We start from the raw sequence: 57,487 nt of genomic DNA, 5'->3' as shown, positions 1-57,487 counted from the left end.
AGACCGGTCACGGTTAGAGCGCGCCCTTCGTGGAGGGAAGGATTCCGGCCGCGCGCGGGTCGAACTCCGCGGCGTACCGCAGGGCGCGGGCGAGGGCCTTGAACTGGCACTCCACGATGTGGTGGGCGTTGCGGCCGTACGGGACGTGGATGTGCAGCGCGATCTGGGCCTGCGCGACGAAGGACTCGAAGATGTGCCGGGTCATCGTGGTGTCGTACTCGCCGATCATCGGCGCCATGTTCTCGGGCTCGGTGTGCACGAGGTACGGGCGGCCGGACAGGTCGACGGTCACCTGGGCGAGGGACTCGTCGAGCGGCACGGTGCAGTTGCCGAAGCGGTAGATGCCGACCTTGTCGCCGAGGGCCTGCTTGAAGGCGGCGCCGAGCGCGAGGGCGGTGTCCTCGATGGTGTGGTGGCTGTCGATGTGCAGGTCGCCGTCCGTCTTGACCGTGAGGTCGAAGAGGCCGTGGCGGCCGAGCTGGTCGAGCATGTGGTCGTAGAAGCCCACGCCCGTCGAGACGTCGACCTTGCCGGTGCCGTCGAGGTTTATCTCGACGAGGACCGAGGTCTCCTTCGTGGTCCGTTCGACCCGTCCGATGCGGCTCATGCGTGCTGCTCCTTCTTCAGTGCGCGAACCGCTTCCAGGAACGCGTCGTTCTCTGCCGGGGTGCCGGCGGTGACGCGCAGCCACCCCGGTACGCCGTTGTCCCGGACCAGGACGCCCTGGTCGAGGATCTTCTGCCAGGCGGTGTGGGAGTCCTCGAACTTCCCGAACTGGATGAAGTTCGCGTCGGACTCGGTGACCTCGTAGCCGATGGCCCGCAGCTCGATGACGAGGCGGTCCCGTTCGGCCTTGAGCTGCTCGACGTAGCCGAGCAGGGTGTCGGTGTGCTCCAGGGCGGCCAGCGCGGTCGCCTGGGTGACGGCCGACAGGTGGTACGGCAGGCGCACCAGCTGGACGGCGTCGACCACGGCGGGGTGCGCGGCCAGGTAGCCCAGGCGCAGACCGGCGGCGCCGAAGGCCTTGGACATGGTCCGGGAGACCACCAGGTTCGGGCGGCCCTCGATGAGGGGCAGCAGGGAGTCCCGGTGGCTGAACTCCACGTACGCCTCGTCCACGATGACCAGGGACGGCTTGGCCGCCTGCGCGGCCTCGTAGAGGGCGAGGACGGTCTCCGCCTCGACCGCGGTGCCCGTGGGGTTGTTGGGCGAGGTGATGAAGACGACGTCGGGGGCGTTCTCGGCGATGGCCTGCTCGGCCGCCGCCACGTCGATGGTGAAGTCCTCCCGGCGCGGGCCGGAGATCCAGCCCGTCCCGGTGCCGCGGGAGATCAGCGCGTGCATCGAGTACGAGGGCTCGAAGCCGATCGCGGTGCGGCCCGGCCCGCCGAAGGTCTGCAGCAGCTGCTGGATGACCTCGTTGGAGCCGTTGGCGGCCCACACGTTCTCCCGCGCGACCGGGTGCTTGCCGGTACGGGTGAGGTAGGCGGCGAGCTCGGTGCGCAGCTCGACCGCGTCCCGGTCGGGGTAGCGGTTGAGGGTGCGGGCGGCCTCGGCCACGCGCTCGGCGATCCGCGCCACGAGCTCCGGGGGGAGCTCGTACGGGTTCTCGTTGGTGTTCAGCTGGACGGGCACGTCGAGCTGGGGGGCGCCGTACGGGGTCTTCCCGCGCAGTTCGTCCCGGATGGGCAGGTCGTCGATGCCGATGCTGGTCATACGGTCGGCACCTTCCAGCCGAAGCGTGCCTTCAGGGCGGCGCCGTGCGCGGGCAGGTCCTCGGCCTCGGCCAGCGTCACCACGTGGTGGGTGACCTCGGCGAGGGCGTCGCGCGTGTAGTCGACGATGTGGATGCCGCGCAGGAAGGACTGCACGGACAGGCCGGAGGAGTGGCAGGCGCAGCCTCCGGTGGGCAGCACGTGGTTCGACCCGGCGCAGTAGTCGCCGAGCGAGACCGGGGCCCAGGGGCCGACGAAGATCGCGCCGGCGTTGCGCACGCGGGCGGCCCAGGCGGCGGCGTCGGCGGTCTGGATCTCCAGGTGCTCGGCGCCGTACGCGTCGACGACCTTGAGGCCGTCCTCCAGGCTGTCGACCAGCACGATCGCGGACTGCTTGCCCGCGAGCGCCGGCTTGATCCGGTCCTCGACGTGCTTGGTGGCGGCGACCTGCGGCTCCAGCTCCTTCTCCACGGCGTCCGCGAGCTCCGCGGAGTCCGTGACGAGGACGGCGGCGGCGAGCGGGTCGTGCTCGGCCTGGCTGATCAGGTCGGCGGCGACGTGCACCGGGTCGGCCGTGGAGTCGGCGAGGACCGCGATCTCGGTCGGGCCGGCCTCGGTGTCGATGCCGATCTTCCCGGTGAAGTAGCGCTTGGCGGCGGCGACCCAGACGTTGCCGGGGCCGGTCACCATGTTGGTGGGCAGGCAGTCTTCCGTCCCGTACGCGAACATCGCGACGGCCTGGGCGCCGCCGGCCGCGTACACCTCGTCGACGCCGAGCAGCGCGCAGGCGGCGAGGATCGTCGGGTGCGGCAGGCCGCCGAACTCCTTCTGCGGCGGGGACGCGAGCGCGATCGACTCGACGCCCGCCTCCTGCGCCGGTACGACGTTCATGACGACGGAGGAGGGGTACACCGAGCGGCCGCCCGGGGCGTACAGCCCCACGCGCTCCACCGGAACCCACTTCTCGGTCACCGTGCCGCCGGGGACCACCTGGGTGGTGTGCTCGGTGCGGCGCTGGTTGCGGTGCACGATCCGGGCGCGCCGGATCGACTCCTCGAGGGCGGCGCGGACGGCCGGGTCCAGCTGCTCCAGGGCGGCCTTGATGGCCTCCGCGGGCACCCGGACCTGCGAGAGCTCGACCCCGTCGAACTTCTGCGCGTACTCGATCAGCGCCGCCGTGCCACGATGATGGACGTCCTCGCAGATGGGCCGCACCTTCTCCAGGGCAGCTTCTACGTCGAACTCGGCACGGGGCAGCAGATCGCGCAGGGCGCCGCCCTCGGGGAGGGCGTCACCGCGCAGGTCGATACGAGAGATCACCTCCCAATTCTCTCAGACCGCCCAGCGCCACCGTTCGCCTGTATCACTGGCTGATACACGCCCCGGGTGTCACAGCCCCCCGTTAGCTTTGATCACAGACGTTTTCGAATGCGTACGTGACAGCGGAGGGGGGCCGCCATGACCGAGGCACGCGCCGGTGAGGAACCGGCGGACCTCACCGCTGCCGAGCACCGCATGTGGGAGGCGTACCGCACGGGCAGCATCTGCGACCTCAGCGTCCGTGCCGCCGACCGGGACGATCCGCACGGCGACCACGTCTGGGGTCCCGAGCGCAGTGTCCGGGCGGGTGTGGTGGCGCTGCTGCTGCTCCACGGGCCGCCCCCGGTGCCGGGCCGGGTGGCCTCGCTCAAGCTGCGCGGCGTACGGATCACCGGGCGGCTGGACCTGTCCGGCGGCTCGGTGAGCCCGTACGTGGAGCTCCAGTCCTGCCGCTTCGACACCGAGGTGCAGCTCTCCGAGACCCGTTTCGGCACGCTGCGCCTGATCAACTGCGTGATACCCCGGCTTGAGGCGGCCCGCCTGCACACCGAGGGCGATCTGCACATGCCGCGCTGCCGGGTGGCCCGGGGCATCCGGCTGACCGACGCGCAGATCGGCACCGACCTGCTGATCAGCCAGGCCGTCGTGCAGAAGGACGCCAAGGGGCGGGCGATCGCCGCCGACGGGATGTCGGTGGCCCAGGACTTCCAGGGCGAGCTGCTGGAGACGTACGGGGAGGTGAGCCTGCGCGGCGCGAAGGTCGGCGTGTCGATGAACCTGCGCGGGGCCCGCCTGCGCAATCCGTACGGGCGGCACGCGCTGAACGCCCCGCAGCTGACGGTGGAGCGGACCCTGTACCTGACCTCGATCGCCATGGACTACGGCCCGGGCGGCTCGGGCTCCTCCACTCCCCCGTACGGCCTGGGCCAGACCCCGACCCGCGGGCAGCGGGCGCAGCGCTTCGAGTGCCGGGGCGGGCTGCGGCTGGACGACGGCCGCTTCGGCGACGCCATCGACTTCTACGGGGCGCGCTTCGTGCTCACCGACGAGCAGGAGATCTCCCTGCGCCGGATCCAGACCCCCGAGTTCCGCTTCGTGGGCGAGCGGCCGGAGCGGGGGCGGGTCGTGGTGTCCGGGGCCAAGGTGGTCAAGCTCGTGGACACCTCCACCAGCTGGCCGGGCCCGGGCGGGGTGTCGATCGAGGGCTTCGTCTACGAGAACCTCGCGCCCCGCGGCCATTTCCCGCTGGAACGGCGGCTGGCCTGGGTCGAGGCGGCGACCGTGGAGTACTCCCCGGAGCCGTACGAGCGCCTCGCCGCCGTGCTGCGGGCCAGCGGCGAGGACGCGGACGCCCGCGAGGTGCTCCTCGCGAAGCAGCGGCGCCGGCGGGCCACCCTGCCCCTGGCCGCCAAGGCGTGGGGCCACCTCCAGGACTGGACGGTGGTCTACGGCTACCGGCCGGGCCGGGCCGCGCTGTGGATGGTGGTCCTGTGGGCGGCGGGCGCGCTGCTGTTCTCCCAGCACGAGCCGCCGGCGATCAAGGAGGACGAACATCCGCACTGGAACGCCGCGCTGTACGCCCTGGACCTCCTGCTGCCGGTGATCGACCTCGGCCAGGAGGGGCAGTGGAAGGTGGCGGGCGGCTGGCAGTGGGGTGCGGCGACCCTGGTGATCCTGGGATGGATCCTGGCCACGACGGTGGCGGCGGGCGCGTCGCGGGTGCTGAGGCGGGGGTGACGGGGTCGGCCGCCGGACCACTACCCTGTGCCTCGTGACCACCGTTCGCCTGCCCCTCTTCCCGCTGAACTCGGTGCTGTTCCCGGGACTCGTCCTCCCGCTGAACGTCTTCGAGGAGCGTTATCGCGCCATGATGCGCGAGCTGCTGAAGACGGGCGACGACGAGCCGCGCCGTTTCGCGGTCGTCGCCATCCGCGACGGCCGGGAGGTCGCGCCGACGGCGCCCGGCCTGCCGGACCAGACGGCCCTGCCCGAGCGCGGCCCGGCCGCGGGCTTCGGCCCGGACCCGGTCCAGGCCTTCCACCGGGTGGGCTGCATCGCGGACGCGGCGACGATCCGGGAGCGGGAGGACGGCAGCTTCGAGGTCCTGGCCACCGGCACGTCGCGGGTCCGGCTGCTGTCGGTCGACGCCTCGGGGCCCTTCCTCACGGCGGAGCTGGAGGAGCTCCCGGAGGACGCGGGCGAAGGCGCGGGGGCGCTGGCCGAGGGGGTGCTGCGGGCGTTCCGCACGTACCAGAAGCGGCTGGCCGGGGCGCGTGAGCGGTCGCTGACCGGCGCGGAGCTCCCCGACGAGCCGTCGGTGGTCTCGTACCTGGTGGCAGCGGCGGCGGTGCTGGACATCCCGGCGAAGCAGCGGCTGCTCCAGGCCCCGGACACGGCGACGCGGCTCGCGGAGGAGCTGAAGCTGCTCCGCACGGAGACCGCGGTGATCCGCCACCTCCCGTCGCTGCCGGCGGTGGACCTGACCCGAGCCCCGACGAGCCCGAACTGATGGCGAAGAAGGCGAAGCAGGCCGCGGGAACCCCGGCGATCGTCGCCCTCACGGCGGCGGGCGTCCCCTTCTCGACGCACGCGTACGAGCACGACCCGGCGCACCCCTCGTACGGCGAGGAGGCCGCTGCGGCCATGGGCGTCCCGCCCGAGCGGGTCTTCAAGACGCTCGTCGCGGACGTGGACGGGGTCCTGACGGTGGCGGTGGTCCCGGTCTCGGGCTCGCTGGACCTGAAGGCGCTGGCCTCGGCGGTCGGCGGCAAGCGGGCGGTGATGGCCGATCCCGCGCTGGCCGAGCGCACCACGGGCTACGTCCTGGGCGGCATCTCCCCGCTGGGCCAGCGCAAGCGGCTGCGTACGGTGGTCGACGCCTCGGCCTCGGCGCACGCCACGATCTGCTGTTCGGCCGGCCGCCGCGGCCTGGAGATCGAGCTGTCCCCCGCGGACCTGGCCGCTCTCACCGGGGCCGTGCTGGCCCCCATCGCCCGCCGCTAGAGGGGCGCCCGCGGCACCGGTCCGCACACATGAGGCCGGCCCGCCACGGAACGCCCGGCTCCGGTATTTCCCAGCCCTATCCGGGCCAATACCGGACCCTGCACATCCGTATTTCGGGCGGGTTTGTAAGGCGTAACCGAGTGCGCATCCAGCATGTGAGACTGGTCACCCGCCACCGGTGACATTAAAGCCAGGCTGGCTTTTTCCCGCCCTTGCCGGGTCGGCGCAATCACGACCAATCCGGACTCACGCACCATGGCGACCCGCCTTCACTCTCCGTGCCGTGTTACGTAGATGTTTCAACGATCATTGACGTGTCTCCTCGATCCTCCCTAGAGTCCCGCTCGGAATAGATGCTAAAGCGGACCACGGGGGGTTCCACGCATGGCAATTCGCTCATTCCCGACCGTCAGTTATGCCGAGATCCTGGCCGGCACAGTCAGCCCAGAGGAAATTCTGGACACATTGGCGGCCACCGGGTATTTCTACCTCTCCGATCTCGACCAGGCCATTTCTCCGCAGCTCCTCAAATCGCTGCAAGGCGTATCGGAGAAGTTCTTCGACCTGCCGGCCGAATCGAAGATGCAGTACTACATCGGCGACTCCGACAACCACCGCGGCTACGTGCCGGTCACCGAGCAGGGCGCCTACGGCGACGAGAGCATCCGCACCTACGAAGCCTTCGACCTCGGCTACGACTGCGATCCGCTCCCGGCGGCCGACAGCCTCGGCTTCGAGCTCGTGGGACCGAACCGGTACCCCGGCGAAGTGGCGGGGATGACCGAGACCCTGCGGGCGTACTACGGGGCCAACTTCGAGATCTCCCGCCAACTGCTGCGGCTCATCGCCCGAGGCTCCGGGCTGGACCCGGACCACTTCGAACCGCGGATCACCCGGCCTGCCTCGCAGCTGCGCCTGATCCACTACCTGCCCAACGACGTCCTCCTCGGCCGCGACGACACGTCCATGGGCGCGCACACCGACTACGAGCTGTTCACGCTCATCCACCAGACCTCGCCGGGCCTGCTGGCCTACGACCGCGAAACCCGGACCTGGCACAATATGCCGGTTTTCAAGGACACCGTCCTCGTGCTGGTCGGCGACATGCTGCAATTCCTCACGGGCGGACGGCTGAAGTCGCTGCTGCACCGGGTGGTCACGACCGGGGAAGAGCGGTTCAGCTTCCCCTTCTTCATGAATCTCGACTTCGAGACCGAATTGGGCGTCCTGCCGCACTTCGGACACAGCGACGAGAAAGTGGTCGTGGGCCACCACCTGCTCGGACAGCTCTACCGGGACTTTCCGTACATCAAGGAGCGCATCGACTCCGGAAAGTGGCTCGTCGATTTCGACATCCCGGACAGCAACGTCTTCGAGCACCAGAACTGATCAGGAGAAATCCCCTCATGCAAGGTCTGAAAGACAAAACCGTCCTCGTGACGGGCGGTGCGAGCGGTATCGGACGCGCGACCGTCGAAAGGTTCGTCGCGGAGGGTGCCCGGGTGGCCCTCTTCGACCGCAACCTGGATGCAATCGACAAGATTGTGGCCGAGATCCCGCAGATCGCCGCGGCGATCCCCGTGGACGTATCGGACGACGTCGCCGTGGCCGAGGCGTTCCGGACGCTGGACGCGACCTTCCCGCGCCTCGACGTGCTGATCAACAACGCCGGTGTCAGCGTCCGGCACGAGGGCTTCCGGAGCATCACGCCGGCCCAGTGGCGCACCGTGCTCGACACCAACCTGAACGGTGTCTTCTACGTGGCGAGCGAGGCCGTCCGGCGCATGGACGAGGGCGTGATCGTCAACATGTCCTCCATCAACGCCCTGGCCGCCTTCCCGCACTACGCGGACTACAACGCCTCCAAGGCCGGGATCCTGGCGCTGTCCCGCACGATGGCGCTCGAACTCGCCCCCGCGATCCGGGTGCTGGCCCTCGCCCCCGGCGCGGTGCTCACCCCCATGCAGGAGGCGGAGTACACCGAGGAGATGTTCCGCGAGGTCAACGCCAACATCCCGCTGGGGCGGCACGCCGACCCCTCGGAGATCGCCGCCTTCCTCGCCTTCCTGGCATCGGACGATGCCCGTTTCATGACCGGTCAGCACTACATCGTCGACGGCGGCGAGACTGCGAGGGCAGCACTGTGAGCACCACTGCGACCACCACCATGCCCACCGTCGACATCTCCTCCTGGTCGGAGGTCATCCGGCGCTACGCCGCGCACGCCAACCCCTACCGGGAGTTCGAGCGCACCGCGCGGTTCGCCGAGGAGGCCATCGCCGCCCTCGGCCACGAGGACATCCGCGCGGTCCTCGACTTCAAGCGCCGGGGCGGCCCCGGCGGGCGCCTGCTGCTGACCGGCGGCGCGGTGGATCCCGACCTCATGCCCACCACCGAGTCCACGGAGGACATAGAGGACGGGAAGGGCACCTACTACAGCGAGTTCACGCTGATCATGCTGGGCAAGCTGCTGGGCGAGCCCTTCAGCTACAGCCAGGAACGCAACGGCGCGATGATCCACAACGTGCGCCCGGCGAAGCGCAACGAGACCAACATCTCCTCGGACAGCTCCGCCATCATCCTGGACCTGCACAACGAGAACATCTACCACCCGGTGCAGCCCGACTACCTGATGCTGAGCGGGCTGCGACGCGATCCGGGCGGCGTCGCCAAGACGCTCGTGATCGGGTCGGACGAGGTCCTGCCGCTGCTGAGCGCCGAGGACGTCGCCACGCTCGGCGAGTTCCGGTTCCGGACGAGCGTGGACTACAACTTCGGCAACAGCGACGCCGCCCGCGGCAACGGACCGCAGATCCGGGTGCTGTTCGGCGACCCCGCCTCGCCGATGATCGCGTACGACGACGAGTACATCGCCGGCACCGACCCGCAGGCCCAGGCCGCCCTGGACCGGCTGCGCGCGATCCTGCACGAGCGGATGTTCGAGGTCGAACTGGGGCCCGGCGAGATCCTCCTGCTGGACAACCTCAAGACCGTGCACGGCCGGACCGCGTTCAAGGCCCGCTACGACGGGACCGACCGCTGGCTGCAGCGGCTGCTCGTGACGCGCGACCTGCGGCGGGCCGAGATGCTGCTGGGCCAGACGGAGCGCACCGTCACATGGAACTACGAACCGGGGAAGTTCTATGGCTACGTCGAATACCGTTGAGCGGGTTGCCGGCGGCGAGCAGGCGCGGGACCGCGTCGCGCTGCTGGCGATCTTCTCGATCCCGGTGATCTGGGGCATCGGATTCCCGCTGACCCACAACGCCGTGGCCGAGGTCGACCCCGGGCTGTACGCGTTCGCCCGCTCGCTGGTGGCCCTGGTGGCGCTGCTTCCGCTCGCCCTGCCGGGCGCCCTGCGGGCCAATCGCCGGACCCTGCTCGGCGGGATCGTGCTGGGCCTGTTCAGCGCGCTCAACATCATCAGCCAGAGCTACGCGCTGCACTACCTGTCCTCGGCGAGCACGGCGTTCTGCGTCACCATGAGCATCGCCTTCATCCCCTTCGTGATGGCCGCGATGGGGCAGGGGTGGCCGTCGAAGATGGATCTCGCCTCGGTGGGCGTCGGCATCGTGGGCGCGCTGATCGTCCTCGGTCCGCAGCTCGACGGGATATCCGTCGGCTACCTGTGGGGCGGGCTGGCGGCCTTCGCCATCGCGACGACCATCTCGGTCATCGGGAAGCTGACCTCGGGGCCGCCCGCGTCCGGGGGGCCCGGGGCGTCCGGGGAGGTGGACCGGCTCACCCTGGGCTTCTTCCAGGTCCTCTTCGGGACGCTCGCGCTGCTGTACTTCCCGTTCCAGCGCGACCTCGAACCGCTCACCCACACCAAGGTCTGGATCGCGGTCGTGTTCATGGGGGTCATGTCGACCGCCCTGGCGATCTACCTCCAGACCCGCTTCCAGCGGCGCGTCGGCAGTGCCCGCACCTCGGTGATCTTCAACCTCGACCTGGTGTTCGCGAGCCTGTTCGGGCTGGTCAACCGTGAGGCGCTGGCCCTGTCGCAGATCCTCGGCGGCGCGGTGATCTTCCTCGCCTCGATGCTCGAAAGCACCCGGGACGCGGTGGCCAAGCTCGCCCGGCGGACGCGGGGCGCGAAGGAGTCCCCGGTCAGGGACGCTCCGTAACGGACGGGTCGGAGGCGCCGGAGGGCCCGCCCGGGTCCTTCGGCCCCTCCGACGGGCCGGGCGGTGGGGTGGCGTGGACGTACGGCGGCGGGTAGGTGCCGCCGAGCCACTCGGGGGCGGGGTCCCTGGGGGTCCACAGGGCGGTCAGGGCCAGATGTGCCAGAACCGCGGCCATCGGCCAGGCCAGCAGGGCCCCGTGGGCCAGCAGCTGGAGCGGCGCGTCGAAGGGGACCCCCTTGCCCGCCTTCAGCGCGGCCGCCGCCAGGTCCGAGGACGGACCGAGCCACAGCCCGAACCGCCACCCCACGAGCGCGGCGAAACCGGATCCGACCGCCAGCCCGATGACCAGCGGCACGCCGCCGCGCCGGCGCCACAGGAACGTGCCGACCGCGCTCAGCAGCCCCATCCCCGCCGCCAGCAGGAAGAAGGTTCCGTCGGACCCGATCCGGGCCTCGCTCTCGCTGCTGCGCAGGAACACCGCCTCCCCGTTGGAGACGTACTGCACGCGCGGCGCCAGCCACACCCACAGCGCCCCGAGGAGCAGCCCGGCCACCCCCACGGCCAGGGCGACGGCGGCCCCGTCACGGATGTCCGCCGGGGTGATCTTCTCCGGCGGAGGGCCGGAAGGGGCGAAGGGGGACGGCGGGATCGGCGGGGTCACGGCTTCGGTCACCCCCACATCGTGCCAGGTGCGCCTGACACCGGCGTCAGCGGACCGCCGCGCGCCGGTACGCCCAGGTGGCGACGGCCAGCGAGAGGACCCCCACCGCCCCGCACACCCCGAGGTCGAACGCCACGGCCGCCCAATCCGGATCCGGCTCGAAGGTCCGCGCGAAGGCCTCGACCCCGTAGGTCGACGGCAGCAGGTCCCGCGCCCACACGATCACCTCCGGCATCCGCTCGGGCGGCAGCACCCCCAGCAGCAGCGCCGCCGACATGCCGAGCTGCCCGGCCAGCGTGGCCAGCTCCTGCCGCGGCGCCAGCAGCCCCAGCGCCGCGCCGAGCCCGGCCAGTGCGGCCCCGGCCAGCGGCACCACCGCGGCCAGGATCCACAGCCCGCCCATCGGCAGCCCGAAGAGCACGCACCCGAAGACGGCGGTGACCAGCGTCCCCGGCAGCGTGAAGGAGGCGTACGCGGCGGCCGCGCCGAGCACCACCGACGCGGGCGGCACCGGCAGGGTGGCGTAGTGGTCGAGCCCGCCGCCCGCCCGCAGCTGCCCGAAGTACTGCGCGAGCAGGTTCAGCGCGACGAAGGCGACGACGAGGACGGAGGAGCCGGCCACGACGGCCCGGGCCTCGGAGCCCCCGTCCACCACCCCCCGCATCAGGATCATGATCCCGACGGACTGGAAGGTGGCCACGAACAGCAGCGGGATCCGCGCCACCCTGGCCCGGGACAGCTGCGCCCGGTAGACGGCGGCGAGCGCGGGGAAGAGCCGGGCCTTGGGTGCCAGCGGCGCGGGGGCGAGCGGCCCGGCGGCGCCGGTGCCCGTCTCCACGCCGGTGCCCGTTCCGGCGCCCCGGACCGGGCCCGCGCCCGTGTCCGTGCCCGTCAGGAGGTCGCTCACGACTTCACCAGCCCGTTCGTCTTGCCGCCGAGCGCGAGGTACACGTCCTCCAGGCTCGGCGTGGCCAGTGTGAAGTCGTCGAGGGCGGCGAAGGCCGGCCCGCCGGTCACCGCGGCGACCGCCGCCCGCGCCTCGTCCGGCCCCATCCGCAGCACCCAGCGGCGCCCGGACCGGGCGGCGCTCGCGCGCAGCGCGTCGACCTCAGGCACACCCGTCGGGGCGGCCTCGCGCCAGACGAGTTCCAGCCGGACCTCGCCCGAGACCCTGGCCTTCAGCCCGGCCGGGGTGTCGCAGGCGATGACCTTGCCCTGGTCGATGACGGCGACCCGGTCGAGGACGGTCTCGGCCTCGATGACGTTGTGCGTGACGAGCAGGACGGTGGCTCCGTGCTGTGCGCGGCGCCGGTCCACGGCGGACCACACCGCCCGCCGGGCCACGGGGTCCATGCCGGTGGTGGGCTCGTCGAGGACCAGGAAGGGCCGCTCCCCCACCAGCGCGGTGGCGAAGCAGGCCAGCCGCCGCTGCCCGCCGGAAAGTTTCTTCAGGGGCCGCCCGGCGAGCGCGGTGAGCCCGAGCTCCTCCAGTACGGCGTCACGGGCGGCGCGTGCCTCCCGTACGCCGAGCCCGCGCAGCCGCCCGGTGGTCTCGGCGGCCAGCGCCACCGTGAGCTCGTCCAGCGCGGTGGACTCCTGCCCCAGGTAGGCGAGCAGGCGCGCAGCGCGTTCGGGGTGGCGTACGAGGTCGTGGCCGAGCAGGGTCACGGAGCCCGCGTCGGGCCGCATCAGCCCGGTGAGCTGGCGGACCAGGGTGGACTTGCCGGCGCCGTTGGGGCCGAGCAGGCCGAAGATCTCGCCGCGCCGGACGTCCAGGCGGATCCCGTCGTTGGCGCGGGTCTCGGGCAGGGCCGGAGCCCCGCGCCGGCCCCGTACGGCGGGGTAGGTCTTGACCAGGTCACGCACCACGCAGACCACGTCGGAAGCCGCTCCCGCGGCCGCCGCCGTACCGCTCTGCGCCTGTGCTGTGCCCGTACTCACGAGGGAGCAGCCTACGCGGCTTCTCCCCCAGCTACCGCCGGGAGGTACCCCCGCCCCTACTCGGCCGCCGGGGTCGCCGGGACCGCGGGCGCCAGGGGCACCGCTCCGGGCGCCGCGGCCGGTACGGCGGCCACGTGCTCGGCGGCGGCCCGGACGTCGATCTCCCGCCAGAATCCGGCCCGGATGGCGTAGCGGTCGTGCTCGTCGATCTGGTCGTCCTTGTGCGCGAGCAGCCCGAAGCGGGCGGCGTAGCGCAGCAGCTCGCCGTCGATGCGGTGCGGGATGCGCGGGTACATCGTGGCCAGCTTCTGCAGGTGCACGGTCTCGGGGAGCCGCTCCATCCAGCGCCGGGCGAACACCTGTCCCACCTCGAACGGGTCCCCGCCGACGGTGGTGATGTCCTCCTCGCGGTCGGCCCAGCGCTGCTCGGCGCTGGTGAGCTGGGCGAGGGTGGGCAGCGAGGCGGTCTCGGCGGGTTCGCCGAGCGGTCCGGCCCGGTCGATCCAGCCCTTGTCGGAGGACCAGCGCAGGGCGCTGCCGGCCGGGGGCTGGCCGCCGTTCTGCCCGGCGGGCGGTCCGGCCTGCTGGCCGGGGGCCCGCAGGGCGCCGGCGAGGTCCTTGGGCGTGGGGACGCTGCGGCCGCCGCCGGTGGCGGGGGCGGGTACGGGGACGCCGTCCCCCTCTTCCTCCCCGGCGGCGGACGCGCCGTTGCGGGCGGCTTCGGCGAGCGCGGCCTCGGGCAGCGGGGCGGAGAGGATCGCGGCGATGTCCGGGCGTGGCGCGGGCGGCGGGGAGCACAGGCCGGTGAGGTCCTTGGCGCGCACGGCCCGGGTGATCCAGGCCCGGTCGAGGACGCGGCGCTCGTCGGCTTCGGCGACGAGGTCCTCGGACTGGTTGTAGTCCCCGTCGGCGGCCTGGACGGCCCACAGGTGGACGGCGACCCCGTGTTCCTTGGCGGACATCAGGCCGGGCAGCAGGTCGCCGTCGCCGGTCACGAGGACCACGTCGGAGCAGGCGCGGTTGCGGGCCAGCTCGGTGAGTTCCGCGTGCATGGCGGCGTCGACGCCCTTCTGCGCCCAGCGGCCGTCGCTCCGGGTCAGGGCGCCGAGGCGGACGGTGACGCGGGGCATGACGCGCAGCCGCCGGTGCTCGGGCTGGGGCACCCGGTCGGGTGCACCGTCGAACCAGTAGATGCGCAGCAGGGGCTGTTCGGTGTCGGCTTCGGCCCGCTCGCGCAGGCCCTGGATGAGGGCGGCGTGATCGACGGTGATGCGGGAGCGGGAGGGCTCCCCCGCGAGGAGGCTCGCGGCGGCGCCCAGCAGGTATCCGGCGTCCACCAGGACGACGCAGCGGTCCACGCGTTTCCACCCTCTTCCCTGGGATTCAATCCTCTGTGATGCGGCGGGTCCCCCGAGTCTGCCCGACCGCAAGGGTGTTGACGGCCGGAACTCGATCATCGGCGTGGCGGATCTTTTGGTTCTACCGGCTACGCGCAGTAATGATCCAAAATGCGCGGTTTCTGGCGCTGTGTGAGTGTGAAGGCGGTCCTGGCCCCTAGACCCTCACGGAGGCTCCACCATGGCCAAGAACAAGCAGCAGAAGCAGCCGAAGCAGCAGGCCCGCCAGTCCGGACAGGACCCGTCGCGGAGCTCGGCGGAAGGCTCGCCCGAACAGCCGCAGCAGGCGCCGAGTCCGATGGACCTGGCCCACAAGAGCAAGACGAAGAAGTTCGGCCACAACTGACGCCACCGCGTCGCGTGACGGACGAGTGACGGAAGGGCCTGCCCGGCGGTGCCGGGCAGGCCCTTCCGTACGTATCCCTACCGGCGCTATCCGGCCAGGCAGGACGGGCCGAGCAGCACCTTGAGGTCGCCGAAGAGGGCCGGGTCGGGCTGGACCCGGTGCTTGTCGAGGCGCAGCACGGTGGTGGTCCGCGGCCCCTGGAGCTTGATCCGCACCTCGGTGTTGCCCTTGTGGTGGCGCAGGATCTCGCCCAACCGGGTGACCATCGGCGGGGTCACCTTGACGGTCGGGATGGTGAGGACCACGGGAGCGTTCGTCCCGGCCGAGGAGAGGTCGGGGACCATCATCTCCATGGCGACCAGGCGGGGCACGTCCTCGCGCTTGTCGAGGCGGCCCTTGACGAAGACGACGGTGTCCTCGACCAGCTGGGTGGAGACGAGCTGGTAGGTCGCCGGGAAGAACATGCACTCGATGGAGCCGGCCAGGTCCTCGACGGTGGCGATGGCCCAGGCGTTGCCCTGCTTGGTCATCTTGCGCTGGAGGCCCGAGATGATGCCGCCGATGGTGACGACGGCGCCGTCGGAGTGCTCGCCGCCGGTGAGCTGGGAGATGCCGGCGTCGGTCTTGTCGGAGAGGACGTGCTCCAGGCCGAAGAGCGGGTGGTCGGAGACGTAGAGGCCGAGCATCTCGCGCTCCTGGGCGAGCAGGTAGGACTTCTCCCACTCGACGTCGGAGAACTCCACGTCGAGCCCGAAGCCGGGCTCGTCGCTCGCGCCCTCGTCGCCCATGCCGCCGAAGAGGTCGAACTGCCCCTCGGCCTCCTTGCGCTTCACGGCGACCACGTTGTCGATCATCGGCTCGTGGTGGGCGACCAGGCCCTTGCGGGTGTGGCCCATCTCGTCGAAGGCGCCGGCCTTGATCAGCGACTCGACGGTCCGCTTGTTGCAGACGACGGCCTCGACCTTGTCCAGGAAGTCGGGGAAGGAGGAGTACTTCCCCTTGGCCTTCCTGGTCTTGATGATCGACTCGACGACGTTCTGGCCGACGTTGCGCACCGCGGTGAGACCGAAGAGGATCACGTCGTCGCCCTGGGCGGCGAAGTTCGGCTCGGACTCGTTCACGTTCGGCGGCAGGACCTTGATGCCCATGCGCCGGCACTCGTTCAGGTAGATCGCGGACTTGTCCTTGTCGTCCTTGACCGAGGTGAGCAGACCCGCCATGTACTCGGCCGGGAAGTTGGCCTTGAGGTAGGCGGTCCAGTAGGAGACCAGGCCGTACGCGGCCGAGTGCGCCTTGTTGAAGGCGTAGCCGGCGAAGGGGACCAGGACGTCCCACAGGGCCTGGATGGCCTTGTCGTTGTAGCCGTTCTTCCGGGCACCCTCCTGGAAGATGGTGAAGTTCTTCGCCAGCTCCTCGGGCTTCTTCTTGCCCATCACGCGGCGCAGGATGTCGGCCTCGCCGAGCGAGTACCCGGCGATGATCTGGGCGGCCTTCTGGACCTGCTCCTGGTAGACGATCAGGCCGTAGGTGACCGCGAGCACCTCTTCGAGGGGCTTCTCCAGATCCGGGTGGATCGGGGTGATCTCCTGCTGGTTGTTCTTGCGCAGGGCGTAGTTCGTGTGCGAGTTCATGCCCATCGGGCCCGGCCGGTACAGGGCCGAGACGGCGGAGATGTCCTCGAAGTTGTCGGGCTTCATCAGGCGCAGCAGGGAGCGCATGGGCCCGCCGTCGAACTGGAAGACGCCGAGGGTGTCGCCGCGGCCGAGCAGTTCGAAGGTCTTGGGGTCGTCGAGCGGGAGGGCCAGGAGATCGATGTCGATCCCCTTGTTGGCCTTCACCATCTTGACGGCGTCGTCCATGATCGTGAGGTTGCGCAGGCCCAGGAAGTCCATCTTCAGCAGGCCGAGCGACTCGCAGCTCGGGTAGTCCCACTGGGTGATGGTGACGCCGTCGGTGTGCCGCACCCAGACGGGCACGTGGTCGGTGATCGTCTCGCTGGACATGATCACGCCGGCGGCGTGCACGCCCATCTGCCGGACCAGGCCCTCGACGCCGCGGGCGGTGTCGATGACCTTCTTCACGTCGGGCTCGTTCTCGTACATCCCGCGGATCTCGCCGGCCTCGCCGTAGCGGGGGTGCTGCGGGTCGAGGATGCCGGAGAGCGGGATGCCCTTGCCGAGGACGTCGGCGGGCATGGCCTTGGTGAGCCGGTCGCCCATGGCGTACGGGTAGCCCAGGACGCGCGCGGAGTCCTTGATCGCGTTCTTGGCCTTGATGGTGCCGTACGTGCCGATCATGGCGACCTTGTCGGCGCCGTACTTCTCGGTCACGTACCGGATCACTTCGACGCGCCGACGCTCGTCGAAGTCGATGTCGACATCGGGCATGGAGACGCGCTCGGGGTTCAGGAAGCGCTCGAAGATCAGGCCGTGGGTGAGCGGGTCGAGGTCGGTGATGCCCATGGCGTACGCGACGATCGAGCCGGCCGCGGAGCCTCGGCCCGGGCCCACCGCGATGCCCTGGTTCTTGGCCCACATGATGAAGTCGGCGACCACGAGGAAGTAGCCGGGGAAGCCCATCGAGATGATCGTGTCCATCTCGTACTCGGCCTGCTGCATCCGGTCGTCCGGGATGCCTCCGGGGTAGCGGCGGTGCATGCCGCGCATGGTCTCCTCGCGGAACCAGGTGACCTCGGTGTAGCCGTCCGGGATGTCGAACTTCGGCATCAGGTTCCGGAACTTGAACATGCCCTCGGTGTCGATCTGGTCCGCGACCAGCCGGGTGTTGGCGCAACCCTCCTGCCAGGCGTCCGAGGAGTCGATGGCGTACATCTCGTCCGTGGACTTCAGGTAGTAGCCGGTGCCGTCGAAGCGGAAGCGGTCCGGGTCCGAGAGGTTCTTGCCGGTCTGGATGCAGAGCAGGGCGTCGTGGGCGCCGGCCTCGCTCGCGTAGGTGTAGTGCGAGTCGTTCGTCACCAGCGGCGGGATGCCGAGCTTCTTGCCGATCTCCAGCAGCCCGTCGCGGACCCGGCGCTCGATCTCGATGCCGTGGTCCATCAGCTCCAGGAAGTAGCGCCCCTCGCCGAAGATGTCCTTGTAGTCGGACGCCGCCTGCACGGCCTCGTCGAACTGGCCGAGCCGCAGCCTGGTCTGCACCTCGCCGGACGGGCAGCCGGTGGAGGCGATCAGCCCCTCCGACCACTTGGAGATCGTCTCCTTGTCCATGCGCGGCCACTTCGTGAGCCAGCCCTCGGCGTACGCGTCGGAGGACAGCCGGAAGATGTTGTGCAGGCCGGTGGCGTTCGACGCCCAGATCGTCTTGTGGGTGTAACCACCGGAACCGGACACGTCGTCGCGCTTCTGGTGCGGCTGGCCCCACTGGATGCGGCGCTTGTTGCGCCGGGACTCGGGGGCGACGTACGCCTCGATGCCGATGATCGGCGTGATCCCGGCCTTCTGGGCGGTGTGGAAGAAGTCGTAGGCCCCGTGCAGGTTGCCGTGGTCGGACATGGCGATGTGCGTCATGCCCATCTCGTTGCACGCGTTGAACATGTCCTTCAGCCGCGCGGCACCGTCCAGCAGCGAGTACTGGGTGTGGACGTGCAGGTGCGTGAACGGCGGCTTGGTCACGGTGGGAGTCCTCCGGCGGGGAGAGAGGGGCGGCAGCTACGAATCCTACGTCGGCCGGGTGACAGAAACGGGGCACCGACGGGTACGGTCATGCGTTGCAGAACCAAGGACGACTGTCCGACTGTTCTTGATCAAAAGCGTGATCTGTCCCAGATCGGCCCCGCACCACCAGGAGGCATCCGCCATGGCGGCTACCGAGACGACCGACGAACAGCGCGCCGAGCAGATACTCGACGTGTTCGACACCGCGTTCGGTGAGCTGCTCGCCGCCGACCCCGCCGCCTTCCAGGTCAAATTCCGGAAGATGGCGGCCTCGGCCTTCGCGTTCTACCGGGGCACGGCCTGCCTCTTCTACGCCGACCTGGAGCGCGACCGGCACGGCGGCCCGTACCTGGACGAGCGGACCGGCCGGGTGTGGATCCACGGGGACCTCCACGCGGAGAACTTCGGCACGTACATGGACTCCAACGGCCGGCTGGTCTTCAACGTCAACGACTTCGACGAGGCCTACGTCGGCCCCTTCACCTGGGACCTGAAGCGGTTCGCCGCCTCCGTCGCGCTGATCGGCTACACCAAGGCGCTCAGCGACGATCAGATCGGCGAGCTGGTCCGGGTCTACGCGGGCGCCTACCGCGAGCGGATCCACGCCCTGGCCACCGGGGCGAAGAACGAAGAAGTGCCCTCCTTCACCCTCGACACCGCCGAGGGCCCGCTGCTGGGCGCCCTGCGCGCCGCCCGCTCCCGCACGCGCTTCTCCCTCCTGGACTCGATGACGGAGATCCGCGACTTCGAGCGCCGCTTCACGCCCGGTGCCGGGACCATCGAGCTGGACGCGGCCACCCGCTACAAGGTGCTGGCCGCCTTCGACGGGTACCTGGAGACCCTCCCCGACGAGTCCCTCGTACGGCCCGACTCCTACCGGGTCAAGGACGTGGTCGGCCGCCGGGGCGTCGGCATAGGCTCCGCGGGCCTGCCCTCCTACAACATCCTGCTGGAGGGCCACAGCGACGCCCTGGAGAACGACGTCGTGATCTACCTCAAGCAGGCGCAGACCCCGGCGGTCTCCCGGCACATCACCGACCGCGCCGTGCGGGAGTACTTCGAGCACGAGGGCCACCGCACGGTGATCTCCCAGCGCGCCCTCCAGGCCCACGCCGACCCGTGGCTCGGCTGGACGGAGCTGGACGGCTCCGGGCAGCTGGTGGCGGAGGTCTCCCCGTACGCGGTGGACCTGGACTGGTCGGACCTGGACGACCCGGAGGAGATCGCGGCGGTCGTCGCGGACCTGGGCCGGGCCACGGCGACCATGCACGGGGCGGCGGACGCGGACGAAAGCGGCCAGACGCTGGTCCCCTTCTCCACCGAGCGCGCCATCGACGCGGCGATCGCGGCCGACGAGGAGGGCTTCGCCGAGCTGCTGGTGGACTTCGCGCACGCCTACGGGGCCCGGGCCCGCGCCGACCACCAGATCTTCGTCGACCTCTTCCGCAACGGCAGGCTCACGCCATAGTCGGGACCTGGAGCCTGCGTCCACAGGCAGTCATGGCACACTCGCGGCGATGGACATATCAGGGGTGAGACTTCGGGGGCTGCGGGCCGCGCTGTTCAGCGCGCTCGTCGTGCTGCTCTCGGCGGGCTCGCACGTCCTCATGTCGCAGGTGCCGCTGCCGCCCGCGCTGGTGGGCGGGGCCTTCGCGGCCGTGTTCGCCCTCTCCTACGCGCTGGCGGGCCGCGAGCGGGGCTTCGGCCCCATCGCCGGGCTGCTCGTGCCGCTGGAGCTGGCCGCCGACACCGTCTTCACCGCCGGGCAGCACGTCTGCTACGGCCCGGCGGGCGGCCCGGTCTCGGGCCCGCTGCGCGCGATGGGCCTGGAGGAGCTGTGCGGCGGCACGCCGGTGGGCGGGCCGCTGACCGAGGTGGCCGGGCCGGCCGCCGATCCGGCCGCGCTGCTGGCCTCGCCCGGGCCGTGGGCGCCCTGGCTGCTGCTCGCCGCCCACGTCTGCGTGGGGCTGCTCGCCGCCGCGTGGCTGGGCCACGGCGAGCGGGCGCTGGGCCGGCTGCTGCGGGCCACGGCCGCCTTCGCGTTCCGCCCGCTGCGGCTGGCGGTTGCCGCGGTGGCCACGGCCGCGGGGCCCCTGCGGCGGGTGCTGCGGGCGGCCGCACCGGGCACCGGGGCCCGTACGCGATTCCCCGCGCACTCCGTGGGACGGCGGGGACCTCCCGTGCTCGGCGCGCTCGCCCGCGCCTGACGCACGTACGACAGTCCCCCCTTTCCCTCCTCCCCATCCCACGGAGATCACCATGAGTGCACGCAACAGCCAGCAGAACAAGGCGGCGGCCCGCGAGAAGCTGCGCATCGAGCGCGAGAAGCAGGCCAAGAAGGACAAGGCGCGCCGCCAGGTGATCGTGGGCGGCGCGGTCGTCGCCGCCCTCGCCCTGATCGGCGTCGTCGGCTACGCGATCGTCCAGGCCAACCAGCCCTCCTACTGGGACAAGGCCGCCAAGGCCGAGCTGGTCAAGCCGAAGAACGCCGAGGGCGAGGACGGCCTGAACGTCGTCATCGGCAAGGCCGAGGCGAAGAAGACCCTGGAGGTCTACGAGGACTCGCGCTGCCCGGCCTGCGCCCAGTTCGAGCAGGCCGTCGGCGAGCAGGTCAAGAAGGACGTCGACGCCGGCAAGTACAAGATCCAGTACTTCGGCGCCACCTTCATCGACAACGCCGTCAAGGGCGAGGGCTCGAAGAACGCGCTGAGCGCGCTCGGCGCGGCGCTGAACGTCAGCCCGCAGGCCTTCCTCGACTACAAGGCCGCGCTGTACTCCAAGGACCTGCACCCCGAGGAGACCGTCGACAGCTTCGCCAAGGACGACTACCTGCTGAAGGTCGCGGACACGGTTCCCGCGCTCAAGGGCAACGCCGAGTTCAAGAAGGCCGTCGAGGACGGCACCTACGACCGGTGGGCGCTGGAGATGTCGAAGGCGTTCAACAAGTCCGGTGTGACGGGCACGCCGACGCTGAAGATGGACGGCAAGAAGATCGACACCCCGCAGACCGCGGAGCTGTTCACGGCGGCGATCGACAAGGCGCTCGCCGGCTGATTTTCCGCCGCGTACCGCCGAGGTACCGGCCACCCGGGCGGGCGAACTCCCAGAGTTCGCCCGCCCGTTGCTTGCACAGGGATGTACCGGCGGTCATACCCGCCAGTAATATGATCATCCGTGACCAGTCATCTCTCACCTTCCCCCCTGCCTTCCGCCGGCGCCGCAACTCCGCGCCGCCGCACGGTCGTCCTGGCCGCGGCCGCCACCGCCGCGCTCGCCCCGATGACCGCCCTGGGCGCCCAGGCCGCCCACGCCGTCGGCAGTGCGCCGGCCTTCCTGCACGGCGTCGCCTCCGGCGACCCGCTGCCCGACGGGATCCTGCTGTGGACCCGCGTCACCCCGACCCCCGAGGCCGTGCCCGGCTCCGGCCTGGGCCCGGCCGTCCAGGTGGACTGGGAGGTGGCCGGGGACAAGGCCTTCTCCCGCGTCGTGGCCCGCGGCACCGTCACGGCGAGCGCCGCCACCGACCACACCGTCAAGGTGGACGTGCGCGGACTCCAGCCGCACACGCCGTACTGGTACCGGTTCACGGCGGGCGCCACCACCTCCCCCGTCGGCCGCACCCTGACCACCCCGGCGCACGAGGCGAGCACCGCCGGGGTCCGCTTCGGCGTGGTCTCCTGCGCCAACTGGGAGTCCGGCTACTTCTCGGCCTACCGGCACCTGGCCGCCCGTACCGACCTCGACGCGGTCCTGCACCTGGGCGACTACATCTACGAGTACCAGTCCGGGGGTTACCCGGAGGCGAAGTACGTCGTACGGTCGCACGAGCCGAAGCACGAGATCGTCTCGCTCGCCGACTACCGCACCCGGCACGGCAAGTACAAGACGGACGCCGACCTGCAGGCGCTGCACCACGCCCACCCGGTCATCGCCATCTGGGACGACCACGAGTTCGCCAACGACGCCTGGGCGGGCGGCGCCGAGAACCACACGCCCGGCGCCGAGGGCGAGTGGGCGGCCCGCGCGGCCGCCGCCAAGCAGGCGTACTTCGAGTGGATGCCCGTACGCGCCTCCATCGCGGGCACCGTCTACCGGCGGCTGCGCTTCGGCACCCTCGCCGACCTGCACCTCCTCGACCTGCGCTCCTTCCGCTCGCAGCAGGCCAAGGTCGGCAGCGGCTCGGTGGACGACCCGGAGCGCAGCATCACCGGGCGCGCCCAGCTGGACTGGCTCAAGTCTGGCCTCGCGGGCTCGGACGCGACCTGGAAGCTGGTCGGCACCTCGGTGATGATCTCGCCGGTGGCCTTCGCCTCGCTGCCCGCGCACCTGCTCGGGCCGCTCGCCAAGCTGCTCGGCCTGCCCGAGGGCGGCATAGCCGTCAACGTGGACCAGTGGGACGGGTACACGGACGACCGCAAGGAGTTGCTGGGGCACCTCAAGGACCGCGGCGTCAAGAACACCGTGTTCCTGACCGGCGACATCCACATGGCGTGGGCGAACGAGGTCCCGGTGAACATGGCCACGTACCCGGGATCGGGCACGGCGGCCACCGAGTTCGTGGTCACCTCGGTGACCTCCGACAACCTCGACGACATCCTGCACGTGCCGGCGGACACCGCCTCGCTGGTCGCCGAGTCGGCCGTCAAGGCCGCCAACTGGCACGTGAAGTGGCTGGACATGGACGCGCACGGCTACGGCGTGCTCGACGTGACGGCGGAGCGCTCGCAGATGGACTACTACGTGGTGTCCGACAAGCGGCGGCCTGACGCCACGGCCGCCTGGACCCGCTCGTACCGGACGCTGAACGGCACGCAGAAGGTGGAGCGGGCCGACCGACCGGTTCGCTGATAGACCGTCAAATCTGCTGTTTCGAGGGGCCCCTGGTGCAGACCAGGGGCCCCTTGTGCATCAGAAGCAACAAATCTTTTACGTAAGAGTCTTGACCGGATAATGACATGAACACATAAGCTTCGCGCCATCCGAGGAGATCCCTCGGCCGGAAACCCCCCACCGCGAGGAGCACACGTGCGCGCTGTTGCCCGCATATCCCCCCTTCTCCGCCGCCGCCTGATGGGCACGGCGGTTCTGGCCGGAACCCTGGCGTTCACCCCGCTCGCCGCCCCCACGACGATCGCCGCCGCCAAGACCCCCGCCGAGGTGTGCGCCGAGTCCGGCTCGACCGGAGCCGCCGCCAACGCCCGCGTCGCGCGCCCCGTCGACCAGCACGCGGCCGAGCCCAACGAGGTCACCGACACCCAGGCGAAGGCCATGGACGTCGACCTCAAGGCGAAGCTGGACAAGGCCCTCAAGAACCAGCCGCAGCGCAGCCTGCGCGCCGCCGAGGCCGTCACGAGCATCCCCGTGTACTTCCACGTGGTCCACTCCGGCACCACCGGAAAGCTGACGTCCACCCAGATCAACAACCAGCTCGCGGTCCTCAACGCGGCCTACGGCGGCCAGGGCACCGGCAACGTGAACACGAACTACCAGTTCACCCTCGCCGCGACCGACTACACGGACAACGCCTCCTGGTACAACCTGGCTTCCGGCTCGCAGGCCGAGAAGGACATGAAGAACACCCTGCGCAAGGGCGGCCCCGGCGCGCTGAACTTCTACACCGCCAACCTCTCCGGCGGCCTGCTCGGCTGGGCCACCTTCCCGACCTCCTACGCCTCCGCCCCCAAGATGGACGGCGTGGTCGTGCTCGACTCCTCGCTGCCGGGCGGCTCCGCCGCCAACTACAACGAGGGCGACACCGCGACCCACGAGGTCGGCCACTGGATGGGTCTGTACCACACCTTCCAGGGCGGCTGTAACGGCAACGGCGACTACGTCTCCGACACCCCGGCCGAGAAGAGCGCGGCCTTCGAGTGCCCGACCGGCCGCGACAGCTGCACCACCAAGTCCGGTGTGGACCCGATCCACAACTTCATGGACTACACGTACGACTCCTGCATGTACCAGTTCACCGCCGGCCAGGTGGCCCGTATGACGAGCAGCTGGACCGCCTACCGGGCGGGCTGAGCACCGGATACGACCGGGCCCGGTCGCCTACCCTGGCGCCATGAGCGCGCCGGGGGACGTGATCGACGGACGGTTCGAGCTGATTGAACGGCTCGGCAGCGGAGGCATGGGCACGGTCTGGCGCGCGCTGGACCGTGCCCTGCATCGCGATGTGGCCCTCAAGGAGGTCCGGCCGCCCGTCGGCCAGGAGACGGGCGAGCCCGCGCGGCTGCTGCGCGAACGGGTGCTGCGCGAGGCCCGCGCCCAGGCCCGGATCAGCCACCCCAACGTGGTCGCCATCCACCACATCGTGGACGGGGACCCGCACCCCTGGCTGGTCATGGAACTCCTCCCCGGCGAATCCCTCCAACACCTCCTGGACCGGGGCCCGCTGGCCCCGGCCGAGACGGCCCGCATCGGCCGCGAGGTGCTCGGCGGACTCCGCGCGGCCCACGCCGCCGGGATCCGCCACCGGGACGTGAAACCCGCCAACGTGCTGCTGCGGAAGGACGGTTCCGCCGTCCTGACCGACTTCGGCATCGCCGCGATCCAGGACGCCCCCGCGCTGACCCCGCCCGGCGATGTCGTCGGGACCCCCGAGTACCTGGCGCCGGAGCGGCTGCGGGGCGTCGATCTGCCCGCCTCCGACCTGTGGTCGCTCGGCGTGCTGCTGTACGTGTGCGTCGAGGGCGTCAGCCCGATGCGCCGGGCCACCGGCCTGGCCACGCTGGCCGCCGTCCTGGAGGACCCGGTCCCGCCGCCGCTGCGGGCCGGCGCCCTGGCCCCCGTACTGGCGGACCTGCTGGTCCGCGACCCGGCGGCCCGGCCGGACCCCGAGGAGCTGGACGCCCGGCTCGCCGCCGTCGCGCGCGGCCGGGCTGCGGCCCCGGCACCCACCCCGGCGGACGCCGTTCCGGCCCCTCGGACCCGAACCGGAGGCCGCTTCGGCCCGCCGCCGGCCCTGCCCCCGAAACCGGCACCGCGCCCCCGTTCCTGAGGGCTGCCTAGAGGCTGTCGAGGAAACCGAGCGCGACCTTCCAGGCCTGCTCGGCGGCCTCGGCGTCGTAGTCGTCCAGATCCGGATCGGTGAACAGGTGCCCGGCCCCCGGGTAGGTGTGGACCTCCACATCGGCCCCGGCCCGCTGCATCCGCAGGTACCAGGCCGTCAGCCAGTCGTGCGTCTCGAACGGGTCCGGGTCGGCGATGTGCAGCTGCACGGGCAGGTCGTCCACCGAGGCGCCGTCCTCCAAGTCCGCCGTCCCGTGCAGGAGCAGCAGCCCGCGCGCCTTCTCGTCGGCCATCGCCAGGTGCTGGGCGACGGAGCCGCCGAAGGAGAAGCCCGCGTAGACCAGACCCTGGTCGGAGTAGGGGGCGGAGGCCAGTACCGCGCGCTTGAGCAGCTCGTCACGGCCGATCTCGTCCCGGTGGGCCATGCCCTCCTCGACGGTCTCGAAGGTGCGTCCCTCGAAGAGATCCGGCACCTGCACCTGGTGCCCGGCCGCGCGCAGCCGGTCGGCCGCCGCGTGCACCGCGGGCCGCAGCCCGTACGTCGAATGGAAGAGCATGATGTTCATGCCTCCCATCGTGCCAGTTCTTGAATATGAGGGGTCGGCAGGCTGCTTCCGGTTACGTTCAATCCCATGGAGATCGAGACCGTCCTGCGCCCCGTCACGGTGATCGGCGGCTCGCTGGTCGTCACCCTGATCGCCGGGTGGCTGCTGGACCTGCTGCTGCGCCGGGCCGACGCCCGGCACACCGAAACCCCCCTGTGGGGGCTGCTGCGCCGCTGCCGCCTCCCGTTCCAGGTGGTGCTGTGCACCTCGCTGCTCAGAACCTTCCACCGCCAGGCGGGAATCCTTCCCGACCACTCCTTCGGCGTCGGCCGCGCCCTCACCCTGGTGCTGATCGCCTCCGCGGCCTGGCTGGCCGTGCGCATCGCGACGGCCGTCGTGGACTCCACGTACGCGCGCTACGCCGCCGGGACCCAGGACGAGGCCCGGGTCCGCCGGGTCCGCACCCAGGTCACGCTGATCCAGCGGGTGGTCACGGCGGTGGTGGTCGTGGTCGCCGCCGCGTCGATGCTCCTGACCTTCCCGCCGATGCGTACGGTCGGCGCCTCGATGCTGGCCTCCGCGGGCGTCCTCGGCATCGTGGCGGGCATCGCCGCCCAGGCCTCGCTGGGCAACCTCTTCGCGGGCCTCCAGATCGCCTTCGGCGACACCGTCCGCATCGGCGACACGGTGGTGGTCGACAACGAGTGGGGCAGGGTGGAGGAGATCACCCTGACCTTCCTCACGGTCCGGACCTGGGACGAGCGCCGCATCACGATGCCGGTGTCGTACTTCACGAGCAAGCCGTACGAGAACTGGTCGCGCGGCGGGGCGCAGATGACCGGCACGGTCTTCTGGCACCTGGACCACAGCGCGCCGATCGAGCTGATGCGGGACCGGCTCCAGGACATCCTGAAGGACATCCCGGAGTGGGACGGCCGGGGCGGCGGCCTGGCGGTGACGGACACCACGCCGCACACGGTGCAGGTCCGTGCGGTGGTGACGGCGAAGGACGCGGACGATCTGTGGACGGTCCGCTGCGCGGTCCGCGAACGGCTGATCACCTGGCTGGTCACCCACCACCCGTACGCCTTGCCGCGCATCACCACGACGGAGGCGACCCCGCGGCCGACGCCCTGACCCGCCGGTGCCGCCGCCGCTGCGCGGCAATTCCAGCCCGCCCGGCGTTTGAGGGCACGGGCGCGAAGCGCACGTACGGGGTCCGGGGCGGAGCCCCGATCTTTGAGCCGCACGCGCAACGAGCCCCGGCACACCCAGCCTCGCCGGCGGAGCCCCGGCAGCGGCGCTCAGCCGTCGGGACCGAACGTCAGCCGGAACAGGGCCCCACCCCCGGGCCCCGGCTCGGCCACGAGCTCGGCCCCGTGCGCCAGCGCGATCTGCCGGGCCATCGCCAGGCCCAGCCCGGACCCCGGCAGGGCGCGGGCCGTCCCCGCCCGGTAGAAGCGGTCGAAGACGTACGGGAGGTCCTCCGCCGAGATCCCCGGACCGTGGTCCCGAACGGTCAGCTCCGGCCCCCCGTCGGCCCCGGCGGGCGAGGCCAGGGCCACTTCCACCGGCAGGCCGCCCCCGCTGAACTTCGCCGCGTTGTCCAGCAGGTTGGACACCAGCCGGCTCAGCCGGGCCGGCACCCCCGCCACCTCCGCCTCCGCCACCGCCTCCGCCACCCGGACCGAGAACGCCACCCCCGGCCAGTGCGACCGCGCAGCGGACACGCAGTGCTCCACCAGCGGAGCCAGCCGGACCCGTTCCACCAGCGGCTGCGGCTCCTCGTCCCGCGCGAGCTCGATCAGGTCGTTCACCAGCCCCGTCACCTCCCGCAGCTGCCGGCCCAGCGCGAGCGAGGCCCGTTCCCGCTGCTCCGCCGTCAGCCGCTCGCCGCGCGCCAGCAGCTCCGCGTTCGTCCGCAGCGCCGTCAGCGGGGTCCGCAGCTCGTGCGAGGCGTCCGCGACCAGCCGCCGCTGCGCGGTCACGGACTGTTCCAGTTCCCCCAGCATGGTGTTGAAGCTCCCGGCCAGCCGGGTGATCTCGTCCTCCCGCCCGGAAGGCCCCCGCGACGGGAGTTCGATCCGGTGCCGGGGATCCCGCGTGGCCGCGATCCGCTCCGCCGTCGCCGTCAGCCGGGTCACCGGGGCCAGTCCGGTCCGCGACACCCACGAGCCGAGCACGGCCGCGAGCAGCACCCCGGCCGCCGCCGTCAGGAGCAGCCACCACGCGGCCTCCTCGATGCCGTCCTCGACGGTGTCGGCCCGCAGGGCCACCTGGAGCGCCCGGCCCTTGGCGTAGTCGGTGGTGAGCATCCGCGCCGGGTGCCCGGCCAGCGTGATGTTCGTGTAGTACGGGGCCCGTTCGCCCGCGGCGACCTCCCGCGCGGCCGGATCCACCGGCAGCTGCCCCGGCGGACGGGGGTCCTGGGCCGGGTCGGCCGACACCACCTCCGCGCACGCGGGGGCCGCGAGGAAGCGGCACTCCCCGGCCAGCACGCCGGGCCCCGCCCCCGGGTTGCGCTGCGCCGCGAGCCTCGCCGACTGGGTCAGGGTGAGGTCGAGCTGCCGGTACAGCGCGCCCCGTACGACGAGGAACGCGGCCGCGCACACCCCGACCGCCACGAGCGCCACGGCCGCCGTGGCGGCCAGCGCCAGCCGGGTCCGCAGCGGCCTCCGCCTGCGCCAGGGAGCTCCGAGCCGGCGCCGCCCGGCGCCCGTCACGCCGAGTCCAGCCGGTAGCCGACCCCGTGCACGGTGTGGACCAGCCGCGGCTCGCCCCCGGCCTCCAGTTTCCGGCGCAGGTAGCCGACGTACACGGCCAGCGAATTGGAGTCCGGCCCGAAGTCCCGTCCCCACACCAGTTCCAGGATGAGCTCGCGCGGGAGCACCTGCCCGGGGTGGCGCAGGAGCAGTTCCAGCAGCGCGGCCTCGGTCCGGCTGAACTCCAGCGGCCGCCCGCCCCGGTGCCCGGTCCGCGTCCCCGGGTCCAGGACCAGGTCCGCGAAGCCGAGCGGGGCGGCGCCCGGCGGCTCGGGCGCGGCCCGGCGCAGCAGTGCCCGTACGCGCGCGATCAGCTCGTCGAGCGCGAAGGGCTTGACCAGGTAGTCGTCGGCCCCGGCCTCCAGGCCGTCGACGCGTTCGCTGACCGAGTCCAGCGCCGTCAGCACGAGTACGGGCGTACGGTCGCCCAGCGCGCGCAGCTGCCGACACACTCCGAGCCCGTCGAGCACCGGCATCATCACGTCCAGGACGACAGCGTCGGGCTCCCAGGCAGCCACCTCGGACAGCGCGGCGAGCCCGTCGCCCGCGCCCCGCACCTCGTACCCCTCGACGGCCAGCCCGTCCTCGACGGCGGCCCGTACCTCGGGCTCGTCGTCGACCACCAGAATCCGATGCCTGCCCTGCGCGCTCATGTCCCAAAGCCTGCCAAACCCGCCGCCGCAACCTCTTAGAACCTTCTTAAGGCGCACCGGGAGTGTGCGGCCATGACCACCACACAGCTCTCCGTCGTGATCGGTGCGGGCGGCACCGGCGGCCACATCTATCCGGGGCTCGCCCTCGCCGAGGCGCTGCGCGCGGCCGTCCCCGGCGCCGTGGTCTCCTTCATCGGGACCGAGCGGGGCCTTGAGACCGAGCTGATCCCGGGCGCCGGCTACCGGCTGCACACCGTCGACATGATCCCCTTCGACCCGGCGCTGGGCGCGAAGCGGTACCTGCTGCCGGCGGCGCTGCTGCGCTCGGCGCACCAGGCCCGTGTCGTGATCCGGGCGCAGGGCGCGCACGCCGTCGTCGGCATGGGCGGCTATCCGAGTGCCCCGGCGGTGCTCGGGGCCCGGCTGGCCGGGCTGCCGGCCGTGATCCACGAGTCCAACGCGGTGCCGGGCCGGGCCAACCAGTTCGCGGCCCGGCTGACCCCGCACGTCGCGGTGGCCTTCGACCGCAGCCGCGCCCACCTGGCGGGCGGGGCTCGGGCGCTGACCACCGGCATGCCGATCTCGGCGGCGCTGGCCGGGCTGGCGGAGCGGACCCCGGCGGACCGGGCGGCGCTGCGTACGGAGGCCCGGCGGTACCTGGGCGTCCCGGAGGGGCGGCGGCTGGTCGTCTTCAACGGCGGCAGCCTGGGCGCGATCCGCCTGACCGGTGCGGCCGTCGGGCTGGCCGGGCTGTGGCAGGGCCGGGACGACGTCCAGCTGCTGATCAAGACGGGTCCGGCGGCGCTGTCCGGCGCGGAGGACGAGCTCACCACGTCCGGCGGCCGGCGGATCGCCCGGGCCGTCCCCTACCTGGACCGGATGGACCTGGTCTACGCGGCCTCCGACCTGGTGGTGTGCCGGGCGGGCTCGGCGACGGTCGCCGAGCTCGCGGCGACCGGGGTCCCCGCCGTGCTGGTCCCCTACCCCCACGCCCCCGGCGACCACCAGACCCACAACGCCCGGGTCCTGTCCGACGCGGGTGCCGGGCTGCTGCTGCCCGACGCCGAGACCACCGCCGAACGCCTCGCCGGGCTGGTCGGACCGCTGCTGGCCGACCCGGCCCGGCTCGCGGCGATGACCGGCGCCGCCGACCCCGGCCCGCACGCGCGGGCCGCCGAACTGCTGGCCGCGCAGGTCCTGCGCGTGGCCGGCGTCCCCCTCCCCACCCTGGAGCGAGCATGAACAACTGGACCGACCGCACCGTCCTCGTCACCGGAGCCGAGGGCTTCATCGGCTCCACCCTCGTCGACCTGCTGGTGGCCCGGGGCGCCCGCGTCCGCGCCTTCGTCCACTACAAGCCGTACGCCGAGAAGGGCCACCTGGCCCGCTACCTGGCCGACCCCGACGGCCCCGTCGAGATGTGGGCGGGCGACATCCGCGACGCGGGCCGGGTCAGCGACGCGGTGGCCGGCTGCGACACCGTCTTCCACCTGGCCGCGCTGATCGGGATCCCGTACAGCTACGCCTCGCCGGGCGCCTACGTGCAGACGAACGTCACCGGCACGGAGAACGTCGCGGAGGCCTGCCACCGCCACCGCGTACGCCGCCTGGTCCACACCTCCACCAGCGAGGTCTACGGCACGGCCCTCACCGCACCCATCTGCGAAACCCACCCGCTCCAGCCGCAGTCCCCGTACTCGGCGTCCAAAATCGGCGCGGACATGATGGCGCTCTCCTTCCACCACGCCTTCGAACTCCCCGTGACGGTGGTCCGCCCCTTCAACACCTACGGCCCCCGCCAGTCGGCCCGCGCGGTCATCCCCACGATCCTGGCCCAGCTCCACTCGGGCTCCCGAGAGATCCGCCTCGGCTCGCTCTCCCCCACCCGCGACTTCACGTACGTGACGGACACGGCGGCGGGCTTCCTCGCCGTGGCCGAATGCGACCGGGCCCTGGGCGAGGTGGTCAACCTCGGCACCGGCGAGGAGATCTCCATCGGCGCCCTGGCCCAGGCCCTGATCGAGGCCTCGGGCAAGGACGCGGAAGTAGGGGTGGACCCCTCCCGCCTACGCCCCTCGGGCAGCGAGGTCCACCGCCTCCTCTCGGACAACTCCCGGGCCCGCGACTGGGCGGGCTGGAAGCCCGAGGTCTCCCTCTCCGAAGGCCTGAGCCGCACCTCGGACTGGGTCGCGGCGAACCTCCACCTCTTCGCCCCGGACCGCTACGCGGTGTAGAGCAGCGCGGCGGCGCACTCCTCGGCGTGCGCCGGCAGCGGCTCCCCGGCCCGCAGATGCCGCCTGACGACCGAGAGCGGCAGGTCGACGAGAGCCAGGGTGACGCGCTCCCGGTCCCGGGGGCCCGCCACACCGAGCGAGGCGGCAAGAGCACCCAGCGAGCCGAATACACGCTCATTGCCGAAGTCGGCACGCCGAACGTACTCCTCGGCCCAGTCGGCCCGTCCGAACTCCCCGGCCCCATGCAGCAGCAAAGCCTCCTCCGGGTGGTACATGGACCCACTCGGCGCCCCGACCGCCTGCGCGACGCCCTTCTGGCGGACGCCCTGGACCACGCAGAACGCCCGGCCCAGCGCGCCCACTGGACCCCGTACGTCCGCTTCCTGCGCGCACCGGCTCGCCGTAGGGGCCGGGGGCGGGGTGGGGTGTCGGCCGGGACTAAAACGAGATGAATTCGGCGCAACCCACCCCCCACGAACGGGACCACCCCAGGGCGCCGAACATCGAAGCCCGTCCCGGCCGACACCCCACCCCGCCCCCGGCCCCGACCACCCGCCGCCCCCGCCTACGGGCTCCGCAGACTCCGCACGTCCAAGTGCCGCAGCACCCGGTCGACGATCTCCGGGTCGGCCCCGGGCTCACTCCGCGCGGCCAGCACCTCGTGGCGGGCGGCCGACATCATCTCGCGCTGGATCCGCTGCACGTCGCGGATCCGCTCCACCCGCTGCGCGTACGCCTCCCGCCGCTCCTCGTCCACCATGTCGGGGCTGATACGGGCCCCCACGTCGTACGCGCGCCGATAGAGAACCTCCACCAGGTCCTCCGGAAGCTCCTCCACCTCCTCGATCTCCTTCAGCCGCCGCTTCGCGGCCTTCGCCGCGCGGATCGCCAACTGCCGCTGGGTCTCGCGCTCCGCGTCCGTGTCCGCCTCCACCCCCAGCCTCCGCACCAGCCACGGCAGGGTCAGCCCCTGCAGCACCAAGGTCGCCATGATCACGGCGAAGGCAATGAAGACGATCTGGTCCCGCGCGGGAAACGGATCACCCGCGTCCGTCCGCAAGGGAATGGCAAGGGCCAGCGCCACCGAGGCCACCCCGCGCATCCCGGCCCACCACATGACCACGCTCTCCCGCCAGCTCAGCGGGATCTCCTCCTCGTAGTCGCGCCGCGTGTGCAGCTTCTTGGCGAGCCAGCCGGCCGGCAGCAGCCAGACCAGCCGTACGCCGACCACCACCGCGATCACGGCCACGGCCCACCCGGCCATCTCCCACTCGCGGCCCGCCGCCGTACCGAAGACGTTGTGGAGCTCCAGCCCGATCAGCCCGAACGCCACCCCGGTGACCAGCATGTCGACGACTTCCCAGAAGGTGTGCCCGGCGAGCCGCCCCAGCACGTCGTCGGCGTCGGTCGCGTACTCGGCGAGGAACAGGGCCGTGGTCAGGACGGCCAGCACCCCCGACCCCCGCAGCTCCTCGGCCACCACGTACGCGACGAACGGCACCAGCAGCGTCAGCCCGATCTGCAGCGTGGCATCCCCGAGCCGCCCCATGAGCCAGTGGGCGGCCCACCCCAGCCCAAGCCCGACGGCCACGGCCACGACCGCGGAGAGCACGAACTCCCCGAGCGCGTCGGGCCAGGAGAAGCTGCCGCTGACGGCGGCGGCGATGGCCACGTGATAGAGCACGATCGCCGTCACGTCGTTGAAGAGCCCCTCGCCCTCCAGGATCGACACCATCCGACGGGGCAGCCCGAGCGAACCTGCCACGGCGGTGGCGGCGACGGGGTCGGGCGGGGCCACGAGCGCACCGAGCGCGACGGCGGCGGCCAGCGGCAGCCCGGGCACGATGGCGTGCGCGACGGCGGCGACGGCGGCGGTCGTGACGAACACGAGGGCGACGGCGAGCAGGAGGATGGGCCGCAGATTGGCGGCGAACTGCCGCCAGGAGGTCCGCTGCGCGGAGGCGTACAGCAGCGGCGGCAGCACGAGCGGCAGGATGTACTCGGGCGGGATGTCGACATTCGGCACGACCGGCACGAGCGCGAGCACGACTCCGCCGATGGTCATCAGCACGGGCGCGGGCAGCCCGAGCCGATCCCCGAGCGGCACGGTGACGACGGCCCCGAGCAGCAGCACGAACAGCAGAGCAAGCTGATCCACTCCCCCACCCTGCCAGTCCGCTGCGCTTGGCGATGCGGTGGAAGCCCCCGAGCCCCTCGTGTCGAGGCTCCGCCCCGCGCCCGCGCCTCAAACGCCGGCGGGTCTGCGGGTTCGCCTCAAACGCCGGCGGGGCTGGAACCGCCCTGGGGCGGAGCCCCGGCAACGGCGCCACACCCGAACCCAATCCAGCCCCGCCGGCGTTTGAGGCGCGGGGTCTGGGGCGGAGCCCCAGCAGCGGCGCCGCACCCGAACCCGGGGGCTACGGCAGGGCGCGCCGCATCGCCCGGTGCGGGATGCCCGCGTCCTGGAACTCCGGCCCGTAGGCCACGTACCCCAACCGCTCGTAGAAGCCGACCGCATGCGCCTGCGCACCCAGATCCACGGCCGACAGCCCAAGCCGCACCGCCTCGGCCTCGATCGCACGGACCAGCGCCACCCCGACGCCCAGCCCGCGCGCGGACTTGCGTACGGCCAGCCGACCCAGCGAGCCGATGTCCTCGGACCCGGTCTTGGCCAGCGCGGCGGCACCGTACAGCAGCCGGCCCGTGCCGAGCGCGGCCCCGTCCGGCCCGACGGCCAGCACGTGCACCGCGTCCGCGTCGTACGCGTCGTACTCGATCGACTCCGGAACCGACTGCTCGACCACGAACACCTCGGACCGCACGGCGAAGCAGGCCGCCAGGTCGGACTCGCCCGTCGCCGGCCGGACGGCGAAGGCCGTCACTCGCTCTCGGCCCGGATCACGTCCAGCGCGTGCTGGAGGTCCGCCGGGTAGGTGCTCTCGAACTCCACCCACTGCCCGTCCGACGGGTGCTCGAAGCCCAGCCGCACCGCGTGCAGCCACTGCCGGGTCAGCCCCAGCCGCTTCGCGACCGTCGGGTCCGCGCCGTAGGTCAGGTCGCCCACGCAGGGGTGCCGGTGCGCGGACATGTGCACGCGGATCTGGTGCGTGCGCCCGGTCTCCAGCTTGATGTCGAGCAGCGAGGCCGCGCGGAAGGCCTCGATCAGGTCGTAGTGCGTGACGGAGGCCTTGCCGTCCTGCGTCACGGCCCACTTGTAGTCCGCGCTGGGGTGCCGGCCGATCGGCGCGTCGATCGTGCCGCTCATCGGGTCCGGGTGGCCCTGCACCAGCGCGTGGTAGCGCTTGTCCACGACCCGCTCGCGGAACTGGTTCTTCAGCGAGGTGTACGCGCGCTCCGACTTCGCGACGGCCATCAGGCCGGACGTGCCGACGTCGAGGCGGTGCACGATGCCCTGGCGCTCGGACGCGCCGGAGGTCGAGATCCGGTAGCCGGCGGCGGCGAGGCCGCCGATGACGGTGGTGCCGGTCCAGCCGGGGCTCGGGTGGGCGGCGACGCCCACCGGCTTCATGATGACGACGATGTCGTCGTCGTCATGGACGATCTCCATGCCGGGCACGGGCTCGGCGACGACCTCGACCGGCCGCGGCGGCTCGGGCATCTCGACTTCGAGCCAGGCGCCACCGTGTACACGCTCGGACTTCCCGACGACACTGCCGTCGACCGACACCTTCCCCGCGGCCGCGAGATCGGCCGCCTTCGTCCGGGAAAATCCGAACATACGGGCGATTGCGGCGTCGACGCGCTCGCCCTCGAGGCCATCGGGAACGGGCAGGGTGCGGATCTCGGGAATCGTACTCACCTGTCGAGTATGCAGGACCCGACAGAAGACCATTCCCGCGATCGACCCGCGACGGGCCCGCGATCAGCCCGCGATCAGTCCTTGTGGACGGTCCCGTCCGGGTCCAGGCCCTTGAAGGACAGCAGGACGATCAGGATGCCGCCGCACACGATCGCCGAGTCGGCCAGGTTGAAGACGGCGAAGTGGGCCGGCGCGATGAAGTCCACGACCGCCCCCCGGAAGACGCCGGGCGAGCGGAAGATCCGGTCGGTCAGGTTGCCCAGCGCACCGCCGAGCAGCAGGCCCAGCGCGATCGCCCACGGCAGGCTGTAGAGCTTGCGGGCCAGCCGCACGATCACCACGATCACGGTGGCCGCGATGCAGGTGAAGATGATCGTGAAGGCCTCGCCGAAGCCGAAGGCGGCACCGGGGTTGCGGACCGCCTCGAACTTCAGCAGATCGCCGATGATCTCGATCGGCGGCTGGTGCTCCAGCTTGGCCACGACCAGCATCTTGCTGCCGAGGTCCAGCAGGTAGGCGAGGACCGCCACGACGAGCAGCGCCACGATCCGCCGATGCCCCTTGGGCTCGGCGGACTCCGGCTGGGCGTCGTCCCCGACCTCCGGCGTACCGATGATGCGCTCCGCCTCTGCCACGTCAGTCCCTCGAACTCGCTCGAACCAGGCTCCTCCTGGACCCTGACGAGACACGAGAGTACGTCAGGGTCCCCGCCCGGGGGGCGTCCGCCCGGTGCCGATCTAGTGCCTGCGTTCCTGCTTCTGCTTGCAGTCCACGCACAGCGTGGCCCGCGGGAAGGCCTGCATCCGCGCCTTGCCGATGGGCTGCCCGCAGTTCTCGCAGAGCCCGTACGTGCCCGCCTCCAGCCGTTCCAGGGCCCGCTCGGTCTGCTCCAGCATCGAGCTGGCGTTCGCCGCGAGGGCCAGCTCGGACTCCCGGGTGATGTTCTTGGTGCCCGTGTCGGCCTGGTCGTCTCCGGCGCCGTCGCCGGAGTCCCGCATCAGGTCCGTGATGGCCGTCTCGGAGGCATCCAGCTCCATGCGCAGCCGCAGGACCTCCGAGGACAGCTCCGCACGGGCCTCCGCGACCTCCTCGGCCGTCCAGGGGTCCTCTCCGGGCCGTACGGCGAGCTCCCCGGGCGTGAGGGCCGCCGTGGCGCGCGCCTTCGGCAGCCCGCTGGTGGCGGCCGCCGCCGTCTTCCTCGCCGTACCGGTGCTCTTCTTGGCAACCACTTTGCGGACTCCCGTCTTCTTCGCGGCCTGCGCCGCCCCCTCGGCCACGGCCTTCTTGGCCGGGGTCTTCCTCGCGGTCGCCTTCTTGGCCGGAGCCTTCGCGGCGGTCACCTTCTTGGCCGGAGCCTTGGTCGCGGCGGCCTTCTTCCCGGCCGTGGTCGCCTTCTTGGCCGAAGCCGAAGCCGACGCCGACGCCGAAGCCGACGCCTTTGCCGCAGCCGGTACCGCGTCCACGGCCACCGCGGCCGCCCCTGCGGCCTTCTCGGCCACCTTCCCCGCGGCCTTCGCTGCGACCTTCCCGACAGCCTTGACGGCCTTCTGCGCAGTACTCCCGGCGGTCTTCTTCGCCACCATGGCCGCGGCCCCTTCACATACTGTGATCATTGCTCGCGAATCGTGCCGGAACGATAAATCGACTCCAGCCTCACGGCAACGGGGCACGCATCCGTCGAGGCCAACCTGCATCCGTTGTGCCCATCCGGAGGCCCGGTAATCCGCCTCACCCGCCCCACTGGATTCCGCGCCGGCGCGTCAGCCCATCCGGGTCACGCACCACCCGCCCCGCGCACCCCGCCACGCCGGGCCTGCGGGCCCCCCAAGGGCCCCCGAAAACCGGTCTGCCGCGTGCCGCCCGGGCCCGTACACTGGGCCCAGCGAGAGGCATGGATGGGGACGAGTAGCGTCGGACGCAGCCAGGAGCGACCCGGGGACGGTGAGAGCCCGGGGGCGAGCGCGATGTGAAGGATCACCCCGGAGCCGCCGGAAGAAAGCCGCAGGGAGCCCGCAGGGGTGCCCGTACGGCGAGTAGAACCGGCTTCGCACCCCAATGAGGGGGCCGCCGGACCACGTGTCCGGAGGCCAAGGAGGGTGGTACCGCGGGAGCAGCAGTCGGCTCTCGTCCCTCCGGACGGAAGTGACACCCCGCCGGAGGAAGAGTTCAGCCTCATGACCACACCGCCGCAGTACCGCCCGGTCCCCGCCCAGGTCGACCTGCCCGCGCTCGAACACGCCGTGCTCGACTTCTGGCGCGAGAGCAAGACCTTCGCCAAGACCCTGGAGCAGTCCGAGGGCCGCCCCGAGTGGGTCTTCTACGAGGGCCCGCCGACCGCGAACGGCATGCCCGGCGCGCACCACATCGAGGCCCGCGTCTTCAAGGACGTCTTCCCCCGGTTCCGCACCATGCGCGGCTACCACGTGGCCCGCAAGGCCGGCTGGGACTGCCACGGCCTGCCCGTCGAGCTCGCCGTCGAAAAGGAGCTCGGCTTCAACGGCAAGCAGGACATCGAGGCGTACGGCATCGCCGAGTTCAACGCCAAGTGCCGCGAGTCCGTGACCCGCCACACCGACGCGTTCACCGAGCTCACGACCCGGATGGGCTACTGGGTCGACCTGGACGACGCCTACCGGACCATGGACCCCGAGTACGTCGAGTCCGTGTGGTGGTCGCTGAAGGAGATCTTCAACAAGGGCCTGCTCACCCAGGACCACCGCGTCGCCCCCTGGTGCCCGCGCTGCGGCACCGGCCTCTCGGACCACGAGCTGGCGCAGGGCTACGAGACGGTCGTGGACCCCTCGGTCTTCGTCCGCTTCCCGCTGACGAGCGGCCCGCTGGCCGGCCAGGCGGCGCTCCTGGTCTGGACGACGACCCCCTGGACCCTGGTGTCCAACACCGCCGTGGCCGCGCACCCGGACGTCACGTACGTCGTGGCCACCAACGGCGAGGAGAAGCTCGTCGTCGCCCAGCCGCTGCTGGAGAAGGCCCTCGGCGAGGGCTGGGAGGCCACCGGCGAGACCTTCACGGGCAAGGAGATGGAGCGCTGGACGTACGAGCGCCCGTTCTCGCTCGTCGAGTTCCCCGAGCCCGCCCACTACGTCGTGAACGCCGAGTACGTCACGACCGAGGACGGCACCGGTCTGGTCCACCAGTCCCCCGCCTTCGGCGCCGACGACCTCGCGGTCTGCCGCGCCTACGGCCTGCCGGTCGTGAACCCGGTCCGTCCCGACGGCACCTTCGAGGAGGAGGTCCCGCTCGTCGGCGGCGTCTTCTTCAAGAAGGCCGACGAGAAGCTGACCGCCGACCTCGACGCCCGCGGCCTGCTCTTCAAGCACATCGCCTACGAGCACAGCTACCCGCACTGCTGGCGCTGCCACACGGCCCTGCTCTACTACGCGCAGCCGTCCTGGTACATCCGCACCACCGCCGTCAAGGACGCGATGCTGCGGGAGAACGAGAAGACGAACTGGTTCCCGGACTCGGTCAAGCAGGGCCGCTTCGGCGACTGGCTGAACAACAACATCGACTGGGCGCTGTCCCGCAACCGCTACTGGGGCACCCCGCTGCCGATCTGGCGCTGCGAGGAGAACCACCTCACGTGCGTGGGCTCGCGCGCGGAGCTGTCGGAGCTCTCCGGCCAGGACCACTCGGACCTGGACCCGCACCGCCCGTACATCGACGACGTCACCTTCACCTGCACCGCCGAGGGCTGCTCCCTCGAAGCGGTCCGCGTGCCGGAGGTCATCGACGCCTGGTACGACTCGGGCTCGATGCCGTTCGCGCAGTGGGGCTACCCGTACAAGAACAAGGAGATCTTCGAGAAGCGCTACCCGGCGCAGTTCATCTCGGAGGCGATCGACCAGACCCGCGGCTGGTTCTACACGCTGATGGCGGTCGGCACCCTGGTCTTCGACAAGTCCTCCTACGAGAACGTGGTCTGCCTGGGCCACATCCTCGCCGAGGACGGCCGCAAGATGTCCAAGCACCTGGGCAACATCCTCCAGCCGATCCCGCTCATGGACCAGCACGGCGCGGACGCGGTGCGCTGGTTCATGGCGGCCGGCGGCTCCCCGTGGGCGGCGCGGCGCGTCGGCCACGGCACGATCCAGGAGGTGGTCCGCAAGACCCTCCTCACGTACTGGAACACGGTCGCCTTCCAGGCCCTGTACGCCCGTACGTCGAACTGGGCGCCCTCCGCGTCGGACCCGGCACCGGCGGACCGCACGGTCCTCGACCGCTGGCTCCTCTCGGAACTCCACACCCTCACGACCGAGGTCACGGAGGCGATGGAGGCGTACGACACCCAGCGCGCCGGCAAGCTGCTCTCCTCCTTCGTCGACGACCTCTCCAACTGGTACGTCCGCCGCTCGCGGCGCCGTTTCTGGCAGGGCGACAAGGCCGCGCTGCGCACCCTGCACGAGGTCGTCGAGACGGTCACGCGCCTCATGGCCCCGCTCACCCCCTTCATCACGGAGCGGGTCTGGCAGGACATGATCGTCCCGGTCACCCCGGAGGCCCCGGAGTCGGTCCACCTGTCGTCGTGGCCGGTGCCGGACGCGGCGCTGGTGGACCCGACCCTGTCCCAGCAGATGCTGCTGGTCCGCCGGCTGGTCGAGCTGGGCCGGGCCACGCGTGCGGAGTCGGGCGTCAAGACCCGCCAGCCGCTCTCCCGGGCCCTGGTCGGCGCGGTGGGCTTCGACACCCTGTCCCCGGAGCTGCAGTCCCAGATCACGGAGGAGCTGAACGTCTCCTCCCTGGCCTCCCTCTCGGAGGTCGGCGGTTCGCTGGTGGACACCACGGCGAAGGCGAACTTCCGGGCGCTGGGCAAGCGCTTCGGCAAGGGCGTGCAGGACGTGGCGAAGGCCGTCGCGGCGGCCGACGCGGCAGCCCTCTCCCTGGCGCTGCGCGCCGGCGGGGCCTCGGTGGAGGTGAACGGCGAGCAGGTCACCCTCACTCCGGAGGAGGTCATCATCACGGAGACCCCGCGCGAGGGCTGGTCGGTGGCGTCCGACTCCGGCGCGACGGTCGCCCTGGACCTGGAGATCACCCCGGAGCTGCGGCTGGCGGGGCTGGCGCGTGACGCGATCCGCCTGATCCAGGAGGCCCGGAAGAACTCCGGCCTCGACGTGGCCGACCGCATCGCCCTGCGCTGGACCTCGGACTCCGCGGAGGTCGTCACGGCCCTGACGGACCACGCGGCCCTGATCGCGGACGAGGTCCTGTCGACGGACTTCGCCTCCGGCGAGGCCGACGCCACGTACGGCGACCCGTTCACGGACGAATCCCTGTCCCTGACCTTCCGCCTCCGCAAGGCGTAGCCAGGCCCCAGAGGCCCGTACCCCCCTCCCCGGGGGGTGCGGGCCTCTTTGCTGTTCCCCTACCCGCCCTTCCACCGTTCCCGCCTCAAACGCCGGCGGGGCTGGGAGGTGCCCCCGGTGCTCGACCCAAGGTGGCGCGGAGCCCAGCTCCAGACCCATCCGGCCCCGCCGGGGCACATTCCAGCCTCGCCGGCGTTTGAGGCGCCGCCGGAGGCATATCCAGCCCCGCCGGCGTTTGAGGCGCGGGGGCTCGGGGGCAGAGCCCCCGCAACGGCGCCGCACCGGCCCACCGGGCCAGGGGCCAACCCTCGGCAGCCGCGCCGCGCCCGGGTACGGGAACGGGCCGGGCCCGGTGCCCCCGAAGGGGAACCGGGCCCGGCCCGTGAAGCGACTGCCGACCCGCAGGGGCCGCGCTTAGTTGTCGTCCTCGTCGATCAGGAAGCCCCGCATGGGAGACGGCGCCTGCTGCATCGGCTGCGGCGCAGCCGGCCGCACCGGAGCCATCGGCTGCGTCATCGCCGGAGACATCTGCTGCTGACCGCCGTACGACGGGCCTCCGCCCATCGGGGAGGGACCGCCCATGGGCGACGGGCCGCCCATCGAGGGACCGCCCATGGAGTGGCCCATCGCACCGGCCGGAGCCATCGAAGGCGACGGCGACGGCGGCAGCGAGGGGGCACCCGGGTTGCGCGGCGGGGCCAGGGAGTCGTCGGCCTGGGTCTCCAGCTGACGCAGCTGCGACTCCAGGTAGGACTTCAGACGCGTACGGTACTCACGCTCGAAGCCCCGCAGGTCCTCGACCTTGCGCTCCAGCGTGGCGCGGGCGGACTCCAGGGAGCCCATCGCGACGCGGTGCTTCTCCTGCGCGTCCCGCTCCAGCGCGTCGGCCTTGGCGCGGGCGTCCCGCTCCAGGCCCTCGGCGCGCGAACGGGCCTCGCCGACGATCTTGTTGGCCTCGGAGCGGGCCTCCGCGATCGCCTGGTCGGCGGTCTGCTGCGCCAGCGACAGGACGCGGGCGGCGCTGTCGCCACCGGGGCCCTGCTGCGGGAGCTGCTGCGGCTGCTGCATCTGCTGCATGGGCTGACCCATGGGCTGCATCTGCTGCCCCATCTGCTGCATCTGCTGGCCCATGGGCTGCATCTGCTGGCCGAGCGGGTTCTGGCCGCCCATCGACTGCTGCTGACCCATGCCCTGCGGTCCACCCATGGGGTGCTGCTGCATGGGGCCGCCCATCGGGCCCGGGCCCTGCGGCCCGTGTCCGCCGGGGCCGGCGGGCAGCTGCGGCTGGCCGCCCGGGAGCTGCGGCGGGCCCATCTGCGGCTGCTGCTGCTGCGGCGGGCCGGATATGGCCGCGGGCACGGGGGCGCCGGGGCCGCGCTGGTCCTGGGGTTCCGGCTTGCGCATGCCCTGCTGCTGCTGGTTCTGCGCAGCGGCACGCGTGGCGGCAGCCAGCTTGGCGCGCAGGTCCTCGTTCTCGCGCAGCAGGCGCGTCAGCTCGGACTCGACCTCGTCGAGGAAGGCATCGACCTCGTCCTCGTCATAGCCTTCTCGCAGGCGGACGGTCGTGAACTGCTTGTTCCGCACGTCCTCGGGAGTCAGCGGCATGTCTTCTTCACCTCTACGTAGTCGTCGGCAGTCGGCAAGACCGTATCGGGACTGTCCCCGCGCCTGCGGGGAAGCTCATCGTTCACACGCTTCTCGCAGCGGTGCTCACGAAACTGATGAGGATGTAAACGATGATCATCAGAACGAAGAAGGACAGGTCGAGTGCCACGCCCCCGAGACGCAACGGCGGGATGAATCGCCGGAGAAGCTTGAGCGGTGGATCGGTGACAGTGTAGGTGGCCTCCAGAACGACCACCATCGCCTTGCCGGGTGTCCATGAACGTGCGAACTGGAACACGTAGTCCATGACCAGTCGGAAGATCAGCACGATGAGGAAGCACATCAGCGCGATGTAGACCACTTGCAGTGCGACGCCCATCCCGCGCTTCCCTCTCCCCGTTTCTCGCTCTGTTCCCGGTCCCGTATCTGACGGATCGGTCTAGCTTTGGTTGAAGAACCCGCCCTCCGCGATGCGGGCCTTGTCCTCCGCCGTGACATCGACGTTAGCAGGCGACAGCAGGAACACCTTCTGTGTCACGCGTTCAATGCTGCCGTGCAGACCGAAGACGAGACCGGCGGCGAAGTCCACGAGACGCTTCGCGTCCGTGTCGTCCATCTCCGTGAGATTCATGATCACCGGAGTGCCCTCACGGAAGTGTTCCCCGATGGTACGGGCCTCGTTGTAGGTCCGGGGGTGCAGCGTCGTGATGCGGTACGGCTCCCGCTCGGAGACGACCTTGGGCATGATCACGGGGGCGTTCTTCTCCAGGTTCGTGCGATCAGGTGTGATGGATGCCACGGGGGCAATTCGCGCAGGACGTCCGTTTTCCACCGGAATTGGGATGGGTTCGCGCTGCGGCGGGGGCTGTACGGCTCGTACCGGTTCGTCCGATACGGGCGATTGGTGCACGGGCTGCTGTCGGCGGTCCCGGGCCCGATCCGGTTCCGGCTCGGGCTCGAACTCGTCGTCGGGGTCGTACCCCGGGTTGTCGTACCGGTCGTCCTCCACGAGGCCGAGGTAGACCGCCATCTTGCGCATCGCGCCGGCCATTCTCTGAGTCCTCCGCTCTGTGGTGGATCGCCCTGTCGCAGGTGCCGCCGTGTCACGAATGTCACCAACTGCCCGCGATCCACGTGGTCTGCCCGCCCATCAGCGGGAATGACCATATTTTCTGCTGTGGTCCGACTTTCTTCGCGACGTTACCCGAGCCGGGGTCTCGCGCCGAGTACCGCAGTGCCGACGCGTACATGTGTCGCACCGGCCGAAACGGCCTGTTCCAGATCCGAGCTCATCCCGGCCGACACCATCGTGGCAGCCGGATGGTCCGCGCGCAGGCGGGATGACAATTCCACCAGCCGCTCGAAGGCCGCCTGTTCGCGTCCCGCGTAGGGGCCGGACAGCGGAGCCACGGTCATCAGACCGTCGATCCGCAGTCCGGGCGCCCCGGCGACGAGGTCCGCCAACTCCGCGAGCTGCTCGGGTGCGGCGCCGCCCCGGATCCCCCGCCCGCCCGACTCGGCGTCGAGGGCGATCTGCACGAGGCAGCCGAGTTCCCGGCCGGCGTTCGAGGCGGCGGCCGAGAGGGCGGTCACGAGCTTGGAGCGGTCGACCGACTGCACCACATGCGCGTATCCCGCCACGGAACGGACTTTGTTCGTCTGCAACTGGCCGACGAAGTGCCAGCTGAGCGCCAGATCCGCGCAGGCCGCCGCCTTGGGGGCGGCATCCTGGTCGCGATTTTCCGCAACATGACGGACACCCAGCTCCGCCAGCAGTCGTACGTCGCTCGCGGGGTAGGTCTTGGTGACCACGATGAGCGTCACCTCTTCCCGCTTGCGCCCCGCGGCCGCGCAGGCGGACGAGATACGTTCCTCCACCCGCGCCAGGTTCTCCGCGAGTTCCGACTTACGGTCCGTCATTTCCTATTCCAACCAGATATATCCGGCAAGCCGCCCGGTCACCCGGTCGCGGCGGTACGAGAAGTGGTCCCGCGACTCCAGTGTGCAGACCGGGGAACGGCGGACATCCACCACCCCCGCCTCCGCCAGCTGGGCGCGCACTCCCTCGACCACGTCGACGGCGGGGGTCCCCCAGCTCGTCTCGGCCCGCGCGGCCGGAACCACCGCGGACACCGCGTCCCGCATCTCGCCCGGCACCTCGTAGCAGCGCCCGCAGACCGCGGGTCCGGTCCGGGCGACGATCCGCCCGGGCTCGGCCCCGAGGGCGACCATCGCCTCGACCGCCGCGGGGACCACTCCGGCCACCAGCCCCGGCCGCCCGGCGTGGGCGGCGCCGGCGACCCCGGCGACGGGGTCGGCCAGCAGGACCGGCGTGCAGTCGGCGGTGAGCACGGCGAGGGCGAGCCCCCGACGGGCGGTCACCACCGCGTCCACCGAAGGGACGTCCTGGTCCGGACCCCACGGTCCGTCGACCACCGCCACGTCCCGGCCGTGGACCTGGTTCATCCAGACCACCAGGTCCGGGTCGAGCCCCAGCGACTTCGCCGCGAGCGCCCGGTTCGCGCGAACGGCGGCCGGGTCGTCTCCGACCGCGCCGCCGAGGTTGAGCTCTTCGTACGGAACGGCGCTCACTCCGCCCCACCGGTCGGTGAAGGCGAAGTGGGCGCCGCCCACGTGGTGCTGCTCCGGTGTCACTTCAAGAAGTCCGGGACGTCCAGTTCCTCGGCCGGGCTGTCCTGGTACGGCCGGGCCGTCGGGACCTGCGGCGCGGGGGCCTGGGCCTGGGTCGGGGCCGCCTCGACGGGAGCCGGGGGCTCCTCGCGCGGGGTGACCGTACCGAGTCCGCCGAAGGCCGGGCGGACCGGCTCGGGGGCGCGGACCGGCGCCGGGGCCGGCTCCTCGCGCTTCGTGGACGCGGCGCCGATGACGTTGTCCCGGCGGGCCGGGGGCTGTCCGCCGTCGAACCCGGCCGCGATGACGGTGACCCGCACCTCGTCGCCGAGCGCGTCGTCGATGACGGCACCGAAGATGATGTTCGCCTCGGGGTGCGCGGCCTCGCTCACCAGCTGCGCGGCCTCGTTGATCTCGAAGAGACCGAGGTCCGAGCCACCGGAGATGGAGAGCAGCACGCCGCGGGCGCCGTCGATGGACGCCTCAAGCAGCGGCGAGGAGATCGCCATCTCGGCGGCGGCCACCGCGCGGTCGTCGCCGCGGGCCGAGCCGATGCCCATGAGGGCCGAGCCGGCCTCGGACATCACGGACTTGACGTCGGCGAAGTCGAGGTTGATCAGACCCGGGGTGGTGATGAGGTCGGTGATGCCCTGGACGCCGGACAGCAGGACCTGGTCGGCCGACTTGAAGGCGTCGAGCACACTGACCTGGCGGTCCGAGATGGACAGCAGCCGGTCGTTGGGGATGACGATGAGGGTGTCGACCTGCTCGCGGAGCTGGGCGATGCCGTCCTCGGCCTGGTTCGCGCGGCGCCGGCCCTCGAAGGTGAACGGCCGGGTGACCACACCGATCGTCAGGGCGCCCAGCGAGCGCGCGATGTTGGCGACGACGGGTGCGCCGCCCGTTCCGGTGCCGCCGCCCTCACCGGCGGTGACGAAGACCATGTCGGCCCCCTTGAGGACCTCCTCGATCTCCTCGCGGTGGTCCTCTGCCGCCTTGCGGCCGACATCCGGGTTGGCGCCGGCGCCGAGGCCCCGGGTGAGTTCACGGCCGACGTCGAGCTTGACGTCGGCGTCGCTCATCAACAGCGCCTGGGCGTCCGTGTTGATGGCGATGAACTCGACGCCCTTGAGACCGACCTCGATCATTCGGTTGATGGCATTGACACCACCGCCGCCGACACCGATGACCTTGATGACTGCGAGGTAGTTCTGCGGTGCTGCCACGTCGAAGGCCTCTCGCCTCGAGTTACGTGTCGCCGCCTCGCGGGCCTGCGTTGCGACGACTGATGCCGAAATAGGGACGGTCCGAACGCGCCGACCCGAACCCTCACCCTGAAGTTTAGGGTTAGGGGTGTGTCTTGTTGCTGGATCCCATGGACTTCCGAACAGGACACTAAGTCGACAAGTAGCGCGTGTTCAACGAACACGCCGAACCTCCCGTTTTTCTTTTCACCCTATGTGATCACCCGTATCGCTGGCCAACCAGGGTGCGCCGCTGTTCGACCCGACGTCAACTCCCGGACACCGCAGGGGCGGTGGGGACGCTCACGTCGAAGTGTCCGGCCTTGGGCGCGGCTTTCAACAGAGCGGTCAGCGCACGCCCCTTCGCGTCGCTCTGTTCGCCGCTCCCCCACACCACCGTGCGGCCCCGCGTGAGCTCCAGAACGACCGAATCGTACGAACCCACCTTGACCTGCACGGTCTCCTTGGCGATCGGCTCCGGAAGGGAGCCGGCGACGAGAACCGCCTCGTGCAGCAGCCGTTCCTCGTCGAAGCGGCGGGCGCTCGGGGACTGACCTGCGTTCAATTCGAGGACCGGAACGCCGCCCGGTGCTTTCGCGACAGTGTCGAATCGCACACCCGAAGCGTCCACTTCGACGAAGTTGGCGTCCTTTTGGATGAGCAGGACGGGTTTGCGTTCCGTCACTTTCAGCCCGATTCCGTGCGGCCAGGCCCGCACCACATCGACCGAATCGATGCGTGGCAGCCGGCCGCGGACGCGCTCCTCGATCTCGTCGGTGTCGACGCTGACGAGGGGTGCGCCGACGGGGACGGCCGCCGCGGCCAGCACCTGCTCGGGGGTGAGCACCTCGGTGCCGGTCGCCGTGACCTTCTCGACGCGGAGCCAGGAGGAGCCGTAGAGCGCCCAGGTGCCGCCCGCGACGAGGAGCACCGCGGCGGCGAGGGAAGCCAGCACGGGGCCCCGGCGGAGCCTTCCGCCGGGGCCCTGCGGGCCCGATTTCTTCGACGCTTTCGGAGGCTTGGGCGGCTTGGGAGCCTCGGGAGAGCCGGAGCCCTTCCGTCCGGACCGGCCGGACCGATCGGAAAACGGTCCCCCGCGCTGTGCGGTCGTCGCTCCGGCCACTCCTGTGCCTCCTGCGTCAGTGCGTCCCGCCTCAGCGGTTCCTGTGGGCTGCGATCGCCTCGTACACCATGGCGACCAGCAGGTCGTCGGCGTCGCGGCGGCCGAACTCACCGGCCGCACGGGACATCTCGTACAGACGGTGCGGGTCGGACAGCACCGGGAGGACCTGGCTCAGCACCCACTCGGGCGTCAGCTCCGCGTCGTCCACGAGCAGGCCGCCGCCGGCCTTGACCACCGGCTGGGCGTTGAGCCGCTGTTCGCCGTTGCCGATCGGCAGCGGGACGTAGGCGGCGGGGAGCCCGACGGCGGACAGTTCGGCGACGGTCATCGCGCCCGCGCGGCACAGCATCATGTCGGCGGCGGCGTACGCGAGATCCATCCGGTCCACGTACGGTACCGGCACATACGGCGGCATCCCGGGCATGTTGTCGACACGCGGCATTTCGTTCTTCGGCCCGACGGCGTGCAGGATCTGGATCCCGGAGCGCTGGAGGGTCGGAGCGATCGCCTGGATCGTCTCGTTGAGGCGGCGGGCGCCCTGCGAGCCGCCGGAGACCAGCAGCGTCGGCAGGTTGGGGTCCAGGCCGAAGGCGGCGCGCGCCTCCGGGCGGACCGCTGCCCGGTCGAGGGTGGAGATGGAGCGCCGCAGCGGGATGCCCACGTAGCGGGCGCCGCGCAGCTTGCTGTCGGGGGTGGAGACCGCGACGGCGTGCGCGTACCGGGAGCCGATCTTGTTGGCGAGGCCCGGCCGGGCGTTGGCCTCGTGGACGATGATCGGCACCCCGAGCCGCTTGGCGGCGAGGTAGCCGGGCAGGGCCACGTAGCCGCCGAAGCCGACGACGCAGTCCGCCTTGGTGCGGATGAGGATCTCCTCCGCGGCCTTGATGGTGCCGCGCAGCCGCCCGGGAACGGTGATCAGTTCCGGGGTGGGCTTGCGGGGCAGCGGAACGGCGGGGATCAGCCCCAGTTCGTAGCCGCGTTCCGGCACGAGGCGGGTCTCAAGTCCGCGCTCGGTGCCGAGGGCGGTGATGCCCACTGAAGGGTCCTGCCTGCGCAGGGCGTCCGCGAGGGCGAGCGCCGGCTCGATGTGGCCGGCGGTCCCCCCACCGGCGAGTACGACATGCACCGAAATTCACCGCTCTCCGGACGGACGCTTCTTGACGCGCCGTCTCATCGACTTCCATCTCATCCCGGTCCGCCTCCAGCCGTTCTTCGGCTGGCGCATCGCGAGCGCCGCGCGCGCCGCCGGCTCCTCCCGCGCGAACGCGATGAGCAGTCCGACCGCGAACATCGTCGGCAGCAGGGCCGACCCCCCGTAGGAGAACAGCGGGAGCGGGACTCCGGCGATCGGCAGCAGACCGAGCACCGCACCGATGTTGATCACGGCCTGGGCCGTGATCCAGGTGGTCACGCCTCCCGCGGCAAACCGTACGAAGGAGTCCTCCGTGCGTCCGGCCACGCGGATACCCGCATAGCCTAGAGCCGCGAACAGGGCGAGCACCGACAGCGTCCCCGCCAGACCCAGTTCCTCCCCGGTGATGGCGAAGATGAAGTCGGTGTGGGCTTCGGGTAGTTGCCCCCATTTTTCCACACTGGCACCCAAACCGGAACCGAACCATCCGCCCGAGGCGAGGGCGTAGATCCCGTGGACCGCCTGCCAGCAGAGGTCGTTCTTGCCCGGATCGGTCGCGCCGAGGCACTCCAGCCGGTCCATCCGGTGCGGACTGGTCTTGATCAGCAGTGCGACGATCACACCGGCGAACGCCAGCACGCCGACGAACAGCCGCGTCGGGGCGCCCGCCAGCCAGAGCAGGCCGAACAGGACGGCACCGAGGATCATCGCGGTGCCCATGTCCCCGCCCAGCATGATCAGGCCGAGCAGCAGGAAGGCCACCGGGACCAGCGGCACCAGCAGGTGCTTCCACTGGCTGAGCAGCCCTTTGTCGCCCTTGCGCGCCAACAGGTCGGCGCCCCACAGGATCAGTGCCAGCTTGCCGAACTCACTGGGCTGCAACATGAACGGACCGCCAAGGGAAATCCAATTCTGGTTGCCGTTGATCGAGACCCCTATCCCGGGGACCTGGACCAGGACCATCAGGAACAGGGTGCCGGCGAGCACCGGATAGGACAGCGCCCGGTGCAGCTTGACCGGCATCCGGGAGGCGGCCAGCATCAGCACGGTGCCGATCAGGGCCGCGATGAACTGCTTCTTGAAGAAGTAGGCGTCGCCGAGGCCCAGCTGGAGGGCCTTGATCATGGAGGCCGAGTAGACCATCACCAGGCCGAGCACGGTGATGAGCAGCGAGCTGCCGAAAATCAGGTAATACGCCGTGAGCGGGCGGTCCCAGGCCCTGCGCAACTGCCGCTGCGTACGCCGCAGCCGGGCCAGCGGCCCGCGCCCGGCGGGCCGCCTGGCACTCACCGCGGGGCGTTTGCGGCCCTGCGCCTTCACGGCGGACGGCCGCCGCCCCGGCAGCATCTGCTTGGCCGGCATGTGATCTTCCCCTCCACTCGTACGAGGCGAGCAGCCGGCCGGAGAGACCCGTTCCAGGAGCCCTGTCTAGGCGCTCTCGGCTGCCAGTTCGCGTACCGCGTCGGCGAACGCGTCCCCACGCTTGTTGTAGTTCGCGAACATGTCCATCGAGGCACAGGCAGGCGCCAGCAGGACCGTGTCGCCGGGCTCGGCGAGCCGGGCCGCTTCCCGGACCGCTGCGAGCATCGCCCCAGTGTCGGTCCGGTCGAGGTCGACGACCGGGACCTCGGGGGCGTGTCGCGCCAGCGCCTCGGCGATCAGCGCCCGGTCGGCGCCGATCAGCACCACGCCGCGCAGCCGCTTCGCGGACTTCTGCACGAGCTCGTCGAAGGTGGCGCCCTTGGCGAGGCCGCCGGCGATCCAGACGATCGGCTCGAAGGCGGCGAGGGAGGCCTCCGCCGCGTGCGTGTTGGTGGCCTTGGAGTCGTCGATGTACGTGACCCCCGCGACCTCGTCCACGTACGCGACGCGGTGGGCGTCGGGGCGGAAGTTGCGCAGTCCGTCGCGGACGGCGCGCGGCTCCACGCCGAAGGCGCGGGCCAGGGCCGCCGCGGCGAGCGCGTTGGCGATGTTGTGCGGGGCCGGCGGGTTGACGTCCTCGACCTGCGCGAGCTCCTGGGCGTTCTTCTGCCGGTTCTCCACGAAGGCCCGGTCGACGAGGATGCCGTCGACGACGCCGAGCATGGAGGGGCCGGGGGCGCCGAGGGTGAAGCCGATCGCCCGGCAGCCCTCTTCGACGTCGGCGTTCTCGACCAGCTTCTCGGTGGCCGGGTCGGCGACGTTGTAGACGCAGGCCACCTGGTTGCCCTCGTAGATCCGGGCCTTGTCTGCGGCGTACGCCTCCATGGAGCCGTGCCAGTCCAGGTGGTCGGGGGCCAGGTTGAGCACGGCCGCCGAGTGGGCGCGCAGCGAGGGCGCCCAGTGCAGCTGGTAGCTGGAGAGCTCGACGGCGAGCACGTCGTACTGCTGCTCGCCGAGGACCACGTCGATGATGGGCGTGCCGATGTTGCCGACCGCGGCGGTCCGCAGACCCGCGGCCTTCAGGATCGACGCCAGCATCTGGGTGGTGGTGGTCTTGCCGTTCGTCCCCGTGATGGCGAGCCAGGGCGCCGCCTTCTCGCCGCGCAGCTGCCAGGCGATCTCGACGTCCCCGACCACGTCCACGCCCGCCGCGGCGGCGGCCGCGAACAGCGGGCTGTCGGGCTTCCAGCCGGGCGAGGTGACGATCAGGTCGGTGCCCTCGGGGAGGGTTTCCGCGTCCGCCAGGCGCACGGAGATCCCCAGCTCGCCGAGCTCGGCGGCGCGGGCGCGGTGGCCCTCGCTGTCGCCCCCGTCGACGACGGTCACCGATGCGCCGAGGCCGGCCAGGGCGCGGGCGGCACTGATGCCGCTCACGCCGAGGCCGGCGACGGTGATGTTCTTGCCGTGCCAGGAGGTCACTTGTCGGCTGCCCATCCCGCGTAGAAGAGACCGAGACCCACGATCACGCACATGCCCTGGATGATCCAGAAGCGGACCACGACAAGGACCTCGGACCACCCCTTGAGTTCGAAGTGGTGCTGGAGCGGGGCCATCCGGAAGACCCGCTTGCCGGTCAGCTTGAAGGAGCCGACCTGGATGACGACCGACATCGTGATGAGTACGAACAGGCCGCCGAGCAGGGCCATCAGGAACTCCGTGCGGGAGCAGATGGCCAGGCCCGCGAGCGCGCCGCCGAGGGCGAGCGAGCCGGTGTCACCCATGAAGATCTTGGCGGGCGAGGTGTTCCACCACAGGAAGCCGAAGCAGGCTCCCATCAGGGCGGAGGCGACGACCGCGAGGTCCAGCGGGTCGCGCACCTCGAAGCAGGCGTTCGGGTTGGTCAGGGTCTGCGCGTTGATGCAGGACTCCTGGAACTGCCAGACGCCGATGAAGGTGTAGGCGCCGAAGACCATCACGGCGGCGCCGGTGGCGAGGCCGTCCAGACCGTCGGTCAGGTTCACGCCGTTGGACATGGCCAGGATCATGAACAGCGCCCAGACCACGAACAGCACCGGGCCGATCGACCAGCCGAAGTCCGTGACGAACGACAGCTTGGTGGAGGCCGGGGTGAGCCCGCGCGAGTCCTTGAACTGGAGCGCGAGCACCGCGAAGGCGATGCCGACGATCAGCTGGCCGGCCATCTTGGCCTTGGCCCGCAGACCGAGCGAGCGCCGCTTGACGATCTTGATGTAGTCGTCGAGGTAGCCGACCAGGCCCATGCCCGCCATCAGGAAGAGCACGAGCAGGCCCGAGAAGCTCACCGCCTCACCGGTGATGACCTTCGTCAGGGCGTACGCGACGATCGTGGCCAGGATGAAGGAGATACCGCCCATGGTGGGCGTGCCCTTCTTCCCGGCGTGGCCGCGGGGGCCGTCGTCGCGGATGAACTGGCCGTAGCCCTTGCGGGCCAGCAGCTTGATCAGCAGCGGGGTGCCGACAATGGTGAGGAACATGCCGATGACACCGGCGAACAGGATCTGCCTCATCGGTCGGCGACCTCGCCCTCGCGCTCCAGCAACGCAAGCGCGACCCTCTCCAGGCCGATCGACCTGGAAGCCTTCACCAGCACGACGTCACCCGGGCGCAGTTCACTGCGCAACAGGTCGACCGCCGCCTGCGCGTCGGACACGAGCACCGACTCCTCACCCCACGAACCCTCGTTATATGCGCCCAGTTGCAGCCAGGACGCTTCCCTGCCCCCGACTGCGACGAGCCTGCTCACGTTGAGCCGGACGGCAAGCCGCCCCACCGCGTCGTGCTCGGCCAGCGATGCGTCTCCGAGTTCGGCCATGGGACCGAGCACTGCCCACGTGCGTCCCCCGTTCGCCCTGGCGGCGCCGCCCATCGCGGCAAGCGCGCGCAGAGCGGCCCGCATGGACTCGGGGTTCGCGTTGTAGGCGTCGTTGACGATCGTGACGCCGTCCGCCCGCTCGGTGACCTCCATCCGCCACCGGGACAGGGTGCCCGCCCCGGAGAGCGCGGTGGCGATCTCCTCGACGGACATGCCCAGTACATGGGCGACGGCGGCCGCGGCGAGCGCGTTCGACACGTGGTGCTCACCGTACAGCCGCAAGGTCACATCACTGCACCCGGTCGGTGTGTGGAGTGTGAAGGCGGGCTGTCCCCCCGGGGTCATCCGTACCTCGGTGGCCCGGATGTCGGCGTCCTCGGCCTCGCCGAAGAGGACCGTACGGGCCTTCGTGCGGGCGGACATGGCGCGCACCAGCAGATCGTCGGCGTTCAGGACGGCGATCCCGCCCTCGGCCTCGGAGGGCAGGGCCTCGACCAGCTCCCCCTTGGCCTGGGCGATCTGCTCGCGGCCGCCGAACTCGCCGATGTGGGCGGTGCCGACGTTCAGGACGAGCCCGATGCGCGGCGGGGTCAGGCCGGTGAGGTAGGCGATGTGGCCGATCCCGCGGGCCCCCATCTCCAGCACCAGGTGCCGGGTTTCCGCGGTGGCCTTGAGGGCGGTGAGCGGCAGGCCGATCTCGTTGTTGAGGGAGCCGGGCGTCCACACGGTGGGCGCGTGGGCCTGGAGCACCTGCGCGATCAGGTCTTTGGTGGAGGTCTTGCCGGCCGAGCCGGTCAGGGCCACCACGTCGGTGCCGAGCCGCTCGACGACGGCCCGCGCGAGGGCGCCGAGCGCCTTCTCGACATCGGGGACGACGATGGCGGGTACGCCGACCGGCCGGGCCGCGAGCACGGCGGCGGCTCCGGCCTCGATCGCGCGCCCGGCGTAGTCGTGGCCGTCGACGTGCTCGCCGTCGAAGGCGGCGAACAGGCTGCCGGCCTCCACCTGGCGGGAGTCGATGACGACGGGCCCGCTGATCCGCACGGACGGATCCGGTATGTCGTGGGGCCGCCCGCCGGTGATGTCGGCGATCTCGGCGAGGGAAAGGGCGATCACTGGTTCACCTCGGCCTGCTTGAGCGCGTCGTTCTTCAGCACGTCGTTCCTCTGCGCCGCCTCGATGGCGGAGCGGAGCACTTCGCGGTCGTCGAAGGGCCGTACGACACCCGCGGTGTCCTGGCCCTGCTCGTGGCCCTTGCCCGCCACCAGCACGGTGTCGCCGGGCTCGGCGCGCGCGACGGCCGCGGCGATGGCCGCGGCCCGGTCGGCGTCGACGAGGACGGTGCCGCGCTCGGCGGGCGGTACGGACACGGCGCCTTCGAACATCGCGGCGAGGATCGCGAGGGGGTCCTCGGAGCGCGGGTTGTCGGAGGTCAGGACGGCCACGTCGGCGTAGCGGGCGGCGGCGGCGCCCATGGGGCCGCGCTTGGTGGTGTCGCGGTCGCCGCCGCAGCCGAGCACGATGTGCAGCCTGCCGGTGGTGACCTCGCGCAGGGCGCGCAGGACCGATTCGACGGCGTCCGTCTTGTGCGCGTAGTCGACGACGGCCAGGTACGGCTGTCCCGCGTCCACCCGCTCCAGCCGGCCGGGGACCCCGGGGACCGCGGCGACGCCGTCGGCGGCGGTCTGCGGGTCGAGGCCGGCGGCGGCCAGGGTGACGATCGCGGCGACGGTGTTGGCCACGTTGAACGGGCCGGGCAGCGGCGCGGTGGCCCGTACGCGCTGTCCCTCGGGGCCCACCAGGGTCAGGGTGGAGCTCGCCGGTCCGAAGACCACGTCCTCGGCGCGCCAGTCGGCGGCCGGGTCGCCCGCGGCGGAGAAGGTGACCACCGGCACCGTCGCCTCCTTGGCGAGGCGGCGGCCGTACTCGTCGTCGAGGTTGACCACGCCCAGGCGGGCCCGGCGGGGGGTGAAGAGCCCCGCCTTCGCCTGGAAGTAGTCGTCCATGTCGGAGTGGAACTCCATGTGCTCGGGGCTCAGGTTGTTGAAGACCGCGACGTCGAAGACGCAGCCGTCGACGCGGCCGAGCACCAGGGCGTGGCTGGAGACCTCCATGGCGACGGCCTCGACCCCGCGTTCGCGCATGACCGCGAAGAGGGCCTGGAGGTCGGTGGCCTCGGGGGTGGTCCGCTCGGACTTGATGCGCTCGTCGCCGATGCGCATCTCGACGGTGCCGACGAGTCCGGTGGCGCGGCCCGCCGCGCGCAGGCCGCCCTCGACGAGGTACGCCGTGGTGGTCTTGCCGGAGGTGCCGGTGATGCCGATCTGCAGCAGGTCCTCGCCGGGGCGGCCGTAGATCGCGGCGGCGAGCTCGCCCATCCGGCCGCGCGGGTCCTCGACGGTGAGGACGGGCAGGCCGGTCGCGGCGGCGCGCTCCGCCCCCGCGGGGTCGGTCAGCACGGCCGCGGCGCCGAGGCCGGCCGCCTGGGCGGCGAAGTCGGCTCCGTGCGTCCTGGCTCCCGCGAGGGCCGCGTACAGATCGCCGGGGCGGACCGCACGGGAGTCGTGCGTGATGCCGGTGATCTGCGCTGCGCCTGGCGCTCGGACGCCCAGCAGGGTGGCCAGCTCGCCCAGAGGGGTCGGGCGGGCGGACACGGGCCGGGGCGCTCCCGGCGGCGCTGCCGGGGCGTCTTTCTGGGTGGTTCTGGGCTGATCAGCGTGGGGCACGGCGGTGAGCGTACCGGGCGCGGCGGGCCGGTCGCGAAGTGAGGGCCCGGTCTCGGCGGCGGCGGCCGACTGGTTCCCGGGTTTCGGGGTGATCGTTGTCACTGGTGGTGCCTCACGCTTTTCTGGCCGGGCGGTGGGTCACCGACCGGGCTGCGGACTGGGCTGCGGGGCCGGCTGCGGGGCGGGCTGGGGACCGGTTTCGAAGGTGACCGGGAGCCCGGCGGGGGCCGTACCGGTGGGGGCGACCTGGAGGGTCTTCAGGGCGAACTCCATGACCTTCTTGTAGATCGGGCCGCAGATCTGGCCGCCGAAGTAGCTGCCCTTCGTGGGGTTCTGGATCGCGCAGTAGACGGTGATGCGCGGGTTGTCGGCGGGCGCGAAACCGGCGAAGGAGGCGGTGTAGCCCTTGTAGCGGCCGGTGGCCGGATCCACCCGGTTGGAGGTGCCGGTCTTGCCGCCGACCCGGTAGCCGGGGATCTTCGCCTTGGTTCCGGTGCCCTCCTGGTCGTCGACGACGGATTCGAGCATCTCGGCGAGGGTCTTGGCGGTCTCCGGGCTGATCACGCGGGTCTGCTCGGGGGCCTGGGCCGGGGTGAAGCGGCCGTCGGGGCCCTTGGTGCCGCGCACCAGGGTCGGGGTGATCCGCACGCCGCCGTTGGCGATGGTGGAGTACACGGAGGCCGCCTGCATGGCGTTGAGGGACAGGCCCTGGCCGAAAGGAATCGTGTACTGCTGGGAGGTGGACCAGTCCTCGGGCTTGGCGAGGATGCCGCGGGACTCGCCCGGGTAGTTCAGGCCGCTGGGCCGCCCGATGCCGAACTTGTCCAGGTACGAGTACAGGACCTTATTGGCCTCGGGCTGGGTGGGGCCGAGCTGGCCGGTGGCCAGGATGGTGCCGATGTTGGAGGACTTGGCGAGGACCCCGTTGAGGGTCAGGTACCAGGTCGGGTGGTCGATGTCGTCCTTGAAGAGCCGGTCGCCGCGGTGGAGCCGGTTCGGGACCTCGACGTGGGTCTCGGGGGTGGCCTTCTTCTCCTCCAGTACGGCGGCCATCGACATCACCTTGGCGGTGGAGCCGGGCTCGTACACGTCCTGGAGCGCGGCGTTGCCCATGGCGGCGGAGCGGGCGCGGGTCAGGTCGTTGGGGTCGAAGCCGGGGGCGTTGGCCATGGCCAGGACCTCGCCGGTGCGGGTGTCCTGGACGATGACGTAGCCGCGGTCGGCCTCGGACTTCTGGACCTGCTCGGTGATGGCGCTCTGCGCCGCCCACTGGATGTCGCGGTCGATGGTCAGCTCGATGTCCTCGCCGGGCACGGCGGGCTTCTCGCTGGAGCCGGCGGTGGGGACGCGGCGCCCGCCCGACTGGGCGTACGTCACCTCCCCGTCCTTCCCGGACAGCTTCTTGTCGAGGGAGGACTCCAGGCCGCCGCCGCCCTTGCCGTCGGCGTTGACGTAGCCCAGTATCCCAGCGGCGAGGTCGCCGCCCGGGTACACGCGCTTGCTGCTGTCCTCCTTGAACACGCCGGCCAGGACGTTGGCGCCGGGGCCGTTGTTCCTCTTGTCGGCCTCGGCCTTGTCCGCGAAGACCTTCTTGAGGTCCTTGATCTGGTTCCAGACCTGGGGGGTCTGGCGGTAGGCGAGGACGACGTAGCGCGTGTTCTTGGTCTTCAGCCGCCCGGCGAGCTCCTTGGCGTCCCTCCCGAGGATGGGCGCGAGGAGGGCGGCCGCCTGCTCGGGGGCGTCCGGGGCCTTGCTGTCCTGCGGGGTGAACATCTTCGGGTCGGCGGTGATGTCGTACGCGTCGACGCTGGTGGCGAGGGCCACGCCCTTGCGGTCGGTGATCTCCCCGCGCTCGGCGGCCAGCTTGACGCTGGTGTAGCGGTTCTTGGAGGCCTCGGCGGAGAAGGCGGAGGCGTCGACGGCCTGCACCTGGAGCAGGCGGACGACGAAGGCGACCATGACGAGCGTCAGGCCGACGCTGACGAGGCGCAGCCGGGGCTTGGGGCTGCCGAGCCGGATGGTGTGCGGGCGCCTGGTCGCGGCGGGCCGCCGCGTCGCGGGCCGCGAGGCCGGGCGGGCCGTGGCCCGCGCCCTTGCTGCCGGGCCGGGCACCCTTGCTCCCGGGCCGGGCACCCTTCGCCGCGGCGGCTCCTGCGGGCTCATCGGGCCACCGCCTTCCTGGGGCTCCGCCCCAGACCCCGCTCCTCAAACGCCGGAGGGGCTGGAAATCCAGCCTCGCCGGCGTTTGAGGCGCGGGGGTACGGGGGCGGAGCCCCCGCCGGGTCC

At 71.5% G+C, this 57,487-nt stretch carries 50 protein-coding genes (1 of these 50 cut by a window edge); 18 read left to right on the top strand and 32 right to left on the bottom strand.

All coding sequences use genetic code 11. The features are described from left to right. The 4 genes in view from ACFWBN_RS25340 to hisD are tightly spaced (at most 2 nt apart) and all read right to left on the bottom strand, a layout consistent with a single transcriptional unit that may run on beyond the window. On the bottom strand, window positions 1-11 hold the beginning of the coding sequence (locus ACFWBN_RS25340) for a hypothetical protein (RefSeq protein ID WP_385179288.1). Its footprint begins 157 nt before the window's first position; 11 of the gene's 168 nt are visible here — the first part of the coding sequence; the start codon lies at window positions 9-11; the stop codon falls past the left edge of the window. Window positions 12-13: 2 nt separating this feature from the next. After that, window positions 14-607 carry an imidazoleglycerol-phosphate dehydratase HisB gene (gene hisB / locus ACFWBN_RS25335; RefSeq protein WP_030155936.1) on the bottom strand — a complete coding sequence of 198 codons (594 nt, stop codon included), beginning with the start codon at window positions 605-607 and terminating at the stop codon, window positions 14-16. Continuing rightward, a complete protein-coding gene (locus ACFWBN_RS25330) occupies window positions 604-1,716 on the bottom strand; it encodes a histidinol-phosphate transaminase (protein ID WP_385179287.1) in 1,113 nt (370 codons plus the stop codon). Before ACFWBN_RS25330 ends, hisB begins: the two co-directional genes overlap by 4 nt. Next, a complete protein-coding gene (gene hisD, locus ACFWBN_RS25325; protein WP_385179285.1) occupies window positions 1,713-3,035 on the bottom strand; it encodes a histidinol dehydrogenase in 1,323 nt (440 codons plus the stop codon). The genes ACFWBN_RS25330 and hisD overlap by 4 nt, the downstream gene beginning before the upstream one ends. A gap of 138 nt (window positions 3,036-3,173) precedes the next feature. Between hisD and ACFWBN_RS25320 the strand changes: the two genes are divergently transcribed. The 7 genes from ACFWBN_RS25320 to ACFWBN_RS25290 all read left to right on the top strand — a co-directional run bounded on the left by ACFWBN_RS25320 (window position 3,174) and on the right by ACFWBN_RS25290 (window position 10,165). Next, complete coding sequence (locus ACFWBN_RS25320; protein WP_385179283.1) at window positions 3,174-4,772, top strand: oxidoreductase; 1,599 nt, start codon at window positions 3,174-3,176, stop codon at window positions 4,770-4,772. A 34-nt stretch (window positions 4,773-4,806) separates the two neighbouring features. Further along, a complete protein-coding gene (locus ACFWBN_RS25315; RefSeq protein WP_385179281.1) occupies window positions 4,807-5,544 on the top strand; it encodes an LON peptidase substrate-binding domain-containing protein in 738 nt (245 codons plus the stop codon). Beyond that, window positions 5,544-6,038, top strand: coding sequence for a Cys-tRNA(Pro) deacylase (gene ybaK / locus ACFWBN_RS25310; RefSeq protein ID WP_385179280.1), 495 nt, complete (start codon window positions 5,544-5,546; stop codon window positions 6,036-6,038). The genes ACFWBN_RS25315 and ybaK overlap by 1 nt, the downstream gene beginning before the upstream one ends. 384 nt (window positions 6,039-6,422) lie before the next feature. Then, window positions 6,423-7,427, top strand: a complete 1,005-nt coding sequence (locus ACFWBN_RS25305) for an isopenicillin N synthase family dioxygenase (RefSeq protein WP_385179279.1) — start codon at window positions 6,423-6,425, stop codon at window positions 7,425-7,427. 17 nt (window positions 7,428-7,444) lie between these two features. After that, complete coding sequence (locus ACFWBN_RS25300) at window positions 7,445-8,185, top strand: SDR family NAD(P)-dependent oxidoreductase (RefSeq protein WP_385179277.1); 741 nt, start codon at window positions 7,445-7,447, stop codon at window positions 8,183-8,185. Then, window positions 8,182-9,204, top strand: coding sequence for a TauD/TfdA family dioxygenase (locus tag ACFWBN_RS25295; RefSeq protein ID WP_385179275.1), 1,023 nt, complete (start codon window positions 8,182-8,184; stop codon window positions 9,202-9,204). Before ACFWBN_RS25300 ends, ACFWBN_RS25295 begins: the two co-directional genes overlap by 4 nt. After that, window positions 9,182-10,165, top strand: coding sequence for a DMT family transporter (locus ACFWBN_RS25290; RefSeq protein WP_385179273.1), 984 nt, complete (start codon window positions 9,182-9,184; stop codon window positions 10,163-10,165). Before ACFWBN_RS25295 ends, ACFWBN_RS25290 begins: the two co-directional genes overlap by 23 nt. On the opposite strand, the gene ACFWBN_RS25285 is transcribed toward ACFWBN_RS25290, so the two are convergent. From ACFWBN_RS25285 to ACFWBN_RS25270, 4 genes are read right to left on the bottom strand one after another with little or no spacing between them, the layout of a single operon-like run. Continuing rightward, the gene (locus ACFWBN_RS25285) at window positions 10,149-10,838 is read right to left on the bottom strand and encodes a hypothetical protein (protein ID WP_385179271.1); all 690 of its coding nucleotides are present in this window, start codon (window positions 10,836-10,838) and stop codon (window positions 10,149-10,151) included. The genes ACFWBN_RS25290 and ACFWBN_RS25285 overlap by 17 nt on opposite strands. Before the next feature lie 34 nt (window positions 10,839-10,872). Then, on the bottom strand, window positions 10,873-11,733 hold the full coding sequence (locus ACFWBN_RS25280) for an ABC transporter permease (RefSeq protein WP_385179269.1): 861 nt from the start codon (window positions 11,731-11,733) through the stop codon (window positions 10,873-10,875). Next, window positions 11,730-12,767, bottom strand: a complete 1,038-nt coding sequence (locus ACFWBN_RS25275; RefSeq protein WP_385179268.1) for an ABC transporter ATP-binding protein — start codon at window positions 12,765-12,767, stop codon at window positions 11,730-11,732. The genes ACFWBN_RS25280 and ACFWBN_RS25275 overlap by 4 nt, the downstream gene beginning before the upstream one ends. A 56-nt stretch (window positions 12,768-12,823) precedes the next feature. After that, window positions 12,824-14,125, bottom strand: a complete 1,302-nt coding sequence (locus tag ACFWBN_RS25270) for an NYN domain-containing protein (protein ID WP_385179266.1) — start codon at window positions 14,123-14,125, stop codon at window positions 12,824-12,826. Between the two features lie 220 nt (window positions 14,126-14,345). Between ACFWBN_RS25270 and ACFWBN_RS25265 the strand changes: the two genes are divergently transcribed. Next, on the top strand, window positions 14,346-14,510 hold the full coding sequence (locus ACFWBN_RS25265; RefSeq protein WP_385179264.1) for a hypothetical protein: 165 nt from the start codon (window positions 14,346-14,348) through the stop codon (window positions 14,508-14,510). A gap of 86 nt (window positions 14,511-14,596) precedes the next feature. Here ACFWBN_RS25265 and dnaE read toward each other — a convergent pair whose 3' ends face one another. Beyond that, window positions 14,597-18,139 (bottom strand): DNA polymerase III subunit alpha, encoded by a 3,543-nt coding sequence (dnaE, locus tag ACFWBN_RS25260; protein ID WP_385179262.1) that lies wholly within the window; start codon window positions 18,137-18,139, stop codon window positions 14,597-14,599. Window positions 18,140-18,323: 184 nt separating this feature from the next. On the opposite strand from dnaE, the gene ACFWBN_RS25255 reads away from it, so the two are divergent. The 6 genes from ACFWBN_RS25255 to ACFWBN_RS25230 all read left to right on the top strand — a co-directional run bounded on the left by ACFWBN_RS25255 (window position 18,324) and on the right by ACFWBN_RS25230 (window position 25,181). Next, on the top strand, window positions 18,324-19,649 hold the full coding sequence (locus tag ACFWBN_RS25255; RefSeq protein WP_385179261.1) for a DUF2252 domain-containing protein: 1,326 nt from the start codon (window positions 18,324-18,326) through the stop codon (window positions 19,647-19,649). Window positions 19,650-19,698: 49 nt separating this feature from the next. Beyond that, on the top strand, window positions 19,699-20,388 hold the full coding sequence (locus ACFWBN_RS25250; RefSeq protein WP_385179259.1) for a hypothetical protein: 690 nt from the start codon (window positions 19,699-19,701) through the stop codon (window positions 20,386-20,388). 52 nt (window positions 20,389-20,440) lie between these two features. After that, on the top strand, window positions 20,441-21,235 hold the full coding sequence (locus ACFWBN_RS25245; RefSeq protein ID WP_385179257.1) for a DsbA family protein: 795 nt from the start codon (window positions 20,441-20,443) through the stop codon (window positions 21,233-21,235). A 120-nt stretch (window positions 21,236-21,355) separates the two neighbouring features. Beyond that, window positions 21,356-23,029 (top strand): alkaline phosphatase D family protein, encoded by a 1,674-nt coding sequence (locus ACFWBN_RS25240; RefSeq protein ID WP_385179255.1) that lies wholly within the window; start codon window positions 21,356-21,358, stop codon window positions 23,027-23,029. Between the two features lie 222 nt (window positions 23,030-23,251). After that, window positions 23,252-24,205, top strand: coding sequence for a zinc metalloprotease (locus ACFWBN_RS25235; protein WP_385179370.1), 954 nt, complete (start codon window positions 23,252-23,254; stop codon window positions 24,203-24,205). A 40-nt stretch (window positions 24,206-24,245) separates the two neighbouring features. Further along, complete coding sequence (locus ACFWBN_RS25230; RefSeq protein ID WP_385179253.1) at window positions 24,246-25,181, top strand: serine/threonine-protein kinase; 936 nt, start codon at window positions 24,246-24,248, stop codon at window positions 25,179-25,181. Between the two features lie 7 nt (window positions 25,182-25,188). Here ACFWBN_RS25230 and ACFWBN_RS25225 read toward each other — a convergent pair whose 3' ends face one another. Further along, window positions 25,189-25,767 (bottom strand): dienelactone hydrolase family protein, encoded by a 579-nt coding sequence (locus ACFWBN_RS25225; protein ID WP_385179251.1) that lies wholly within the window; start codon window positions 25,765-25,767, stop codon window positions 25,189-25,191. Between the two features lie 63 nt (window positions 25,768-25,830). Between ACFWBN_RS25225 and ACFWBN_RS25220 the strand changes: the two genes are divergently transcribed. Next, window positions 25,831-26,874 carry a mechanosensitive ion channel family protein gene (locus tag ACFWBN_RS25220; RefSeq protein ID WP_385179368.1) on the top strand — a complete coding sequence of 348 codons (1,044 nt, stop codon included), beginning with the start codon at window positions 25,831-25,833 and terminating at the stop codon, window positions 26,872-26,874. A 167-nt stretch (window positions 26,875-27,041) separates the two neighbouring features. On the opposite strand, the gene ACFWBN_RS25215 is transcribed toward ACFWBN_RS25220, so the two are convergent. Beyond that, window positions 27,042-28,460, bottom strand: coding sequence for a sensor histidine kinase (locus ACFWBN_RS25215; RefSeq protein ID WP_385179249.1), 1,419 nt, complete (start codon window positions 28,458-28,460; stop codon window positions 27,042-27,044). Further along, window positions 28,457-29,152, bottom strand: coding sequence for a response regulator transcription factor (locus ACFWBN_RS25210; protein ID WP_385179247.1), 696 nt, complete (start codon window positions 29,150-29,152; stop codon window positions 28,457-28,459). Before ACFWBN_RS25210 ends, ACFWBN_RS25215 begins: the two co-directional genes overlap by 4 nt. A gap of 72 nt (window positions 29,153-29,224) precedes the next feature. Here ACFWBN_RS25210 and ACFWBN_RS25205 point away from each other — a divergent pair, with 72 nt between their 5' ends. Together ACFWBN_RS25205 and ACFWBN_RS25200 are read left to right on the top strand one after the other, a co-directional pair. Next, window positions 29,225-30,394 (top strand): glycosyltransferase, encoded by a 1,170-nt coding sequence (locus ACFWBN_RS25205; protein WP_385179245.1) that lies wholly within the window; start codon window positions 29,225-29,227, stop codon window positions 30,392-30,394. Further along, window positions 30,391-31,386 (top strand): SDR family NAD(P)-dependent oxidoreductase, encoded by a 996-nt coding sequence (locus tag ACFWBN_RS25200; RefSeq protein ID WP_385179243.1) that lies wholly within the window; start codon window positions 30,391-30,393, stop codon window positions 31,384-31,386. The genes ACFWBN_RS25205 and ACFWBN_RS25200 overlap by 4 nt, the downstream gene beginning before the upstream one ends. Here the strand turns inward: ACFWBN_RS25200 and ACFWBN_RS25195 are convergent. From ACFWBN_RS25195 to ACFWBN_RS25170, 6 genes are all read right to left on the bottom strand, one after another. Beyond that, a complete protein-coding gene (locus ACFWBN_RS25195; RefSeq protein ID WP_385179241.1) occupies window positions 31,374-31,748 on the bottom strand; it encodes a hypothetical protein in 375 nt (124 codons plus the stop codon). The genes ACFWBN_RS25200 and ACFWBN_RS25195 overlap by 13 nt on opposite strands. Window positions 31,749-31,951: 203 nt before the next feature. Continuing rightward, entirely contained in the window at window positions 31,952-33,544 is a 1,593-nt protein-coding gene (locus tag ACFWBN_RS25190) for a Na+/H+ antiporter (RefSeq protein WP_385179239.1), read from the bottom strand. Between the two features lie 259 nt (window positions 33,545-33,803). Continuing rightward, the gene (locus ACFWBN_RS25185) at window positions 33,804-34,268 is read right to left on the bottom strand and encodes a GNAT family N-acetyltransferase (RefSeq protein WP_385179237.1); all 465 of its coding nucleotides are present in this window, start codon (window positions 34,266-34,268) and stop codon (window positions 33,804-33,806) included. Further along, window positions 34,265-35,206, bottom strand: a complete 942-nt coding sequence (locus tag ACFWBN_RS25180; RefSeq protein WP_385179235.1) for an RluA family pseudouridine synthase — start codon at window positions 35,204-35,206, stop codon at window positions 34,265-34,267. The genes ACFWBN_RS25185 and ACFWBN_RS25180 overlap by 4 nt, the downstream gene beginning before the upstream one ends. 74 nt (window positions 35,207-35,280) lie before the next feature. Next, the gene (gene lspA, locus ACFWBN_RS25175) at window positions 35,281-35,841 is read right to left on the bottom strand and encodes a signal peptidase II (protein WP_385179233.1); all 561 of its coding nucleotides are present in this window, start codon (window positions 35,839-35,841) and stop codon (window positions 35,281-35,283) included. A gap of 102 nt (window positions 35,842-35,943) precedes the next feature. Further along, the gene (locus ACFWBN_RS25170; RefSeq protein WP_385179231.1) at window positions 35,944-36,789 is read right to left on the bottom strand and encodes a TraR/DksA family transcriptional regulator; all 846 of its coding nucleotides are present in this window, start codon (window positions 36,787-36,789) and stop codon (window positions 35,944-35,946) included. Window positions 36,790-37,380: 591 nt separating this feature from the next. Between ACFWBN_RS25170 and ileS the strand changes: the two genes are divergently transcribed. Further along, entirely contained in the window at window positions 37,381-40,527 is a 3,147-nt protein-coding gene (gene ileS / locus ACFWBN_RS25165; protein WP_385179229.1) for an isoleucine--tRNA ligase, read from the top strand. 414 nt (window positions 40,528-40,941) lie between these two features. Here the strand turns inward: ileS and ACFWBN_RS25160 are convergent, their stop codons facing one another. The 14 genes from ACFWBN_RS25160 to ACFWBN_RS25095 all read right to left on the bottom strand — a co-directional run bounded on the left by ACFWBN_RS25160 (window position 40,942) and on the right by ACFWBN_RS25095 (window position 57,364). Further along, the gene (locus ACFWBN_RS25160) at window positions 40,942-42,132 is read right to left on the bottom strand and encodes a DivIVA domain-containing protein (protein WP_385179227.1); all 1,191 of its coding nucleotides are present in this window, start codon (window positions 42,130-42,132) and stop codon (window positions 40,942-40,944) included. A gap of 82 nt (window positions 42,133-42,214) precedes the next feature. Further along, the gene (locus ACFWBN_RS25155; protein WP_030155988.1) at window positions 42,215-42,511 is read right to left on the bottom strand and encodes a YggT family protein; all 297 of its coding nucleotides are present in this window, start codon (window positions 42,509-42,511) and stop codon (window positions 42,215-42,217) included. A gap of 60 nt (window positions 42,512-42,571) precedes the next feature. Next, entirely contained in the window at window positions 42,572-43,183 is a 612-nt protein-coding gene (locus tag ACFWBN_RS25150; protein WP_385179224.1) for a cell division protein SepF, read from the bottom strand. A gap of 149 nt (window positions 43,184-43,332) precedes the next feature. Beyond that, window positions 43,333-44,052 carry a YggS family pyridoxal phosphate-dependent enzyme gene (locus tag ACFWBN_RS25145; protein ID WP_385179222.1) on the bottom strand — a complete coding sequence of 240 codons (720 nt, stop codon included), beginning with the start codon at window positions 44,050-44,052 and terminating at the stop codon, window positions 43,333-43,335. Between the two features lie 3 nt (window positions 44,053-44,055). After that, window positions 44,056-44,766, bottom strand: coding sequence for a peptidoglycan editing factor PgeF (gene pgeF, locus ACFWBN_RS25140; protein ID WP_385179366.1), 711 nt, complete (start codon window positions 44,764-44,766; stop codon window positions 44,056-44,058). A gap of 17 nt (window positions 44,767-44,783) precedes the next feature. Beyond that, the gene (gene ftsZ, locus ACFWBN_RS25135; RefSeq protein ID WP_385179220.1) at window positions 44,784-45,989 is read right to left on the bottom strand and encodes a cell division protein FtsZ; all 1,206 of its coding nucleotides are present in this window, start codon (window positions 45,987-45,989) and stop codon (window positions 44,784-44,786) included. A 286-nt stretch (window positions 45,990-46,275) separates the two neighbouring features. Beyond that, complete coding sequence (locus tag ACFWBN_RS25130) at window positions 46,276-47,130, bottom strand: cell division protein FtsQ/DivIB (protein WP_385179218.1); 855 nt, start codon at window positions 47,128-47,130, stop codon at window positions 46,276-46,278. Between the two features lie 31 nt (window positions 47,131-47,161). Further along, entirely contained in the window at window positions 47,162-48,256 is a 1,095-nt protein-coding gene (murG, locus tag ACFWBN_RS25125; RefSeq protein WP_385179216.1) for an undecaprenyldiphospho-muramoylpentapeptide beta-N-acetylglucosaminyltransferase, read from the bottom strand. Between the two features lie 6 nt (window positions 48,257-48,262). After that, a complete protein-coding gene (ftsW, locus tag ACFWBN_RS25120) occupies window positions 48,263-49,624 on the bottom strand; it encodes a putative lipid II flippase FtsW (RefSeq protein WP_385179215.1) in 1,362 nt (453 codons plus the stop codon). Window positions 49,625-49,690: 66 nt separating this feature from the next. Further along, window positions 49,691-51,118: a UDP-N-acetylmuramoyl-L-alanine--D-glutamate ligase gene (gene murD, locus ACFWBN_RS25115; RefSeq protein ID WP_385179213.1), complete on the bottom strand. Its 1,428-nt coding sequence runs from the start codon at window positions 51,116-51,118 to the stop codon at window positions 49,691-49,693. Next, window positions 51,100-52,170: a phospho-N-acetylmuramoyl-pentapeptide-transferase gene (gene mraY, locus ACFWBN_RS25110; protein WP_385179211.1), complete on the bottom strand. Its 1,071-nt coding sequence runs from the start codon at window positions 52,168-52,170 to the stop codon at window positions 51,100-51,102. The genes murD and mraY overlap by 19 nt, the downstream gene beginning before the upstream one ends. Then, a complete protein-coding gene (gene murF, locus ACFWBN_RS25105) occupies window positions 52,167-53,591 on the bottom strand; it encodes a UDP-N-acetylmuramoyl-tripeptide--D-alanyl-D-alanine ligase (RefSeq protein ID WP_385179209.1) in 1,425 nt (474 codons plus the stop codon). The genes mraY and murF overlap by 4 nt, the downstream gene beginning before the upstream one ends. Continuing rightward, window positions 53,588-55,303 carry a UDP-N-acetylmuramoyl-L-alanyl-D-glutamate--2,6-diaminopimelate ligase gene (locus ACFWBN_RS25100; protein ID WP_385179208.1) on the bottom strand — a complete coding sequence of 572 codons (1,716 nt, stop codon included), beginning with the start codon at window positions 55,301-55,303 and terminating at the stop codon, window positions 53,588-53,590. The genes murF and ACFWBN_RS25100 overlap by 4 nt, the downstream gene beginning before the upstream one ends. A gap of 36 nt (window positions 55,304-55,339) precedes the next feature. Next, on the bottom strand, window positions 55,340-57,364 hold the full coding sequence (locus ACFWBN_RS25095; protein WP_385179206.1) for a peptidoglycan D,D-transpeptidase FtsI family protein: 2,025 nt from the start codon (window positions 57,362-57,364) through the stop codon (window positions 55,340-55,342). Between the last annotated feature and the right edge of the window lie 123 nt (window positions 57,365-57,487).

Origin of the sequence: Streptomyces sp. NPDC059989 (genome assembly GCF_042736975.1) — a bacterium.
Taxonomy (GTDB): domain Bacteria; phylum Actinomycetota; class Actinomycetes; order Streptomycetales; family Streptomycetaceae; genus Streptomyces.
The sequence above is the reverse complement of the archived record's forward strand: the minus strand, read 5'-3'. Positions and strand labels throughout refer to the sequence as shown.

Bases quoted from the DNA above. Each gene is read 5' to 3' on its own strand.
- hisB (WP_030155936.1), bottom strand. From the start codon at position 607: ATGAGCCGCATCGGACGGGTCGAACGGACCACGAAGGAGACCTCGGTC.
- ACFWBN_RS25330 (WP_385179287.1), bottom strand. From the start codon at position 1,716: ATGACCAGCATCGGCATCGACGACCTGCCCATCCGGGACGAACTGCGC.
- ACFWBN_RS25320 (WP_385179283.1), top strand. From the start codon at position 3,174: ATGACCGAGGCACGCGCCGGTGAGGAACCGGCGGACCTCACCGCTGCC.
- ybaK (WP_385179280.1), top strand. From the start codon at position 5,544: ATGGCGAAGAAGGCGAAGCAGGCCGCGGGAACCCCGGCGATCGTCGCC.
- ACFWBN_RS25305 (WP_385179279.1), top strand. From the start codon at position 6,423: ATGGCAATTCGCTCATTCCCGACCGTCAGTTATGCCGAGATCCTGGCC.
- ACFWBN_RS25300 (WP_385179277.1), top strand. From the start codon at position 7,445: ATGCAAGGTCTGAAAGACAAAACCGTCCTCGTGACGGGCGGTGCGAGC.
- ACFWBN_RS25290 (WP_385179273.1), top strand. From the start codon at position 9,182: ATGGCTACGTCGAATACCGTTGAGCGGGTTGCCGGCGGCGAGCAGGCG.
- ACFWBN_RS25265 (WP_385179264.1), top strand. From the start codon at position 14,346: ATGGCCAAGAACAAGCAGCAGAAGCAGCCGAAGCAGCAGGCCCGCCAG.
- ACFWBN_RS25255 (WP_385179261.1), top strand. From the start codon at position 18,324: ATGGCGGCTACCGAGACGACCGACGAACAGCGCGCCGAGCAGATACTC.
- ACFWBN_RS25250 (WP_385179259.1), top strand. From the start codon at position 19,699: ATGGACATATCAGGGGTGAGACTTCGGGGGCTGCGGGCCGCGCTGTTC.
- ACFWBN_RS25245 (WP_385179257.1), top strand. From the start codon at position 20,441: ATGAGTGCACGCAACAGCCAGCAGAACAAGGCGGCGGCCCGCGAGAAG.
- ACFWBN_RS25235 (WP_385179370.1), top strand. From the start codon at position 23,252: ATGGGCACGGCGGTTCTGGCCGGAACCCTGGCGTTCACCCCGCTCGCC.
- ACFWBN_RS25230 (WP_385179253.1), top strand. From the start codon at position 24,246: ATGAGCGCGCCGGGGGACGTGATCGACGGACGGTTCGAGCTGATTGAA.
- ACFWBN_RS25225 (WP_385179251.1), bottom strand. From the start codon at position 25,767: ATGGGAGGCATGAACATCATGCTCTTCCATTCGACGTACGGGCTGCGG.
- ACFWBN_RS25210 (WP_385179247.1), bottom strand. From the start codon at position 29,152: ATGAGCGCGCAGGGCAGGCATCGGATTCTGGTGGTCGACGACGAGCCC.
- ACFWBN_RS25205 (WP_385179245.1), top strand. From the start codon at position 29,225: ATGACCACCACACAGCTCTCCGTCGTGATCGGTGCGGGCGGCACCGGC.
- ACFWBN_RS25200 (WP_385179243.1), top strand. From the start codon at position 30,391: ATGAACAACTGGACCGACCGCACCGTCCTCGTCACCGGAGCCGAGGGC.
- ACFWBN_RS25170 (WP_385179231.1), bottom strand. From the start codon at position 36,789: ATGGTGGCGAAGAAGACCGCCGGGAGTACTGCGCAGAAGGCCGTCAAG.
- ileS (WP_385179229.1), top strand. From the start codon at position 37,381: ATGACCACACCGCCGCAGTACCGCCCGGTCCCCGCCCAGGTCGACCTG.
- ACFWBN_RS25160 (WP_385179227.1), bottom strand. From the start codon at position 42,132: ATGCCGCTGACTCCCGAGGACGTGCGGAACAAGCAGTTCACGACCGTC.
- ACFWBN_RS25155 (WP_030155988.1), bottom strand. From the start codon at position 42,511: ATGGGCGTCGCACTGCAAGTGGTCTACATCGCGCTGATGTGCTTCCTC.
- ACFWBN_RS25150 (WP_385179224.1), bottom strand. From the start codon at position 43,183: ATGGCCGGCGCGATGCGCAAGATGGCGGTCTACCTCGGCCTCGTGGAG.
- ACFWBN_RS25145 (WP_385179222.1), bottom strand. From the start codon at position 44,052: ATGACGGACCGTAAGTCGGAACTCGCGGAGAACCTGGCGCGGGTGGAG.
- ftsW (WP_385179215.1), bottom strand. From the start codon at position 49,624: ATGCCGGCCAAGCAGATGCTGCCGGGGCGGCGGCCGTCCGCCGTGAAG.
- murD (WP_385179213.1), bottom strand. From the start codon at position 51,118: ATGGGCAGCCGACAAGTGACCTCCTGGCACGGCAAGAACATCACCGTC.
- mraY (WP_385179211.1), bottom strand. From the start codon at position 52,170: ATGAGGCAGATCCTGTTCGCCGGTGTCATCGGCATGTTCCTCACCATT.
- ACFWBN_RS25095 (WP_385179206.1), bottom strand. From the start codon at position 57,364: ATGAGCCCGCAGGAGCCGCCGCGGCGAAGGGTGCCCGGCCCGGGAGCA.